Origin of the sequence: Myceligenerans salitolerans (assembly GCF_017349295.1) — a bacterium.
In the GTDB taxonomy this organism is placed as follows: domain Bacteria; phylum Actinomycetota; class Actinomycetes; order Actinomycetales; family Cellulomonadaceae; genus Myceligenerans; species Myceligenerans salitolerans.
The window spans coordinates 1-42,056 of the sequence record NZ_JAFMPK010000022.1 but is presented as its reverse complement, the minus strand read 5'-3'; the positions used below and the strand labels follow the sequence as shown (position 1 = coordinate 42,056).

34 protein-coding genes and 2 rRNA genes are annotated in these 42,056 nt (G+C 70.4%); 11 read left to right on the top strand and 25 right to left on the bottom strand.

Translation table 11 applies throughout. The annotated features are described in order from the left end of the window. Positions 1-78: 78 nt before the first annotated feature. The 5 genes from J0911_RS03845 to J0911_RS03825 all read right to left on the bottom strand — a co-directional run bounded on the left by J0911_RS03845 (position 79) and on the right by J0911_RS03825 (position 9,035). A 23S ribosomal RNA gene (locus J0911_RS03845) occupies positions 79-3,206 on the bottom strand. Positions 3,207-3,691: 485 nt separating this feature from the next. Further along, positions 3,692-5,217 (bottom strand): 16S ribosomal RNA (locus J0911_RS03840). Together the 16S and 23S rRNA genes form the textbook arrangement of a ribosomal RNA operon. 671 nt (positions 5,218-5,888) lie before the next feature. Next, positions 5,889-7,712, bottom strand: coding sequence for a glutamine--fructose-6-phosphate transaminase (isomerizing) (gene glmS / locus J0911_RS03835; RefSeq protein WP_207274145.1), 1,824 nt, complete (start codon positions 7,710-7,712; stop codon positions 5,889-5,891). A 76-nt stretch (positions 7,713-7,788) separates the two neighbouring features. Next, positions 7,789-8,052, bottom strand: a complete 264-nt coding sequence (locus tag J0911_RS03830) for a hypothetical protein (protein ID WP_207274144.1) — start codon at positions 8,050-8,052, stop codon at positions 7,789-7,791. Between the two features lie 86 nt (positions 8,053-8,138). Then, positions 8,139-9,035: an SDR family oxidoreductase gene (locus tag J0911_RS03825; RefSeq protein ID WP_207274143.1), complete on the bottom strand. Its 897-nt coding sequence runs from the start codon at positions 9,033-9,035 to the stop codon at positions 8,139-8,141. A gap of 115 nt (positions 9,036-9,150) precedes the next feature. Between J0911_RS03825 and J0911_RS03820 the strand changes: the two genes are divergently transcribed. Beyond that, entirely contained in the window at positions 9,151-9,732 is a 582-nt protein-coding gene (locus tag J0911_RS03820) for a TetR/AcrR family transcriptional regulator (RefSeq protein ID WP_242636255.1), read from the top strand. Between the two features lie 102 nt (positions 9,733-9,834). Here the strand turns inward: J0911_RS03820 and tyrS are convergent, their stop codons facing one another. Beyond that, the gene (gene tyrS, locus J0911_RS03815; RefSeq protein WP_207274141.1) at positions 9,835-11,097 is read right to left on the bottom strand and encodes a tyrosine--tRNA ligase; all 1,263 of its coding nucleotides are present in this window, start codon (positions 11,095-11,097) and stop codon (positions 9,835-9,837) included. Positions 11,098-11,343: 246 nt separating this feature from the next. Between tyrS and J0911_RS03810 the strand changes: the two genes are divergently transcribed. Continuing rightward, positions 11,344-12,720, top strand: a complete 1,377-nt coding sequence (locus J0911_RS03810; protein ID WP_307864897.1) for an MFS transporter — start codon at positions 11,344-11,346, stop codon at positions 12,718-12,720. An 8-nt stretch (positions 12,721-12,728) separates the two neighbouring features. Here J0911_RS03810 and J0911_RS03805 read toward each other — a convergent pair whose 3' ends face one another. Continuing rightward, the gene (locus J0911_RS03805) at positions 12,729-13,409 is read right to left on the bottom strand and encodes a LysE/ArgO family amino acid transporter (protein ID WP_207274140.1); all 681 of its coding nucleotides are present in this window, start codon (positions 13,407-13,409) and stop codon (positions 12,729-12,731) included. Positions 13,410-13,499: 90 nt separating this feature from the next. On the opposite strand from J0911_RS03805, the gene J0911_RS03800 reads away from it, so the two are divergent. After that, complete coding sequence (locus J0911_RS03800) at positions 13,500-14,441, top strand: LysR family transcriptional regulator ArgP (RefSeq protein ID WP_207274139.1); 942 nt, start codon at positions 13,500-13,502, stop codon at positions 14,439-14,441. A gap of 70 nt (positions 14,442-14,511) precedes the next feature. Here J0911_RS03800 and J0911_RS03795 read toward each other — a convergent pair whose 3' ends face one another. From J0911_RS03795 to argC, 13 genes are all read right to left on the bottom strand, one after another. Then, positions 14,512-16,761 carry an esterase-like activity of phytase family protein gene (locus J0911_RS03795; RefSeq protein WP_207274138.1) on the bottom strand — a complete coding sequence of 750 codons (2,250 nt, stop codon included), beginning with the start codon at positions 16,759-16,761 and terminating at the stop codon, positions 14,512-14,514. A 202-nt stretch (positions 16,762-16,963) separates the two neighbouring features. After that, positions 16,964-17,656: a DNA-3-methyladenine glycosylase gene (locus tag J0911_RS03790; protein WP_307864896.1), complete on the bottom strand. Its 693-nt coding sequence runs from the start codon at positions 17,654-17,656 to the stop codon at positions 16,964-16,966. Between the two features lie 97 nt (positions 17,657-17,753). Then, the gene (locus J0911_RS03785; protein WP_207274137.1) at positions 17,754-19,175 is read right to left on the bottom strand and encodes a permease prefix domain 1-containing protein; all 1,422 of its coding nucleotides are present in this window, start codon (positions 19,173-19,175) and stop codon (positions 17,754-17,756) included. Then, positions 19,175-19,555, bottom strand: coding sequence for a PadR family transcriptional regulator (locus tag J0911_RS03780; protein WP_207274136.1), 381 nt, complete (start codon positions 19,553-19,555; stop codon positions 19,175-19,177). The genes J0911_RS03785 and J0911_RS03780 overlap by 1 nt, the downstream gene beginning before the upstream one ends. Before the next feature lie 160 nt (positions 19,556-19,715). Next, positions 19,716-20,279 (bottom strand): AAA family ATPase, encoded by a 564-nt coding sequence (locus J0911_RS03775; RefSeq protein ID WP_207274135.1) that lies wholly within the window; start codon positions 20,277-20,279, stop codon positions 19,716-19,718. Then, a complete protein-coding gene (gene argH / locus J0911_RS03770) occupies positions 20,276-21,898 on the bottom strand; it encodes an argininosuccinate lyase (protein WP_242636254.1) in 1,623 nt (540 codons plus the stop codon). The genes J0911_RS03775 and argH overlap by 4 nt, the downstream gene beginning before the upstream one ends. Then, entirely contained in the window at positions 21,895-23,112 is a 1,218-nt protein-coding gene (locus tag J0911_RS03765) for an argininosuccinate synthase (RefSeq protein ID WP_207274134.1), read from the bottom strand. The genes argH and J0911_RS03765 overlap by 4 nt, the downstream gene beginning before the upstream one ends. 61 nt (positions 23,113-23,173) lie before the next feature. Further along, complete coding sequence (locus J0911_RS03760) at positions 23,174-23,743, bottom strand: arginine repressor (protein ID WP_207274133.1); 570 nt, start codon at positions 23,741-23,743, stop codon at positions 23,174-23,176. Continuing rightward, positions 23,740-24,690: an ornithine carbamoyltransferase gene (gene argF / locus J0911_RS03755; RefSeq protein ID WP_207274132.1), complete on the bottom strand. Its 951-nt coding sequence runs from the start codon at positions 24,688-24,690 to the stop codon at positions 23,740-23,742. Before argF ends, J0911_RS03760 begins: the two co-directional genes overlap by 4 nt. Continuing rightward, a complete protein-coding gene (locus tag J0911_RS03750) occupies positions 24,687-26,102 on the bottom strand; it encodes an acetylornithine transaminase (protein ID WP_207274131.1) in 1,416 nt (471 codons plus the stop codon). The genes argF and J0911_RS03750 overlap by 4 nt, the downstream gene beginning before the upstream one ends. Continuing rightward, positions 26,099-27,064, bottom strand: a complete 966-nt coding sequence (argB, locus tag J0911_RS03745) for an acetylglutamate kinase (protein WP_207274130.1) — start codon at positions 27,062-27,064, stop codon at positions 26,099-26,101. The genes J0911_RS03750 and argB overlap by 4 nt, the downstream gene beginning before the upstream one ends. Beyond that, positions 27,061-28,242 carry a bifunctional glutamate N-acetyltransferase/amino-acid acetyltransferase ArgJ gene (argJ, locus tag J0911_RS03740; RefSeq protein WP_207274129.1) on the bottom strand — a complete coding sequence of 394 codons (1,182 nt, stop codon included), beginning with the start codon at positions 28,240-28,242 and terminating at the stop codon, positions 27,061-27,063. Before argJ ends, argB begins: the two co-directional genes overlap by 4 nt. A 64-nt stretch (positions 28,243-28,306) precedes the next feature. Next, positions 28,307-29,389, bottom strand: coding sequence for an N-acetyl-gamma-glutamyl-phosphate reductase (gene argC, locus J0911_RS03735; RefSeq protein WP_207274128.1), 1,083 nt, complete (start codon positions 29,387-29,389; stop codon positions 28,307-28,309). 99 nt (positions 29,390-29,488) lie between these two features. On the opposite strand from argC, the gene J0911_RS03730 reads away from it, so the two are divergent. Then, complete coding sequence (locus J0911_RS03730) at positions 29,489-30,421, top strand: cation diffusion facilitator family transporter (RefSeq protein ID WP_207274127.1); 933 nt, start codon at positions 29,489-29,491, stop codon at positions 30,419-30,421. Positions 30,422-30,442: 21 nt separating this feature from the next. On the opposite strand, the gene J0911_RS03725 is transcribed toward J0911_RS03730, so the two are convergent. After that, entirely contained in the window at positions 30,443-30,937 is a 495-nt protein-coding gene (locus J0911_RS03725; RefSeq protein ID WP_307864895.1) for a GNAT family N-acetyltransferase, read from the bottom strand. 88 nt (positions 30,938-31,025) lie between these two features. Here J0911_RS03725 and J0911_RS03720 point away from each other — a divergent pair, with 88 nt between their 5' ends. The 7 genes from J0911_RS03720 to J0911_RS03690 all read left to right on the top strand — a co-directional run bounded on the left by J0911_RS03720 (position 31,026) and on the right by J0911_RS03690 (position 36,907). Beyond that, a complete protein-coding gene (locus J0911_RS03720; protein WP_207274125.1) occupies positions 31,026-32,009 on the top strand; it encodes a quinone oxidoreductase family protein in 984 nt (327 codons plus the stop codon). Between the two features lie 163 nt (positions 32,010-32,172). Continuing rightward, a complete protein-coding gene (locus J0911_RS03715; protein WP_207274124.1) occupies positions 32,173-32,862 on the top strand; it encodes a DUF2306 domain-containing protein in 690 nt (229 codons plus the stop codon). After that, positions 32,859-34,091, top strand: coding sequence for a sensor histidine kinase (locus J0911_RS03710; protein WP_207274123.1), 1,233 nt, complete (start codon positions 32,859-32,861; stop codon positions 34,089-34,091). Before J0911_RS03715 ends, J0911_RS03710 begins: the two co-directional genes overlap by 4 nt. Further along, complete coding sequence (locus tag J0911_RS03705) at positions 34,088-34,738, top strand: response regulator (protein WP_207274122.1); 651 nt, start codon at positions 34,088-34,090, stop codon at positions 34,736-34,738. The genes J0911_RS03710 and J0911_RS03705 overlap by 4 nt, the downstream gene beginning before the upstream one ends. A gap of 35 nt (positions 34,739-34,773) precedes the next feature. Then, positions 34,774-35,655 carry a methyltransferase domain-containing protein gene (locus tag J0911_RS03700; RefSeq protein ID WP_207274121.1) on the top strand — a complete coding sequence of 294 codons (882 nt, stop codon included), beginning with the start codon at positions 34,774-34,776 and terminating at the stop codon, positions 35,653-35,655. Between the two features lie 32 nt (positions 35,656-35,687). Then, positions 35,688-36,473 (top strand): LLM class F420-dependent oxidoreductase, encoded by a 786-nt coding sequence (locus J0911_RS03695; RefSeq protein WP_207274120.1) that lies wholly within the window; start codon positions 35,688-35,690, stop codon positions 36,471-36,473. Next, positions 36,473-36,907, top strand: a complete 435-nt coding sequence (locus tag J0911_RS03690; protein WP_207274119.1) for an SRPBCC family protein — start codon at positions 36,473-36,475, stop codon at positions 36,905-36,907. The genes J0911_RS03695 and J0911_RS03690 overlap by 1 nt, the downstream gene beginning before the upstream one ends. 70 nt (positions 36,908-36,977) lie before the next feature. Here J0911_RS03690 and J0911_RS03685 read toward each other — a convergent pair whose 3' ends face one another. From J0911_RS03685 to J0911_RS03670, 4 genes are all read right to left on the bottom strand, one after another. After that, positions 36,978-37,838: an SDR family NAD(P)-dependent oxidoreductase gene (locus tag J0911_RS03685; RefSeq protein ID WP_307864894.1), complete on the bottom strand. Its 861-nt coding sequence runs from the start codon at positions 37,836-37,838 to the stop codon at positions 36,978-36,980. After that, positions 37,831-40,455: a phenylalanine--tRNA ligase subunit beta gene (gene pheT / locus J0911_RS03680; RefSeq protein WP_207274117.1), complete on the bottom strand. Its 2,625-nt coding sequence runs from the start codon at positions 40,453-40,455 to the stop codon at positions 37,831-37,833. Before pheT ends, J0911_RS03685 begins: the two co-directional genes overlap by 8 nt. A gap of 1 nt (position 40,456) precedes the next feature. Beyond that, positions 40,457-41,557 (bottom strand): phenylalanine--tRNA ligase subunit alpha, encoded by a 1,101-nt coding sequence (gene pheS, locus J0911_RS03675; protein ID WP_207274116.1) that lies wholly within the window; start codon positions 41,555-41,557, stop codon positions 40,457-40,459. 298 nt (positions 41,558-41,855) lie between these two features. Further along, on the bottom strand, positions 41,856-42,056 hold a 201-nt coding region (locus J0911_RS03670), incomplete at its 5' end, for a 2'-5' RNA ligase family protein (protein WP_372434810.1).

Below are 42,056 nucleotides of genomic sequence, written 5' to 3'. Positions count from 1 at the left end.
TGGGGTGGGGGTTGGTCGTTTCTCGGGAACCGTATAGTGGACGCGGGCACGCACACCCCTCCAGGAGAGGGGGGTTGGTTGTTGAGGTTGTTGGCGGATTAGTACCGGTCAGCTGCAACCCTTACGGGTCTTCCACCTCCGGCCTATCAACCCGGTAGTCTTCCGGGCGCCTTCCCACCCCGCAGGGTGGTGGAGTCTTCATCTTGAAGCAGGCTTCCCGCTTAGATGCTTTCAGCGGTTATCCCTTCCGAACGTAGCCAACCAGCCGTGCTCCTGGCGGAACAACTGGCACACCAGAGGTTCGTCCGTCCCGGTCCTCTCGTACTAGGGACAGCCCTTCTCAAGACTCCTGCGCGCGCAGCGGATAGGGACCGAACTGTCTCACGACGTTCTAAACCCAGCTCGCGTACCGCTTTAATGGGCGAACAGCCCAACCCTTGGGACCAACTCCAGCCCCAGGATGCGACGAGCCGACATCGAGGTGCCAAACCATGCCGTCGATATGGACTCTTGGGCAAGATCAGCCTGTTATCCCCGGGGTACCTTTTATCCGTTGAGCGACCACGCTTCCACAAGCCATGGCCGGATCACTAGTTCCGACTTTCGTCCCTGCTCGACCTGTCAGTCTCACAGTCAAGCTCCCTTGTGCACTTGCACTCGACACCTGATTGCCAACCAGGCTGAGGGAACCTTTGAGCGCCTCCGTTACATTTTAGGAGGCAACCGCCCCAGTTAAACTACCCACCAGGCACTGTCCCTGATCCGGATCACGGACCGAGGTTAGATGCCCGAAGCGATCAGAGTGGTATTTCAACGATGACTCCACCCGACCTGGCGGCCGAGTTTCACAGTCTCCCACCTATCCTACACAAACCGCACCGAACACCAATACCAAGCTGTAGTAAAGGTCCCGGGGTCTTTCCGTCCTGCTGCGCGTAACGAGCATCTTTACTCGTAGTGCAATTTCGCCGAGTTCGCGGTCGAGACAGCGGAGAAGTCGTTACGCCATTCGTGCAGGTCGGAACTTACCCGACAAGGAATTTCGCTACCTTAGGATGGTTATAGTTACCACCGCCGTTTACTGGGGCTTAAATTCTGAGCTTCAACCCGCAAGGGGCCTGACTCGTCCTCTTAACCTTCCAGCACCGGGCAGGCGTCAGTCCGTATACATCGTCTTGCGACTTCGCACGGACCTGTGTTTTTAGTAAACAGTCGCTTCTCCCTGGTCTCTGCGGCCGTCCCCGCTGACCCCAGCATGTGGGGATCACGGGTCGGGCCCCCCTTCTCCCGAAGTTACGGGGGCATTTTGCCGAGTTCCTTGACCACGATTCGCTCGATCACCTTGGTATTCTCTACCTGACCACCTGAGTCGGTTTCGGGTACGGGCGGCTAGAACCTCGCGTCGAGGCTTTTCTTGGCAGCAGAGGATCACCGCGTTCCCACTTGCGTGGTCACCATCAGTTCTCACCCACACGCCCCGCGGATTTACCTACGAGGCAGGCTACGACCTTGGACGTGGACAACCATCGCCACGTGCGGCTACCTTCCTGCGTCACCCCTGTTAACACGCTTACCTACTACCGGATCAGGTCCCACGCCGCCCCATCAATGTCACCCGAAGGCAACGGCGATGGTTTGGGATGGTTAGTATCACCGGACTCGGTATGGGCGGTTCTTCGCCGGTAGGAGAATATCAACTCCTTGTCCATCGACTACGCCTGTCGGCCTCGCCTTAGGTCCCGACTTACCCAGGGCGGATAAACCTGGCCCTGGAACCCTTGGTCATTCGGTGGACGGGATTCACACCCGTCATTCGCTACTCATGCCTGCATTCTCACTCGCGTGGCCTCCACCCCTGGATCACTCCGGGACTTCAACGGCCACACGACGCTCCCCTACCCAACCACACCACTGACAGACCCGAAGGACTGTAATGTCTACGTGTGGTTGCCACGGCTTCGGCGGTGTGCTTGAGCCCCGCTACATTGTCGGCGCGGAATCACTTGACCAGTGAGCTATTACGCACTCTTTCAAGGGTGGCTGCTTCTAAGCCAACCTCCTGGTTGTCTGAGCAACTCCACATCCTTTCCCACTGAGCACACGCTTAGGGGCCTTAGCCGGCGATCTGGGCTGTTTCCCTCTCGACCCACGGAGCTTATCCCCCGCAGTCTCACTGCCACGCTCAACTTACCGGCATTCGGAGTTTGGCTGACGTCAGTAACCTTGTCGGGCCCATCGGCCATCCAGTAGCTCTACCTCCAGCAAGCAACACGTGACGCTGCACCTAAATGCATTTCGGGGAGAACCAGCTATCACGGAGTTTGATTGGCCTTTCACCCCTAACCACAGGTCATCCCCCAGGTTTTCAACCCTGGTGGGTTCGGGCCTCCACACCGTCTTACCGGCGCTTCACCCTGCCCATGGCTAGATCACCCCGCTTCGGGTCTAGACCCGGCGACTGGACCGCCCTATTCGGACTCGCTTTCGCTACGGCTACCCCACACGGGTTAACCTCGCCACCGAGCACTAACTCGCAGGCTCATTCTTCAAAAGGCACGCCATCACCCCTGCACAACCCCACAAGGAGGCGGGAGGCTCTGACGGATTGTAGGCACACGGTTTCAGGTACTATTTCACTCCCCTCCCGGGGTACTTTTCACCTTTCCCTCACGGTACTGGTCCGCTATCGGTCATCAGGGAGTATTTAGGCTTACCAAGTGGTCTTGGCAGATTCACACGAGATTTCACGGGCCCCGTGCTACTCGGGACAACCCCCACCAGGCCACACCATTTCACCTACGGGACTACCACCCTCTACGGTCCGGTATTCAACCCGGTTCGGCTATAGCGCAGCTTTCTCACTGATCGAGAGACTGTCAGATCCCTCCAGGGGCTCCCACTACCCCGCACACGCAACGTCTGACAACTTGACACGCGCACGGTTTAACCTCATCCGCTTTCGCTCACCACTACTCACAGAATATCTCTTCCTGCCGGTACTGAGATGTTTCACTTCCCGGCGTTCCCCCCTACACCCTATGAATTCAAGTGCAGGTACCCGAACATGACTTCGGGTAGGTTCCCCCATTCGGAAACCCTCGGATCACAGCTCGTCTGCCAGCTCCCCGAGGCTTATCGCAGGCTACAACGTCCTTCGTCGGCTCCTGATGCCAAGGCATCCACCCTGTGCCCTAAAAAACTTCAACAACACTACGCAGAACACACCAGCAGGCTCCTCACAACAAGAAACCCCTGGCATGTCCAGAGATGCTCGCGTCCACTATACAGTTCTCAAGCAACGAACGAACCCACCACACACCAGCGACCAACCCCAGCCAGCCCCTCGACCGACCACAGCGGTATCGCCGTCATGATGACCCGATCCTCGAAACCCCCGACCCACGGCCGGTTGCCTCAGGACCCAACAGTGTGCTTGGCAAACCCCTCACCCACCGAACCCGCGGATTCCAGCCCACCCACCCACCCTCACAAGAAGGCACGGCACGCAGACGTACTACCACAAGACCCGGAACAGGCCGAAGCTCTTCGTCAATGTTCCACCCATGAGCAACCACCCACGACACACTCGGCCGCGGCATGGCCCGAACCCCGAATCCAGGGTCCTGGACCCCACCCAGCCCGCACACGACAACCGTGCACGACAACCAGGCGAAGCCACAACGCTCCTTAGAAAGGAGGTGATCCAGCCGCACCTTCCGGTACGGCTACCTTGTTACGACTTAGTCCCAATCGCCAGTCCCACCTTCGACCACTCCCCCCCTTACGGGTTGGGCCGTGAGCTTCGGGTGTTACCAACTTTCGTGACTTGACGGGCGGTGTGTACAAGGCCCGGGAACGTATTCACCGCAGCGTTGCTGATCTGCGATTACTAGCGACTCCGACTTCACGGGGTCGAGTTGCAGACCCCGATCCGAACTGAGACCGGCTTTTAGGGATTCGCTCCACCTCACGATATCGCAACCCTCTGTACCGGCCATTGTAGCATGCGTGAAGCCCAAGACATAAGGGGCATGATGATTTGACGTCATCCCCACCTTCCTCCGAGTTGACCCCGGCAGTCTCCCATGAGTCCCCGGCATAACCCGCTGGCAACATGAGACAAGGGTTGCGCTCGTTGCGGGACTTAACCCAACATCTCACGACACGAGCTGACGACAACCATGCACCACCTGTACACCGACCTTACGGAAACCACATCTCTGCAGCTGTCCGGTGCATGTCAAGCCTTGGTAAGGTTCTTCGCGTTGCATCGAATTAATCCGCATGCTCCGCCGCTTGTGCGGGCCCCCGTCAATTCCTTTGAGTTTTAGCCTTGCGGCCGTACTCCCCAGGCGGGGCACTTAATGCGTTAGCTACGGCACAGAACAGGTGGAACCTGCCCCACACCTAGTGCCCAACGTTTACGGCATGGACTACCAGGGTATCTAATCCTGTTCGCTCCCCATGCTTTCGCTCCTCAGCGTCAGTAACGGCCCAGAGACCTGCCTTCGCCATCGGTGTTCCTCCTGATATCTGCGCATTCCACCGCTACACCAGGAATTCCAGTCTCCCCTACCGCACTCCAGCCTGCCCGTACCCGATGCCAGCCCGAGGTTGAGCCTCGGGTTTTCACACCAGACGCGACAGACCGCCTACGAGCTCTTTACGCCCAATAATTCCGGACAACGCTTGCGCCCTACGTATTACCGCGGCTGCTGGCACGTAGTTAGCCGGCGCTTCTTCTACAAGTACCGTCACCCGAAGGCTTCTTCCTTGTCGAAAGAGGTTTACAACCCGAAGGCCGTCATCCCTCACGCGGCGTCGCTGCATCAGGCTTTCGCCCATTGTGCAATATTCCCCACTGCTGCCTCCCGTAGGAGTCTGGGCCGTGTCTCAGTCCCAGTGTGGCCGGTCGCCCTCTCAGGCCGGCTACCCGTCGACGCCTTGGTAGGCCATCACCCCACCAACAAGCTGATAGGCCGCGAGCCCATCCCCCACCAAAAAATCTTTCCAACACCCGCCATGCGGCAGACACTGAATATCCGGTATTAGACCCCGTTTCCAAGGCTTATCCCGAAGAGGGGGGCAGGTTACTCACGTGTTACTCACCCGTTCGCCACTAATCCACCCCAGCAAGCTGGAGCTTCATCGTTCGACTTGCATGTGTTAAGCACGCCGCCAGCGTTCGTCCTGAGCCAGGATCAAACTCTCCGTAAAAGAAAACACTCTTCACAGAGCAATACTGATACTGGCCAGACCAAGCAAAACCGCTCGATCCGATCCAAAAACAATCCCCCCAAACGAGAGGACCATCAAACTGGCATTAACTATCAAGCACACTGTTGAGTTCTCAAACAACCGACGCACACATCCGGACCAAACCCACCGGCCTGACCCGCTCAGGGCGACTCGAAAAACTTACCAGGTTCCCGGCGACCTTTCCAAATCACCCTGGTCAATACGACTCAGGCGAATTCGTACAAGGCCCCGTACATTTCTGGTGTCCCGCTTCGCGCAGCACAGAGAACAGTGCTCTGTGACTTCGAAGTGGGAGTGTGTCGACTCTCCGAACCGGCCGGCTCTGCGCTTTCACGCTGCCGTCCGTGGCTTCAGGAGACAACTTCGCTACCCTACCAGAGCCAACCGGCCTTGCGCAACCACCTAGCGAAGGCGTTGCTCAGACTGACGACTTGGTGAGCCCCATCCGTCATCGAGGTGCACGAGGCACCTACGGAATCTTGAGTGAGTTCCCGCCCCGGGACCGGCCAGCCCGCGTGATCCGCGGTTCCTGTCCGTGCCTCCCTGCCGGGCGAACGACCTGTACATTACACACCCTGCGCCGCGGGCACAACCCGAGCTGTCATGTCCTGGATCACCTCGCCCTGCCGTCACTCCACCGTCACGGACTTGGCCAGGTTCCGTGGCCGGTCGACGTCGTGTCCGAGCGTCACCGCCGCGTGATACGCGAGCAGCTGGAGCGGGATGGTGAGGAGCAGGGGGTCCAGTTCCTTCTCGTTGCGCGGTACGTCGATCCGCTCGGCGGCGAGCTCTCCCAGGTCCACTCCCTCGTGGGTCACCACCACGAGCGGGCCGCCCCGGGCGGCGATCTCGTGGAGCGCGGCGAGGTTGCGGTCGGCCAGCTCGTCGTCGGGCAGGAGGGCGACCGTGGGCACCGCGGGAGAGATCAGTGCGAGCGGACCGTGCTTCAGCTCCGACATCTGATACGCCTCCGCGTGGCGGTAGCTGATCTCCTTGAGCTTCTGCGCGCCCTCCCGCGCCACCGGGTACCCGCGTACCCGGCCCACGAAGAACATGCTCTCCGCCGCTGCCAGGGTCTTCGCGACTCCCGTCAGACGGTCCCCACCGGCCAGCACCTGCTCGATCTGTCCCGGCAACCGCAGCAGCCCCGCGACCAGCCGCTTGCCGTCCGCCACGGACAGGTCGCGCACGCGTCCGAGCTGAAGGGCGAGCAGCGCGAAGCCGACGAACATCGTCGTCACGGCCTTCGTGGACGCCACCGCCGTCTCGGGCCCGGCATGCAGGTAGATCCCGCCGTCGCAGGCCCGTGCGATCGCGGAGCCGACCACGTTCACGAGGCCTACCACCCGCCCGCCCTTGCGGCGGATCTCCTCCACGGCGAGCAGCGTGTCGACCGTCTCCCCGGACTGGCTCACCGCCACGTACAACGTGTCGGGGTCGATGACGGCGTCGCGGTACCGGAACTCGCTGGCCGCCTCGGCGTCGGCGGGCACACGCGCCAGTTCCTCGATGAGCTGCGCGCCCATCTGGCCGGCGTAGTACGCGGAGCCGCAACCCAGGATCTTGACCCGCTGCACCGCGCGCAGTTCCCGGGGATCCATCCCGAGCCCGCCGAGGTGCGCCGTGCCGAACCGCTCGTCCAGTCGTCCGCGCAGTGTGCGCTCCACGCTCGCCGGCTGCTCGAGCATCTCCGTGTACATCCGAGGGTGCGCACCGGTGGCTCCGTGCTCGTACGCGCTGGGATCGACGTCGACCTGATGCGCGGCCGTGTCCGTACGGCTCAGGTCCGCCCGGAACGTCGTGAAGCCCGAACTGGTGACCGTCGCCAGCTCGCCGTCGTCCAGATGCGCGACCGTGGTGGTGTGCCGCACCAGCGCGGCCAGGTCCGAGGCGACGAACATCTCCTTCTCACCCACGCCGACCAGCAGCGGGCTGCCGTGACGTGCCACCACGACACGGTCCGGGAAGTCCGCGTGGACGACGGCGAGCCCGTACGTGCCCTCGACGACCGCCAGCGCCTCGACCACCTTGCCCTCGAGCGTCTCCGCCGTGGACCGCCCCACCAGGTGCGCGATCACCTCCGTGTCGGTGTCGCTGGCCAGTTCCACCCCGTCCGCCTCGAGGCGCCGCCGCAGGGCGGCGGCGTTGTCGAGGATGCCGTTGTGCACCACCGCGACGGTGCCGGCCGCGTCGGTGTGCGGATGGGCGTTCCGGTCCGACGCCGGCCCGTGGGTGGCCCAGCGCGTGTGCCCGATCCCGGTACGGCCGGCCAGCCGCTTCGGCAACGCGTCGGCCAACTGGCCGACGCGCCCGGCCCGCTTGACGACGCGCATCCTGGAGCCGACGACGGCCACCCCCGCCGAGTCGTAGCCGCGATGCTCGAGCCGCGCGAGCCCTTCGACCAGCAGCGGCGCGGCCTGCTGCCCGCCCACGTATCCCACGATCCCACACATGATCTCGCTCCTCGTTCTCTCCGGGTGCCCACCGGTCGGTTCAGGTCTCGCACGCGGGCCGGCGGCCCGCCCCGGCTCAGCCGTAGATCATCCGGCGCAGCTGGCGTTCGCTCAGCTCCGGCGCCGCCACGGGACGTCGCGACAGTTCCGCGGCCAGCCGCGCGAAGATCTCCGGGTTCTTCGCGCCGTAGGTCTTCAGCTCGGCATGCCGCCGTCGTACGACGTCCTCGACCGGTTCCGCGTAGTAGGCGACCACGTCCCCGATCACGCGCCGTGCCTCGGCCGGGGTCAGCCCGGTGGTGGCCACCAGGTGGCGGACGAGGTCGGATGACGGCTCCATGCCGGAGACCCTGCCACCTCGGAGGCGCTGAACGCCAGTTCCTGCCCGGATTCGGGCAAGAACTGGCGACTTCGAGGCTTCCGGGCTCAGGTCTGGTCGTAGTGCCCCGCGGCGATGTCCTCCAGGAGCGTCGGCCCCTCGGGCTTCCAGCCGAGCAGGTCGCGAGTGAGCTCGCTCGAAGTCGGGGCGTCGACACCGAGGAAGCCGCCCACGAACGGGATCGTCTCGGCCAGTTCCTCCGGCGGCACGGACCGCGTGGGCAGGCCCAGCCGCTCCGCGAGCGCCTCGATGATGTCCCGCACGGGCACGCCCTCCTCCGCGACGGCGTGGAGCCGGGCCCCGGCCGGAGCCTCCTCCAGGCCGAGGCGGACGAGCCGCGCGGCATCGGACCGGTGCACCGCGGGCCAGCGGTTGGCGCCGTCGGCGGGGTACGCGGCTTCGCCGCGGCGCCGGAAGGCCCCGGCCGTGACGGCAACGAAGCCGTGGTCGCCCTGGCCGTGCACGGTGGGTGCGAACCGCGCGCTGCTGACACGGACGCCGCGGCCGGCGTACTCGAGGGCGAGGTTCTCCGCCCCGCCACGGGGTGAGTCGGGGCCGACGGCGGGGTTGGGGTCGCGCTCGGTGGCGAGCCGGCCCGTCGCGAGGCCCGCGACGCCGGATGCCAGTACGAAGGGCCGGCCGGAGCCGGCGAGTGCCTCGCTGATGGTGTGGACGGCGGCCCGTTCGGCGCGGTTGGAGGCCGCGACGTCGGTCCAGTCGTGCTTGTTCGCGAGGTGGATCACGCCGTCGGCCGCGGCAGCGCCGGCGCGAAGGCCGTCCAGATCGTCGAGGTCGCCGCGAAGGGCACGGGCGCCGAGTTCCCGGACGACGGCGGCCGAGGCGTCGGAGCGGGCGAGCCCGTCGACGTCGTGCCCGGCGCCGACGAGTTCGGCGACGACGGCGCGGCCGATGAATCCGGATGCTCCGGTGACGAAAACGCGCACGGTGGCGCTCCCTTCCTGGGGATCTGGTGCTACGAAGTCAGTTTCTGACATCAATCAGCCTAGCACTGATGTCAGAACCTGACATCACGGGCGGGGTGCCACTACGATGCGAGGCATGGCGCGTTGGAGACCGGGATCGACCGGGCGGCTGCAGCAGGCGGCGATCGAGCTGTTCACCGAGAACGGGTACGACGCCACCACGGTGGCCGACATCGCCGAGCGCGCCGGCGTGACCGAGCGCACCTTCTTCCGGCACTACGGCGACAAGCGCGAGGTGCTGTTCGCCGGACAGCAGGAGTTCCAGGCGAGCTTCGTCGGCGCGATCGCGGACGCCCCACCCGGCACGACCGCGATGGACCTCGCCGCGCGGGCGCTCGACGCCGCGTGCCACGCGCTGCAGGAGGCACGCGGGCGGGATCGCGCCCGCGCCCGGTACGCGGTCATCACCGCGCACGCCGCGCTCCAGGAACGCGAGCAACTCAAGCTGGCCGTGCTCGCACGGGCCGTCACCGGGGCCCTTTCCGCGCACGGAATTCCTGACCTCCGCGCCCGCCTCGCGGGCGATCTCGTCGTCTCCGTCTTCTCCACGGCGTTCGAACGGTGGATCGCTCCCGGGACGACGCGCGACCTGGTGGACCTGCAGCACGAGGCGCTCGCCGAGCTCGCGGATCTTGCCGGCACCGTCACCGCGGCCTGAGAGGGTCCCGGCCCTGCGCTGCCCGCCGGGCAGCGCGGCCGTGGAGGACGTGATGCCGCCGCCCAGGCTCCGGCGGACGGCGGCACCACCTGTCGCTCCGGGTCACTCCGCGGCGGCGACCGCCAGGGTCTTCTTGCCCCGACGCAGCACCGCGAACCGCCCGTGCAGGAGGTCCTCGGTCGTGAGCGCCTGATCCTCGGCGGTCACCTTGACGTTGTTCACGTAGGCGCCGCCCTCCTTCACCGCTCGCCGCGCCTCGCCCTTGGAGGCGACGATCCCCGACCCGGCGAGCAGATCGACGACGAGATCCCCGGCCTTCGCCGTCACCCGCGGCAGCTCACCCACGGCGCCGGCGAGCGTACGCTCGTCCAGCCCGGTCAGTTCGCCACGCCCGAACAGTGCCTGGCTGGCCGCGATGACGGCCTCGGTCGCGGCCGCGCCGTGCACCAGGGTGGTGACGTCGCCCGCCAGCGCCCGCTGCGCCTCGCGGGCGAACGGCCGTTCCTCCACCGCTCGCTCCAGGGCGGCGATCTCCTCCTGGTCGCGGAACGTGAACACCTTGAGGTAGTTCACGACGTCGGCGTCCGCCTGGTTGAGCCAGAACTGGTAGAAGGCGTAGGGACTCGTCATGTCGGGGTCGAGCCAGACCGACCCGCCCTCGGACTTGCCGAACTTGGTGCCGTCGGCCTTGGTGATGAGCGGCGTCGTGAGGGCGTGCGCGGAGACGCCCTCGGACTTGCGGAGAAGCTCCACGCCGGCCAGCAGGTTGCCCCACTGGTCGTTCCCGCCGAGCTGGAGCGTGATCCCGTGCCGGCCGTGCAGTTCCCGGTAGTCCATGCCCTGAAGCACCTGGTAGCTGAACTCGGTGTAGCTGATGCCCTCCTCCGAGTTGAGGCGGCGAGCCACGATCTCCTTGGACAGCATGGTGCCCATCCGGAAGTACTTGCCGATGTCCCGCAGGAACTCGATCGCGCTCATGGGTGCGGTCCAGTCCAGGTTGTTCACCATGGTGGCGCCGTTCTCACCGCCGAAGTCGAGGAACGGCTCGATCTGCGAGCGGATCTTGTCGACCCAGCCGGCGACGACGTCGGGCGAGTTGAGGACGCGCTCACCGGAGTCGCGGGGGTCGCCGATGAGGCCGGTCGCACCGCCGACGAGCAGGTAGGGCTTGTGCCCGGCGTCCTGCAGGCGCCTCGCGGTGAGGATCTGCACGAGATTGCCGATGTGCAGGCTCGGCGCCGTCGGGTCGAAACCCACGTAATACGAGACCGTGCCCTCGGACAGCGCAGTTCGCAGCGCGGCCTCGTCGGTGGTCTGCGCCACCAGGCCTCGCCAGTGCAGCTCGTCGAGCACGTCGGTCGTCACTTCTACTCCTCGGATTCGGTTCGCCGCGATCCGTGCGGATGGCGGGATGGTTTCACAGGGCTTCCGTCCCGGGGGCGGTCCCTGCCGGCCACAGCCCCTAGTCTGCCCGACGCCGCGCGGCGGCCTGCCCCGATCTCGTGCGGTGGCCGGCCGTACCGGTGAGCCATGATGATCTCCGGCAACGGGTTCGCCATGGGCCGATGAGTTCCGGTGGGAGTCGTCGTCGAACAGGACATGAGCGTGAACGTGAGTGAGACCACCGGGCCGGCGCCCGAGCCGGCCACCGGGCCGCGGACCGGGCCGCCGATGCCCGGCTGGAAGAGGAACGTCGCTCTGTTCCTGGTCGGGCAGACCATCTCCCTGCTCGGCTCCATGATCGTGATGTTCGCGGTCATGTGGCACCTGACGATCGAGACCCGGTCGGGCTCGGTGCTGATGCTGAGCATCGTGTTCGGCATGCTGCCGCAGGCATTCGTGTCGGTCTTCGGCGGCGTGTGGGCCGACCGGCACCATCGCAAGCTCCTCATCATGGGGTCGGACACGGTGATCGCGCTCGCGACGCTGGGTCTGGCCCTGCTGATGTTGTCGGGCGTCGACTCGCTCTGGGTGATCTACGCGGCGCTGGCCGTGCGGTCGGTCTTCGCGGGTATCCAGACACCGGCGGTCAGCGCGATGATCCCGCAGATCACACCGCCTGATCAGCTGATGCGGGTGAACGGTATGTTCCAGTCGGTCCAGTCCGGGATGATGCTCGTCGCCCCGGCCGCGGCGGCCGCCGTCTACGCCAACTTCGACATCGTGACGGTGTTCTTCCTGGACGTCGCCACGGCCCTGGTGGGTGTCGGCATGCTCGCGCTGGTCGCGGTGCCGCAGCTGGTGCGGTCCGACGACGGGCCGGTCTCCTACTTCGGGGATCTGGCCGCCGGGGTCCGGTACATCCGGGCGCACTCGCCCATCCGCTGGCTCATGATCCTGTTCGCGCTCACGATGTTCCTCGTCGGGGCGCCGAGCTACCTCACGCCGCTCATGGTGACCCGCACGTTCGGCGACGAGGTGTGGAAGCTGACCGCCAACGAACTGTTCTGGGGCTGCGGCATGCTCCTGGGCGGCCTGGTGATGGCCGCGGTCGGCCCACGCATCAAGCGCCGGGTGAGGCTCCTGGTCGGTTCGGTGCTCGCCACGGGTGCGCTCGTCTTCGGCCTGGGCATCTCGACCAACATGTGGGTGTTCTTCGTGATCGGCCTGCTGATCGGTGTCATGTTCGCCGCCCAGAGCACGCCGTCGATGACCATCATCCAGGAGCGCGTGGAGCCCGAGATGCAGGGTCGCGTGTTCGGGTTCGTGGGGATCGTCATGACGGTCGCGATGCCCCTGTCGATGGTGGTGTTCGGCCCGCTGGCCGACCGGTTCTCCGTGGAGTCGCTGCTCGTCGTGGCCGGGCTGCTGCTGTTCGTCGTGGTCGGGGCGATCCTCGCCGTGCCCGCCGCGCGCCGGTCGCTGGCACGGATCGACGTGGCGCCCGACGACGCGCAGGACGCCGGCGACACCGACGGGCACTCGCCGACCGGCCCGGGGCAGGCGCGGGAAGACGCTTCCGAAGCGGTGCACCCTGCCGTGGGCTGACCCGCCCCTCATCCGCCCAGGATCAGGCCCACCGCGACCGTCACCATGATCACGGCGATCACCCCGTCCAGCACCCGCCAGGCGATCGGCCGCGCGAGCACGGCGGACAGACGTGCCGCACCGAAGCCGATCGCCGCGAACCAGGCCCAGCTCGCGCACACCGCGCCCACGGCGAACCACCACCGCTGGTCACCGTACGTGGAACCGATGCCGCCCATCAGCACCAGCGTGTCGAGGTAGACGTGCGGGTTCAGCCAGGTCAGGGCGAGCGCCGTACCGGCCACCGCGATCCGGCGAGCCGCCGGCGCCCGGACGGCGAGGCGGGTCGCACCGCCTGCCACGGCTCCCGCCGCCGGCGCCGGGGCAGACGCCGCGGAGCCGCCGTCCCGCATCGGCAGTGCCGCGGAACCCCGGACCGCACGGACGGCCGCCAGCACGCCGTAGCCGAGCACGACCGCGGCGCCCGACCAGCGCATGAGCTCCACCAGCCACGGGACCGTCTGGATCGCGCCGCCCATACCGCCCACCCCGGCCGTGATCAGCACCGTGTCCGACGCCGCGCACAGCACCACGACCAGTCCGACGTGATCACGCAGTGCGCCCTGACGCAGGACGTACGCGTTCTGCGGACCGATGGCGACGATGAGCGAGAGACCGAACCCGAGGCCGGCGAGAAGTGCTGCGGTCATGTCGTCCAGCCAACCCTCGCAGCACGATGAAGTCCAGCGAACGTTCCTGACGTCGGTGAAGCAGCTCTTCATCTGGCCTAGACTCCCGGCATGCGCTGGGATTCCGCACAGCTCGAGGCCCTGGCCGCCGTCGTCGGCGAGGGGTCGTTCGAGGGCGCCGCCCGGGTGCTGCACGTGACACCGTCGGCGGTGAGCCAGCGCATCCGCGCGCTGGAGAACGCCGCAGGCGGGGTCCTCGTACGACGCACGAGGCCCGTGACGCCGACCGTGCCGGGCCGGACGTTGCTGCGCCTGGCCCGACAGTCGGACCTGCTCGCCGCGGAGGCGGCGGCCGAACTGCACGCCGCCGGCCTCGGGCCGGACCTCGACGGGGCCGACGGCGGGCGCCGGGCGCCACGGCCCGTCAGCGTCCCCATCGCCATCAACGCCGACTCGCTCGCCACCTGGGTACTGCCCGCGCTGGCCCGCGTGCCCGGTGTCGTGCTCGACATCTACCGAGAGGACCAGGAGCGCACGGTCGACCTGCTGCCCCAGGGCATCGTCATGGCGGCGATCACGGCGCAGGCGGAGCCCGTCCAGGGATGTACGTCGCGGCCGCTCGGCGTGATGCCGTACCGGGCGATGGCCACACCGGCCGTTCTCGAGCGCTGGTTCCCGGCGGGCGTCACCGCCGATGCCTTGTCGCGCGCCCCGATGCTCGTGTTCGACCGGCACGACGACCTGCAGGACCAGTGGCTGCGGGAGTACTCGGCGCGGACCGGCTCCGCTCTGCCGGCTCCCCCGCGCACGTATGTGCCCAGCACCCCCGAGTACCTGGAGGCCCTCCGGCTCGGACTGGGCTGGGGCATGGTGCAGGACCTGCGCACCGGTCCGGTGCTGTCCGGGGGCGACGTCGTCCCCCTGGACCCCGCCGCACCGTCCGTCGACGTGCGGCTGTACCTGCAGCAGTGGCGGCTGCGCTCGACGACGCTCGACGCCGTCTCGGACGCGCTGCTGACCGAGGCACGGCGACAGCTCGTGCAGGAGCACTGAGAGTCCGGGCGGCGCCGGGGTGGCCGGTCCTGCAGCAGACCTGCCACCCCGGCGGCGACCTCGGGCGTGGTCACTCCACCGCGGCGGCGCCCAGGTCCGGATGGTCGGTGAAGAAGCCGTCCATCCCCGCGTCGAGGAACGCGTCGATCTCGGCGTCCAGGTCACCCGGCTCCGTGGGGTCGTCGGAGGAGCGCAGGTCCGTGGGCAGGAACTGGTTCTCGGCCCGGAACGTCCAGCCGTGGACGTCGAGGCCCGCGGCGTGGGCGTCGCCGATGACCGGCGTGGGGCCCGCGAGGCGGCCGTCGTCGTCCCGCGGGATCAGGACGCCCTTCGACGCGCCGATGCCGTCGGCGTACCGGGCGATGTCGGCCAGGCCCTCCGGCGTCACGAGGTCCGCGTAGGTGCGCTCGTCGCCGGCGGCGACGAGATCGTACGGGGCGCCCGACCCGGCGATGAGCTGCGCGAGCCGCACGTCGGTCGTGCGGGAGAGCTCGATCAGGTTCCCCACCTCGAACGACTGGATGACGACCGGAGCACGGGAGCCGGCGAAGCCGTTCCGGCGCAGCTCGGCCACGAGCGGTTCTTCGAGGGACAGGCCCACGGAGTCGAAGTACGTGGGGTGCTTCGTCTCCGGGTAGACGCCCACCGGCGCGCCGTCGCAGGTGCGGCTGTTGCGGGCGAGGTCGAGCACCTCGTCCAGGGTCGGGACCTGGTACAGGCCGTCGAAGGCCGTGTTGCCCGGACGGTCCTGCGGCAGGCGCTCGGTGGCGCGAAGCGTGCGCAGCTCGGCGAGCGTGAAGTCCTCCGTGAACCAGCCGGTGATCTCACTCCCGTCGATCGTCTTGGTGGTGCGCCGGTCGGCGAACTCGGGACGGTCGGCGACGTCCGTCGTACCGCTGATCTCGTTCTCGTGCCGGGCCACCAGCACGCCGTCGGACGTCGGGACCAGATCCGGCTCGATGTAGTCCGCGCACTGCAGGATCGCCTGCTCGTAGGCGGCGAGAGTGTGCTCCGGGCGATAGCCCGAGGCGCCACGGTGACCGACGACGGTGACGCCGTCGTCCGTCACGCGCTCACGCCTCAGGTCGACCAGCGCCATCTCGGTGTCGTCCGGCACGCCCGGTACACGCGCGTCGTTGGACGGATAGTTGTTGTCGTTGCCGATGAGCAAGGTGTCGCGGTCGACGAACAGGACCGTCTCGAACGACTGCACCGGCAGGCCGAACGTCTCCCCCAGGCCGTAGCCCTCACCGGCGTCGATGCCGCGCGGATTGGCGATACCCAGCGCGTCGAGCACGAGCTCCTTGCGCACGAACCCGTCACGGCCCCGTGTGCGCAGGTCGACCTCGTAGACGCGTTTGACCACGGACGCCGCGCCCTGGAAGTCGTCGCGCTCGAGCAGGAGCATCGTGTGCCGCCCGGTCATGAACGCGTCACCGATGACGTCGGCCTCCCGGTCGGTCTCGTACGCCCAGCGCCGATCGGTGTACTCGCCGGTGCGGGTGTCGAACTGGTGGATCCAGCGGCGGCGCCGCTCGTCGTCGCCGGCCAGCGCCCCCTCGACCACCGGGTACAGGTAGCGGCCACCGCGGCTCGACGCCATGGCCTCGAAACCACGCGACGCGGCGACGTCCGGCGTCTCGCCCTCGGCCAGGTACGGGTTCTGCGGCGAGCGCCCGCCCGGGAACTCGACCGGCGGCTCCAGCAGCGTGCCGTCGGCGGCGAAGTGCAGGAGGAACGGGCCGAACTCGTCACCCACCCAGAGTGTGCCGTCGGCGGCTCGGACCACGGACTCGATGTCGAAGTCGGCACCCGTGAGCAGGCGCTCCCGCGTGTCCCCGCGGACGATCTCGAAGTCCAGGACGTGGTTCGCGTCGTTGTACGTGATGTGGTCGAGGATCTCGATCTCTCCGGAACCGGAGCGTCCGGTGTCCCAGTCCGGCCGCACCAGGTAGTTGCGCAGCAGGAAGTCGGAGGAGTTGCCCTTCGCCCCGAACCCGTTGTCCGGCTGGGCCCAGAACGTCCCGTCGCCGTTGTCGATCATCGCGGAGAACCCCGGGATGACCTGCCCCGGCCACGGTCCCTGACGGCCGTTGGCGGCGGCCGCCTCGGCACCCGACGGCGGACCCTCGGCCAGATGGTCCGCCGAGAGGGTCGCCCGGCCGGCCAGCGTCGCCGTCAGATGGGTGCCCTTGCGCGGCCCGTCGTGGCCGGGCCGGCCCCCGGCCGCGTGCGCGGCGGTGGCGAGCGGCAGCGTGACCGCCACGGCGCACGCGGCCGCGCCGGCACGCAGGAGTACGGATCGTCGTGTCGTCCTCATGTCCACGAGCCAAGGACACCCGGACGACATCGGCGTGTACCGGACGCGACCGTGTCATGAACTCTGGTCGAGCCCGGCAGGACCACGGGCGGACGTGCCGGCCGGCACCATCGCGCCACGTCGGTCCGTGGGCCGGGCTCACCCGGACAGTGCACGGGACAGCGCGTGAGCACGCGGCCCTGCCACGGCGGCCGGCGCCACGTCATGTGGTCCGCTTCCGGCCTGGAGCCGGCGTCGCGGCCGTACGACTGCGTCTCGGGGCCGCCGGCCGGTAGTCACTGACCGTGGGCTCACCGGCGAGCCAGAAGCGCCAGGGGAACAGGTCCGCGCGCCCTCCTTCCCCCGACACGCCGACGCGGGGACCGGTCCGGACACCGACGGGCCCGTGGCCCTGCGTCGTCTCCTCGGGCGACGGCCATCCGGGCCGCGGCTCCAACGTCATCCGGCCCTCCGGTTCCATGACGTCGGCGCCGTCGTCGGACCTGTCGATCCCCAGCGCCACGGTCAGCCGGGCCGGGCCGCGCGCCAGGTCCCGGTCGGTCCGCACCACGCCCGACGCGGCCCGGCGCTCGCGGGCGAGCTCCACGCCGCCGGTCACCTCGGCAGCACGCAGCAGCACACCGGACGGCCTGCCCTCGGGCCCGCACACGATGTTGGCGCAGTGGTGCAGGCCCAGGTGCCGGTAGACGTACAGGTGGCCGCCCGGGCCGAACATCGTCGCGTTGCGCGCGGTACGGCCGCGGTAGGCGTGCGAGCCGGGGTCGAACTCGCCGTCGTACGCCTCGACCTCGGTGAGTCGCACGGTGACGGCGCCCCCCGGCCCGCGGACGGTCAGCTGGGCCCCGAGAAGATCACGGGCGACGGCAAGGACGGACCGGTCGAAGAACTCACGCACGGAAGTGATTCTCTCGTGCGGCGGACAGGACCGCGCAGACGGGCTCGTCGAGTGGCTGGTCCGTCGCCGGGTGGTCGGGCCGGGAGCCTGCGGTCTCTCAGGCGAACCCGAACACCGGCGGGAAGACCACCGTCACGACCAGTGCCCACACCCCGTAGACCGGCAGGTACCTGGTCTGCCAGCGTTCCGTCGCCACGAAGGTTCTGCTGCCGCGCACGAACCCGAGGGTGAGCCGGCCCGCCCAGGCGAGATGGACGAGCAGGATCAGGTTGAGGCCCAGGGCCGCCACCTTGTTCGCGGTGAAGCCGAACTCCGCGATGCGGACCAGCATCGCGGTCAGGGCGACCGCGTCGACCGCGAGCGCCGCGCCGACGAGCACGAGCTGGAGCCAGTCGAAGATCCCGGGCGGCGCGAGGGGGTCGCGGGCGGAGATCGAGTACAGCAACAGGAAGAGCACGAGCAGCAGCACGGCGTCCATGAGGATGAGGAGTTCGCGGTCGACGGCGTCGAACGGTCCGCCGGCCAGCAGCGCCACGAACATCGCGAGGAGCATGAGGGCCGCGAGCGGTGTGAACACGCGGGCGAGGACGGGAGCGATGTTCTCGACGACGCTCTTCTTCGCCTCGACGAGCCAGGCGGCGACCATGAGGGCACCGGGGAGGGCGAACGGCAGGAGCCAGTCCTCGATGAAGGGTTCGAAGTCGACGCCGACCAGGCTGAGCACGCCGGCGGTCAGGCCGACGAGCAGCATGCCGCCGAGCTGGATGAGTGCGAGGTAGACGAGGAGCTCGCCGGTGAAGCGGACGTAGTCCATGCGGCGCGCGTCCGACCTCCACGAGCCGGCCGCGTAGACGACGCCGACGAGGAGCCACAGGACGATGGGCGCGTGCAGGCCCGCGAGGACGACGGTCATGCCGGGTTCCGGATAGGGGTCGGCCGGGTTCCCGAGGTCGAACGGGTACAGGTTGACGATCAGGGCCAGTGCGGCGGTCGCGGCCAGGAGGACGGATGCCGTACGGAGCGGGAGGGCGCGCTTCCAGGCGAGGTATCCGGCGAGGAAGGGCAGAACGAGGAAGGGGCCGTTGAGCAGGAGGGTCGTCTCCTCCGTGACGTTCGCCAGGAGGATCTTCAGGGCGATGCCGGCGGCGATCGCCAGTGAGAGGAGGACGGCGAGGTCGCGGAATCTGCCGAGCCCGCGCCCAGGGGCCTGGCCGGCCGGCGCGTCGGGGAAGAGCACGAGCTGCTTCCAGAGTCTGTCCGAGTGCTCCCGGGCGAACTCGCGGGAGACGTCGTCCAGGTTGCCCATGCGTTTGACCGCGACGAGGAACGCCTCGTCGTCGTCCAGGCCGCCCGCATTCAGGTCCGCGACCTGTTCGCGCAGGTGGTCCTCCATCTCCTCGATGTCGGGCGCGGCGATGGCGCGCCGGCGCCGCACGAAGCCGCGCCACTGGTCGATCTGGGCCTCGAGGCCCGTGTGATCCGGGGTGCTCTGTGTGGTGTTCCGCGGGGTCTCGCTCATCAGGCCCACCCCTCCGCGGTCCGGGGGCCGGCGAGTCCGGTGGCGCCGTCGGCCAGGTCCCGCCACACCTTCTCGAGGGCTTCGGCGACGACGCTCCACTGCTCCTGACGTTCGGCGAGGGCGGCTCGTCCGGCCGGGGTGATGGCGTAGTGCTTGCGTCGGCGGCCGTTGTCGGCCGTGCCCCAGGTCGCCTCGATGAGTTCCTGCCTCTCCAGGCGGTGGAGCAGGGGGTAGAGCATGCCGTCGGTCCACTGCATGCGGCCTCCGGAGAGTTCGGTGACGCGTTTGAGGATCGCGTATCCGTACGACTCGCCGTCGGCGAGGATGCCGAGGACGAGCGGGGTCGCCGACGCCGCGACCAGGTCCTTGTCGATGTGCACTCAGGATCTCCAATGCCTAGGACTGCTAGGGCTTCGAACCCTAGCAGAGCAAGGCATTGTTGATCTAGGTGTTGGGTCGGCGTGGCCGGCGTGACGGGACGACGACGAGGGTGGGCGGCCGCCCGGACGCAGACGGCACGGAGGCGGACGGCACGGCAGGTCAGTCGGTGCACACGGCCCCGAAGCCGTCCAGGCGGACGTCCGCGCGCTCCCGGGTGCGCTCGCGGGCGAAGTGGTCGCCCTCGTCCCTCATCCAGCGGATCCAGTGGTCACGAGCCTCCTCGCCGTCGCGGGCGAGACCGCGGCGGAGGCGTTCGTCGTCGTCGGCCTCCACCCAGATGCGCAGGACGCCACCGGGAAAGCCGTCGACCTGACGGGCCGCGGAACCACAGCCCTCGACGACGAGGTGGACCGACGGCGGGACGTCGTGCCACTCGGCCCAGCATGCGCCCTCCCAGTCGTAGCGGCGGTACCGGGCGTGTCGTCCGGCGGCCAACGGCTCCAGCACCCACCGGCGAAGGTTCGCCGCGCCGCCGGTGGGCCCCGCCTCCCAGCCCTCGTAGAGGTCGTCCATGTGCACGACGGGCACCTCGAGCGCGTCCGCGAGCTGGGCGGCAAGTGTCGTCTTCCCCGAACCGGCCGGCCCGTCGACGCAGACGAGGCGTGCGTCGACGGACCGGACGCGGTCCAGGAGGCCGCCCAGGACCTCGGGCGTGACGGTCATACGTCGTCCGGCAGCTGCTCCGGCGTGGGGAAGTCGTCCAGGGGCTGGGCCCAGAGACGGTATTCCGTGGAGCGCTCCTTGGCCTGCTCGATCTGTTCCGTGACGCGGGCCGGTGCGGTACCGCCGACGGCGTCACGCGAGGCGAGAGATCCCTCGACCGTGAGCACGGTCCGCACCTGCGGGGTGAGGTGCTCCGAGATGCCGGCCAGCTCGGCGTCGGTCAGGTCCCACAGCTCGATGCCGCGACGCTCGCACTCGCGCACGCACGCACCGGCGACCTCGTGCGCGACACGGAACGGCACGCCCTGCCGCACGAGCCATTCGGCGACGTCCGTGGCCAGGGCGAACCCCTGCGGCGCGAGCTCGGCCATCCGGCCGGTGTCGAAGGTGAGAGTGGAGACCATTCCGGTGAACGCCGGCAGCAGCACGGTGAGCGTCTCCACCTGGTCGAAGACCGGCTCCTTGTCCTCCTGCAGGTCGCGGTTGTACGCGAGCGGGAGGCCCTTCAGGGTGGCCAGCAGCCCGGTGAGGTCGCCCAGCACGCGGCCGGCCTTGCCCCGGGCGAGCTCGGCGATGTCCGGGTTCTTCTTCTGCGGCATGATGCTCGACCCGGTGGACCAGGCGTCGTCCAGCGTGACGAACCCGAACTCCTTCGTGTTCCAGAGGATGATCTCCTCCGCCAGCCGGGACAGGTCGATGGCGGTCATCGCCGCCACGAACGCGAACTCGGCGACGACGTCCCGTGCCGCCGTCCCGTCGATCGAGTTCTCCACCGGGCCGTCGAAGCCCAGGTCCCTCGCGACGGCGGCCGGGTCGAGCCCGAGCGACGAGCCCGCCAGCGCCCCGGATCCGTACGGGGAGCGGGCGGCCCGCACGTCCCAGTCGATGAGCCGGTCGACGTCCCGCAGCAGCGGCCAGGCGTGCGCGAGCAGGTGGTGGGCGAGCAGCACCGGCTGCGCGTGCTGCAGATGCGTGCGGCCGGGCAGGGGTACGGAGCCCGCCGCCACGGACTGCTCGATGAGCGCGTCGACGAGGTCGAGCACCTGGGCGGCGATGACGCGTGCGTGGTCACGCAGGTACATGCGCACCTGGGTGGCGATCTGGTCGTTCCGGGACCGGCCGGCGCGCAGCTTGCCGCCGAGATCGTCCCCGGCGCGCTCGATGAGGCCTCGTTCGAGCGCGGTGTGCACGTCCTCGTCTGCGAGGACCGGCAGGAAGGCCCCGGACTCGACGTCCGCGAGCAGGACGTCGAGCGCGTCGTCCATGCCGGCGAGCTCGTCGTCGGTCAGCAGACCGGCCGCGTGCAGGACGCGCGCGTGTGCCCGGGAACCGGCGATGTCGTAACCGGCGAGCTTCCAGTCGAAGTGGGTCGACTGCGACAGGGCCGCGAGCTCCGGGGCGGGGCCACCGGAGAACCGGCCGCCCCACAGGGCGACCGGCTTGCCGGACGTGACCTGCGTGCCGTGGGCCGTGTCGCCCGGCGCGGCGCCCCGCACCACGTCGCCCGCGGGCCCGGGGCGACCGGGCGGGGTGGCACCGCCGGGCGGGGTGGCACCGCCGGGCGGGGTGGCACCGCCGGGCGGGGTGGCGCCGCCGGGCGGCGGGACGGAGCCGCTCATCCGAGGTCCTCCGCGTTGCCGAACTTCGCGTCGCGAGCGGCGGCCTGCTTGGCGGCGAGGCCGTAGATCTCGATGAAGCCCTTCGCGTGCGACTGGTCGAACGTGTCGCCCTCGTCGTAGGTGGCGAGGCCGAAGTCGTACAGCGACGAGTCGGAGCGGCGGCCGGTCACGGTGGCGCGGCCGCCGTGCAGGACCATGCGGATGTCGCCGGAGACGTACTTCTGCGTGTCCAGGACGAAGGCGTCGAGAGACTTCTTCAGGGGGCTGAACCACATGCCGTCGTACACGAGCTCGGTCCAGCGCTGCTCGACCTGCCTCTTGAAGCGCATCTGCTCGCGCTCGACGGTGACGTTCTCCAGCTCCTGGTGGGCGGCGATGAGCGCCATGGCGCCGGGCGCCTCGTAGATCTCACGGGACTTGATGCCCACGAGCCGGTCCTCGACGATGTCGATCCGGCCGACGCCGTGCGCGCCGGCGCGGCGGTTCATCTCCTGGATCGCCTGGAGCGGGGTGACGGCGACGCCGTCGATCGCGACGGGGACGCCCTGCTCGAAGGTGATGGTGACCTCGTCGGCGACGGGCGGGAAGGTCGGGTCGTCCGTGTAGGAGTACACGTCCTTGGTGGGCTCGTTCCAGATGTCTTCGAGGAAGCCGGTCTCCACGGCGCGACCCCAGACGTTCTGGTCGATGGAGAACGGGTTGCTCTTGGTGGTGGCGATCGGCAGGTCGTGCTTCTCGGCGTACTCGATGGCCTTCTCGCGGGTGAGCGCAAGGTCGCGCACGGGGGCGATCGTCTTCAGGTCCGGGGCGAGCGAGGTGGTGGCGACCTCGAAACGCACCTGGTCGTTGCCCTTGCCCGTGCAGCCGTGCGCCACGGTGGTGGCGCCGAACTTGCGGGCGGCACGGGCGAGATGCTTGACGATCAGGGGGCGGGAGATCGCGGACACGAGGGGGTACTTGTCCAGGTACAAGCCGTTGGCCTGCAGGGCCGGCATGCAGTACTCGTCGGCGAACTCCTCGCGGGCGTCGGCGACGTACGCCTCGACCGCGCCGCAGTCCAGCGCGCGCTTGCGGATGACGTTGAGGTCCTCGCCACCCTGGCCGACATCGACGGCCATGGCGACGACCTCGGCACCGGTGGCCTCACCGATCCAGCCGATGGCGACGGAGGTGTCCAGGCCACCCGAGTAGGCGAGCACGACGCGTTCGGTCATTGGTTCTTCTCTTCCGTGGTTCGTTGGTTTCGGTTCGAGCAGGCGGGTCCGGGAGACACCGTCAGGCGGACAGGGCGAGCAGGCGCTGGGCGAGCTCCGTGCCGCCGTCGGCGTCCCGGGCGATCACGAGGATGGTGTCGTCCCCGGCGATGGTGCCGAGCACGCCGGGGAACAGGGAGTGGTCGATCGCGGAGGCCAGGTACTGCGCGGCACCCGGCGGGGTGCGCAGCACCACCTGGTTGCCGGACGCCTCCGCCGAGACGAGGAGCTCGGTGGCCAGCCGTGCGAGCCGGGCGGCCAGGTATTCGGCATCCTGGTCGGCCTGCACGCTGCGGTCCCCGCCCTCGCCGGGCACGGCGTAGACCAGCGAACCATCGGCGCCGCGCACCTTCTCGGCACGCAGCTCGATGAGGTCACGGGACAAGGTGCCCTGGGTGACCTTCACGCCATGACCCGCGAGCGCCCTGGCCAGGTCGGCCTGGGACCGGATCGCGGTGTGGGCGATGATGTCCAGGATGCGCGCGTGCCGTGCGGCCTTCGTGGCCGGGACCGTGGCGGTCGCGGTGGGGGTGCCGCCGCCCCACGCCTGGTCGGCGACCGGCCGGCCGGACGGCGGTGGGTTACCCGTCATTCGCGCCTCCCTTCCGCCAGGAGCCAGGCGAGCAGAGCCTTCTGGGCGTGCAGGCGGTTCTCGGCCTCGTCCCAGACGACACTGCGAGGCCCCTCGAGGACCTCCTCGGTGATCTCCTTGCCCCGGTAGGCCGGCAGGCAGTGGAGCACGATCGCGTCCGGAGCCGCACCGGCGAGCAGCCGGGAGTTCACCTGGTACGGCTCGAACACCGTCTCGCGCCCGGCAGCGTCGTCCCCCATGGACACCCACGTGTCCGTGGCGACGACGTCCGCCGCGGCCACCGCCTCGGCCGGATCGGTGACCGAGGTGACCGACCCGCCGGTGGACCCGGCGATCCGTGCGGCGCGGGCGAGCACCTCGGCGTCCGGCTGGAAGCCGGCGGGGCCGGCGATCCGCACGTGGAGGCCTGCGGTGGCGCCGCCGAGCAGGTAGGAGGCCGCCATGTTGTTTCCCGCGTCGCCCACGTACGCCAGGGTCGTGCCCGGCAGCGCTGCCACTCCCCCGCGGTGCTGCGCGACCGTGACCAGGTCCGCCAGGATCTGGCAGGGGTGGTAGGCATCGGTCAGGGCATTGACCACGGGAACCCCGGCGTGCGCCGCCATGGTCTCGAGCCGGTCCTGTCCGTAGGTGCGCCACACGATCGCGGCGACCTGCCGGCCCAGCACCCGCGCGGTGTCCTCGACCGACTCCCGCTTGCCGATCTGCGCCAGGTTGCCGTCCACGACGATCGGATGCCCGCCCAGATCCGCGATCGCGCCCGCGAACGAGAGCTGGGTACGCAGCGTGGGCTTGTCCGTGATGAACGCGACGGCACCCGGTGTGTCGCGCCGCCCCTCCAACGGCCGGCGAGCGAGCCGGTCGGCGCGCAGCGTCATGGCGAGATCGAGGACCGTGCGCTGCTCCGTGGGCGTGAGGTCGTCGTCGGCCAGGAAGTGGCGGACGGTCATGAGGCCTCCTCGATGTCCTCTGCCGGCGAGGACGGCAGCGCCGCGAAGAACGCGGCGGCCTCGCGGGCCTGGTCGGCTGTCAGGGTCAGTGGCGGAGCGAGACGGACGGCGTCGGGTGCGACGGCGTTCACGATGAACCCCGCCTCCAGCGCACGGGCCACGACCGTCTGGGCCACGGGCCGGGAGAGCTGGACCGCGAGCAGGAGGCCACGCCCCCGCACCCCCGAGATCAGCGGGTTTCCGCTGCCCTCGATCTCACGACGCAGCAGTTCACCCGTCTCGCGCACCTGAGCGAGCAGGCCGTCCCGTTCGATCACCCCGAGGGTCGCCAGTCCGGCGGCGGACGCGACCGGATTGCCGCCGAACGTCGAACCGTGCTGCCCCCGCCCCAGCAGTCGTGCGGGCTCGTCGCCGAAGGCGATGACCGCGCCGACGGGGAAGCCCCCGCCCAGCCCCTTCGCGAGCGTCACCACGTCGGGCAGGACGTCCGCGCCGGCCGGACCGGCATCGGCGGGCCCCAGGATGTCCGGGTGCTGGAAGGCGAACCACTCCCCGGTCCGGCCGACCCCTGTCTGCACCTCGTCCAGGACGAGCAACGCTCCGTGCTCCCGCGTAAGCCGGCGCGCGAGCGCCAGATATCCGGGCGGCAGCGGGCGCACACCGGCCTCACCCTGCAGCGGCTCCGCGACGAACGCCGCCACCTCACCGCGTTCCGCGACCGCGTCCGGGGCGAACGCCGCCTCCAGCGCCGCCGCGTCGCCGAACGGCAGATGCTCCACACCAGCCGGGAGCGGCTCGAACGGCTCGCGGTACGCGGCCTTGTGCGTCAGCGCGAGAGCACCCATCGACCGTCCGTGGAACCCGCCCTCCAGCGCGAGGACGCGGGTACGGCAGCCGCCGGACCGGCCTCTGCCCGGGACCGGCCCCGAGCCGTCCGGCACACCGGACACGACCGTGCCCGCGGACGACGAGACGGGCACCCGCCGCGTCATCTTGAACGCCGCCTCCAGGGCCTCCGTGCCCGAGTTCGTGAAGAACACCCGCGACCCCGCGGGCGCACCGGCCAGCGCGAGGAGACGCTCGGCCAGCGAGATCTGCGCCGGCGTCCCGAAGAAGTTGGACGTGTGCCCCAACGTGCCCAGCTGCGCGCTGATCGCCGCCGTCAACGTCGGATGGGCGTGCCCGAGCGAGTTCACGGCGATCCCGGCCAGCAGGTCCAGGTACCGCTTCCCGTCCGCGTCCCACACGTACGCGCCGTCGCCCCGCACGAGCACACGCTGCGGCGGTCCGAACGTGTCCATCACCGCACCGGTGTAACGCTCCGTCCACGCCGCGCCCGTCAAGCCGCCGGACTCCACCGCGCCCCGCGTCACAGGCGGCGACCCGGCGCCCGCCGTCGTCAGATCGCTCATTCCGACACCACCCTCGACATCTCCTCGTGTTCCGTCCCCGGCAGGTCGCCCGACGGCACCGGCACCACCATCGTCCCGTTCCCGCGCGCCGTGAAGACCTCGAGCAGCACGCTGTGCGGCTGCCTGCCGTCGATCACCGTCGCGCGTGGCACGCCACCGTCCACCGCCCGCAGGCAGGCCTCCATCTTCGGGATCATCCCCGAGGCCAGGTGCGGCAGCAGCGCGCGCAGCTGCGGCGCGGTGATCTGCTCGACCAGCGAGTCCTTGTCCGGCCACGCCGTGTACAGACCCTCCACGTCGGTGAGCACGATCAGCTTCTTCGCGCCCAGCGCCACCGCCAGGGCGCTCGCCGCGGTGTCGGCGTTGACGTTGAGGACCTGCGTCGGGTCGGTCACGTCAGGTGCGATGGTGGACACCACGGGGATACGGCCGGCGTCCAGCAGATCCTGGACCGCGCGCGGGTCGACCTGCACCACGTCACCCACCAGGCCGACGTCGACCGGCTCGCCGTCGACCGTCGCGTGCCGCCGGGCGGCGCCGAGCAGGCCGCCGTCCTCGCCGCTCAGTCCCACGGCGTTCGGCCCGTGGGCGTTGATGAGCCCGACGAGTTCGCGCGAGACCTGGCCGGTGAGCACCATGCGCACCACCTCCATGGTCTCGGGCGTCGTGACGCGCAGGCCGCCCTGGAACTCGGACTCGATGCCGAGCCGCTCGAGCATCGCGTTGATCTGCGGGCCGCCGCCGTGCACGACGACCGGCTTCAGGCCCACCTGCCGCAGGAACACCATGTCCTGGGCGAACGCCGCCTTGAGGTCGTCGCGGACCATGGCGTTGCCGCCGTACTTGATCACGACGAGGGCGCCCGCGAACTCCTGGAGCCAGGGCAGCGCCTCGACGAGGACCTCCGCCTTCTGGTCCGCGGTCAGGGAGGCGAGGACCGCGCTGTTCGAGATGCCCGTCATGAGGTGTACGCGCTGTTCTCTTCGACGTACGCGTGCGTGAGGTCGTTGGTCCAGAGGGTGACCTCTGCCGCGCCGGCGTGCAGGTCGATCTCGATCGCCGTTTCGCGGGACGAGGCGAGGTCGACCTTGTCCGGCGGCTCGTGCGCGCCGCCCGCTTGGCACACTTTTACGGAGTTGACGTAGATGTCGAGCGCCTCGGGATCGAAGGGCGCGACCTCCTCCGGAACCGTCCCGACCTGGGCGAGGATGCGCCCCCAGTTCGGGTCGTTGCCGTAGATCGCGGTCTTGACCAGGTTGGAGCGTGACACCGCTCGGGCGACGGCGAGCGCCGCGTCCTCGGTGGTCGCGTTCCGCACGGTGATGGCGATGTCGTGGGCGGCACCCTCGGCGTCGGCGAGCAGCTGCCGGGCGAGGTCGGCGCAGACGTCCTGGACGGCGGCCGCGAGCGCCTTCGGGTCCGGGGCCACCCCCGAGGCGCCGGAGGCCATCAGGACCACCGTGTCCGACGTGGACTGGCAGCCGTCGGAGTCGACGCGGTCGAAGGTGGTGCGGGTGGCGTGCCGGAGCGCGGCATCGGCCCGCTCGTGCGGGACGACGGCGTCCGTGGTGATCACGCACAGCATCGTGGCCAGTGCCGGGGCGAGCATCCCGGCCCCCTTGGCCATGCCCCCCACCGTGACCACACCGTCCGGCGTCTCGACGGTCCGCGTCGCGGTCTTCGACACCGTGTCGGTGGTCATGATCGCGGCCGCGGCGGCCGCACCGGCCGCGGAGTCGTCCGTGAGGGCGTCCGTCACGACGGGGATACCCGCGAGGAGTTTCTCTCGTGCCAGGCGCACGCCGATCACGCCGGTCGAGGCGACGAGGACGTCGATCGCGCCGATGCCGAGACCGCCGGCGACCGCCTCGGCGGTCGCGTGCGCGTCCTGGAACCCGCCAGGCCCGGTGCAGACGTTGGCCGAGCCGGAGTTGAGCACCACGGCACGCGCCGTACCGTCCTTGACGGCCTGGCGCGACCACAGGACCGGGGCACCCACGACCCGGTTGGACGTGAAGACGGCGGCGGCGTCGAACCGCGGCCCGTCGTTGACGACGAGCGCGAGATCCGGCTTGCCCGATGCCTTGAGCCCGGCGGTGATGCCGGCGGCCCGGAACCCCCGGGCGGCGGTGACGCTCACTGTGCTCCTCCGGTCGTGACTGTGCTGGGACCGGCATGCCCGGCGACGCGCCGGAGCCGGGTGTTCACGGGGCGACCCCCTCGGTCCCGAGGCCGCTGGTCTCCGGCAGTCCGAGCGCGATGTTGAGGGCCTGGACGGCCTGGCCGGCGGTGCCCTTGACGAGGTTGTCGACCGCGGTGACGGTGACCACACGGCCCGCGGCCTCGTCCACCACGACCTGGACCAGCGCCGTGTTGGCCCCCGCGGTCATCGCGGTGCTCGGCCACTGCCCCTCGGGCAGGAGGTGGACGAAGGGCTCGTCCTCGTACGCCTCGGACCATGCCTCACGGACCGAGCGCGCGGCCGTGCCCGGCGCCACGCCATCGGCCAGCGGAGCGGTGACCGTGGCCAGGATGCCCCGGGCCATGGGTACGAGGGTGGGCGTGAAGCTGAGGCGCACCGTCGAAGCGCCCGCGGCGCGCAGGTTCTGGGCGATCTCAGGGACGTGCCGGTGCGTACCACCGACCGCGTACGGCCGGGCCGAGCCGAGGCCTTCGCTCGCGAGCAGGTGCGGCTTGAGACTCCGACCGGCTCCGGAGTAGCCGTTGGCCAGGACCGCGACGATGTCGGACGGATCGACCAGGCCGGCGGCGACACCGGGCTGCAGGCCGAGTGTGACGGCCGTGACGTTGCACCCCGGGACGGCGACACGCTTCACTCCCGTGAGGTGGTCCCGCTGCCGGGCCACCGCACCGGCACCCGCCTTCTCCGTGAGGAGGAGTTCCGGCATCCCGTACGGCCAGGAGCCGGCGTGCTCGCTCCCGTAGAACGCCCGCCACGCGTCGGCGTCGGTGAGGCGGTGGTCGGCGCCGAGGTCGAGGACGAGCGCATCATCGGGGAGCTGGGCGGCGATCTCACCGGACGCGCCGTGCGGGAGAGCGAGCACCACGACGTCGTGCCCCGCGAGCGCCTCCGGCGTCGTGGGCTGGATCACGCGGTGCGCGAGCGAGCGCAGATGCGGCTGGTGCTCACCGAGAGCCGAACCGGCCGACACATGTGCGGTCACCGCGCCCACCTCGACGAGGGGGTGAGCGGCGAGAAGCCGCAGCGTCTCACCGCCCGCGTACCCGGAGGCGCCCGCGACGGCGACACGGATCGTGGAAGACATATTCGGGAGTCTACATAGTTATTCCACCATCCTCAACCGCCCTGTGGACAACCGGCGCCCGGTAGCCAGGAACGGGTGCGGTGCCGGAGGATGCTCACGATGACCGAGCACTCCCACGACCACGCGCACGCCGGCGATCCCGCCACGCCGGGGCACCGGCGCCGGCTCGCGATCGCCTTCGGCGTCGGGGCGGCGGTGCTCGTCGCCCAGGCCGTCGGCGCCTGGCTCACCGGCAGCCTCGCGCTCCTTGTCGACACGGCCCACGTCCTCACCGACGTCGCGGGCCTCGGCATCGCCCTCGGCGCCGCCACGCTCGCGCTGCGTCCGCCCACGGCGCAGCGCACGTGGGGATTCCGTCGCGCCGAGGTGCTCGCCGCGCTCGCCCAGGCCGCGGTGCTGCTCGCCGTGGGCGTCTACGCGCTGGTGGAAGGGGTGCTCCGGCTCGTGGAGCCCGCCGAGGTGCCCGGCGTCGAACTGCTGTTCTTCGGCGCCGTGGGACTCGCCGGGAACCTCGTCGGCCTGGCGGTGCTCGCCCGGGCGCGCACGGCGTCGTTCAATCTGCGCGCCGCGTTCCTGGAGGTGCTGAACGACGCGCTGGGATCCGTCGGTGTCATCGTCGCGGCCCTGGTGATCACGACCACGGGATGGCAGCGCGCCGATGCCGTGGCAGGCCTCACGATCGCCGCTCTCATCGTGCCGCGCGCCGTACGGCTTCTCCTCGAGACCGCCTCCGTGCTCCTGGAGTCCGCCCCGCCAGGACTCGACCTGGACGCGGTACGGGCACGCCTGCTCGCGGTGGACCACGTGGCGGAGGTGCACGACCTGCACGCCTCGCTCGTCGCCACGGGTCTGCCGACACTGTCGGCCCACGTCGTCGTGCACGACGCCTGTTTCCGGGACGGGTGCGCACCGCAGGTGCTCGACGCACTCCAGCAGTGCGTCGCGACCGAGTTCGCCGTGAGCGTCGAGCACTCGACGTTCCAGCTCGAGCCCGCCGGGCACATCGGCCACGAGACGTCGCGGCACGCGTAGCCCGGGGCGCAACGCCGCCGATCAGCCGAGCGGCAGGAACATCACGTGCAGGCCGACCTCACCGTGCGCGGGCGAGCGGAACGCGCCCGGCACCGTCCCGACGATCTCGAACCCGAGCTTCCGCCACAGGTGCACCGCCGGCGCGTTCGACTCGACCACCGCGTTGAACTGGATACCACGGAACCCGTGTTCCCGGTGCCAGGCGATGACGTGCTCGCCCAGCGCCCGCGCCACGCCGCGGCCCCGTGCCGCCTCGGCGACCATGAACGATGCCGTACCGATGTGGTCACCATGGCCCGGCCGGTTCGGTCCCATCTTGGCGGTGCCGAGGATCTCGCCGTCCTCCTCGAGCACGACGACCGCTCCGGGTGGCGGCTCGAGCCAGTAGCCGCGCGCCTGCTCCTCGGACAGGCCGAGAGGGTAGGCGTAGGTCTCACCCTCCCGGCACACGGCCTCGATGATGGGCCACACCGCGGGCCAGTCGCTCTCGGTCAGCGATCGGATGGTACGGGTCACGAGCCGCACAGTACCCGTCGCGACGACCGGGCGAACAGCTCGGACCCGGAGGTCGTGGGCAAGACCGCCGTCGTCGTAGGGTCGCAGCATGCGTGCAGTCGTGGCCCGCGCAGCGGGCGAGCCAGAGGTCCTGTCCTACGACGAGGTCGCCGATCCCACGCCCGGGCCGGGCCGGCTCCTGGTCCGCGTCGCGGCGGCCGGCGTGAACTTCATCGACACCTACCGCAGGTCCGGCGTGTATCCCATGCAGTTCCCGCACGTCGTCGGGTCGGAGGGTGCGGGCACGGTCGAGGCGGTCGGGGAAGGTGTCGACGACTTCGCCGCGGGCGACCGGGTCGCCTGGGCGGAGGCCCCCGGGTCCTGCGCGGAGCTCGCCGTCGTCGAGGCCGCCCAGGCGATCACCGTGCCGGCCGGTCTCGACCTGGAGACCGCGGCGGCGCTCCCCCTGCAGGGCATGACCGCCCACTACCTCGTGACCTCGACGTTCGAGGTCTCCCCGGGCCACGACGTGCTGCTCCACGCCGGCGCGGGGGGTGTCGGGCTGCTGGCCACGCAGCTCGCCGCCGCTCGCGGCGGGCGTGTCATCACCACGGTCTCCACGCCGGAGAAAGCAGCGCTGTCCGCCGCGGCGGGCGCGGCGCACACGATCGACTACGCCGCGATGTCCGACCTCACCACCGAGTTGCCGGCCGTCGTCCGGGACCTGACGGACGGCGCGGGCGTGCACGTCGTGTACGACGGCGTGGGCCGGACCACGTTCGAGGCCTCGCTGGACGCGCTGCGTCAGCGGGGCATGCTCGTCCTGTTCGGCGGAGCCTCGGGACCGGTGCCCGCCTTCGATCCGCAGCTCCTGAACCGCAAGGGGTCCCTGTACCTGACCCGTCCGACGCTCCGCCACTATCTCGCGACCCGCGGCGAACTCGAGTGGCGGGCCGCGGAGGTGCTGGGAGCGGCCTCCTCCGGCCGGCTCGACGTACGGATCGGGGCACGGTACCCCCTCTCGGACGCCGCGGAGGCGCACCGGGCGCTCGAGGGCCGCGCGACGACGGGCAAGGTCCTGCTGCTGCCGTGACGTGACGAGCCGCGGGGACGAGGGCCGCGTGGCACCTGTGCCACCACGCGGCCCTCGTCGATCCCGGGCGCTCCCGTCGCCGGACGGGTATCGGCCATCCGGTCGGCCAGGTCCGACCGGATGGCCGATACCGGCCCGGACCCCGGCGACCAAGACTCAGGGCATGTCCCCCACGATCACCCGTCCGGCCGTGCGTCGCCGGTCCCGTCCCGCCGACTGGCTCATCCCGAGCGGCCTGGTGCTGCTGTCCCTCGTCCCCGCCCTGGGCGGCGCCTCGCGCCTGGCCGAACTGGCGGGGGGCCCGGCCGTCACGGAGGAGAACGCCCGGTTCGTCGAGGCCCCGGTGCCCGTCCTCGTCCACATCGTCTCGGTCACGATCTACTCCCTGCTGGGAGCACTGCAGTTCTCACCCGGTTTCCGGAGCCGGCGCAACGGCTGGCACCGCGCCGCCGGTACCGTCCTGATCCCGGCGGGCCTGGCGACGGCCTTGTCCGGCCTGTGGATGACGGCGTTCTACGACCTGCGCGCCAAGGACACCGCGGTGGTCAACGGCGTCCGCTACGTGGTCGGCACCGTCATGGTGGCCGGGCTGATCCTGGCAGTCCGCGCGCTGCTGCGACACGACTACGTCGCACACGGCGCCTGGATGACCCGGGCCTACGCCGTGGCGATGGGCGCCGGGACGCAGGCGCTGCTGCTCGGCCCCTGGCTCGCCGTCGCACGCCCTCGCCCCGACGACCCCACGACCATCGTGGTCAACACGGCCGGGATGACGCTCGCCTGGGTGATCAACGCCCTGGTCGCCGAATGGCTCGTGCACCGCCGCCGTCGCCGCGGACGGATCGCGCGATGACTACCATCAGCCGTGTGCGGACCGCGGACGGACAGGCGCTCCGGCGTCCGTTCGGCGCCGCGCTCCGGCGACCCGCGGCACCGGGAGCCACGCCGCCCACGCGACGCGACTGGATCGTCGTCGGTGTCGCCGCAGCCGTCGCCGTCGTGGAGGCCACGGTGCGGCAGGACCTCGCGTGGCCGGTGCCTTCGGCGCTGGCGGCTCTGGTCGCGATCGCCGCGCTGCCCTGGCGGCGCGTGCATCCCCTCGCCGTCGTCGCGTGGACGTCCGGCATCGGCGCGGCGCACGACCTCGCCGACATCGTGGCGGGTCACGGCTCCACCGCGATGTACGCCGCGGTGGTCGGGGTCCTCGCGCCGTACGCGCTCTTCCGCTGGGGCTCGGGCGGCGCGATCCTCGCGGGCTCTCCCCTGATCGCCGCCGGCGTCGCGCTCTCCGTCGTCGCCGGCGTCGGAGGCCTCGACGACGCGATCGGAGGCGCCACCGTGGTGGTTCTCGTCGCGCTCGTCGGTGAGGTGGTGCGCCAGCGATCGCTGGCCCGCTCGCGTAAGCTCGACCGTGTCCGGGCGCGCGAACGTGAGGCGGTGGCGCGCGACCTGCACGACACCGTCGCCCACCACCTGTCCGCGGTGGCCGTGCGTGCGCAGGCCGGGCAGGTCAGCGCGACCGCGGACCCCGATGGGCCGGCGGCCGCGGTCGAGGCGCTCCGGCTCGTCGAGGCCGAGGCACGCCGGGCCCTCGTCGAGATGCGGGCCCTGGTCGGTGTCCTCCGCAGCGAGACCCCCCGGGAACTGACACGCGGCCTGGACCTGCTCCAGGACCTGACGGATCCAGGTCCGCCGCCGGTGACCCTGGCCGTGGCCGACGACGTCGAACCGCTTCCCGCGGCCACCAGCACGGCCGTGGTGCGCATCGCCCAGGAAGCCGTCGCGAACGCCCGCCGGCACGCACGCGGAGCCAGCGGCATCACCGTCTCCCTGGACCGCCGCGACGGTGCCCTGCACCTGCTCGTCCGCGACGACGGTGCTCTCGCACCGCACCTCCGGCCCGGTCCGGGCCACGAGCGCTCGCCGGAGACCGGATTCGGCCTGACCGGGATGAACGAACGGGCTCGCGCCCTCAGTGGGACGTTCGAGGCCGGCCCCGACGACGGCGGCGGCTGGACCGTGCACGTGGTGCTGCCTCTCCCGACGACCCGCCACGAGCGCCGCGGCCAGGAGGTCCGGTGACGATCGGCGTGCTGGTGGCCGACGATCAGGAGATCGTCCGTACCGGCCTCTGCACGATCCTCGACGCACAGCCGGGCATCGAGGTCGTCGCGGACGTGGCGGACGGCGCGCGGGCGGTGAGCGAGGCTCGCCGCCTGGCCCCGGACGTCTGCCTGCTCGACATCCGCATGCCCGTGCTCGACGGCGTCGCGGCCACCAGGCAGCTCGCCGGGCCCGACGTGCCCGACCCCATGGCGGTCGTGGTGATCACGACCTTCGACCTGGACGAGAACGTCCATGCCGCCCTGCGCGCCGGCGCGCGCGGATTCCTGCTCAAGGACAGCGGCCCCGCCCTGCTCTCGCAGGCGGTGCACGCCGCGGCGGAAGGCGACGCGCTGATCGACCCGGCGGTCACCGTGCGGCTGCTCGCGCACTTCGCCCGGGCCGCGCCCGACCGGTCGCCGCACCGGCCCGCGGTGCGCCTCACGAGCCGGGAACTGTCGGTGCTGCACCTCGTCGCCGAAGGCAGGACCAACAACGAGATCTGCGACGACCTGCACCTCGGGCTCAGCACCGTCAAGACGCACCTGGCGGCGATCATGACGAAGACGGGCACGCGCAATCGCGTCGAGGTGGCGCGGTGGGCCTACGAGCACGGTATATCTTGATGTCAAGATAGTCGATATCAAGCGAAAGGTGTGTCATGGCCGACTGGTCCCCCACCCGGTATCTGCAGTTCACCGACGAGCGGTCGCGCTCCTTCCGGGAGCTGACCGCCCGCGTCGCAGAACGGCTGGTGGCTCTCGACGCGGTGCCCGACGACATCGTCGACCTGGGGTGCGGGCCGGGGCACCTGACCGGTGTGCTGCGGTCCCTCTGGCCCGAGGCCACCGTGACCGGCATCGACTCCTCGCCCGCGATGATCGGCAAGGCACGGGACCACGACCCCGGCACCACCTACCTCGAGGGTGACATCGGCGACTACGCGGCCGGGCACCTGGAGGTGACGGAGGCCGACGTCGTGGTGAGCAACGCGGCACTGCAGTGGGTACCACGGCACCGGACTCTTCTGACCGCGCTGCGCGACACCGCGCGCCAGGTCTTCGCGTTCCAGGTGCCGGGAAACCACGACGCGCCGTCGCACCTGCTGCTGCGCGAGGTCGCAGCGCGAGAGCCGTACGCCTCCGCGCTCGGCGGGCCGGTAGCCCGGCGCGCGACCGACGACCCCGCCGGCTACCTCGACCTGCTCGCGCATCCGGACTGGACGCTCGACGCCTGGGAGACGACCTACACCCACGTCCTCCACGGGCCCGATCCGGTGCTGCGCTGGATCAGCGCCACGGGCGCCCAGCCGACGCTCCACGCGCTGCAGGACGTGGACCCCGCGCTACGGGAACGCTTCGAGGAGGACTACGGTGCGGCGCTGCGTGCGGCCTATCCCGCTCGTCCGTACGGGACACCGCTGCTGTTCCGGCGCGTGTTCGTCGTCGCCGCCCGAAACGGTGCGACAGCAACGGGGACAGCCGGCGCCGCCGGGACGTCCGCCGCACCCGGCAGCACGACCACTCGCGACGATTGCACCTGACAGCGCGTCCGCCGCTGCCTAGGCTGACGGACATGACTGAGCGACCCGTCCGTATCGGAGTCCAGATCCAGCCGCAGCACGCCGAGTACCGACAGATCCGCGACGCCGTCCTGCGCGCCGAGGACATGGGTGTCGACGTCGTCTTCAACTGGGACCACTTCTACCCGCTCTACGGCGATCCCGACGGCAAGCACTTCGAGTGCTGGACCATGCTCGGCGCCTGGGCGGAACAGACGGAACGCGTCGAGCTCGGCGCTCTCGTCACGTGCAACTCCTACCGCAACCCCGACCTGCTGGCGGACATGGCGCGCACCGTCGACCACATCTCGGGCGGCCGCCTGGTCCTGGGTATCGGCGCCGGCTGGTTCGAGCGCGACTACGACCGGTTCGGCTACGAGTTCGGCACCGCGGGATCCCGCATCGCCGACCTCGCCGCGGCGATGCCACGCATCACCCGCCGGCTCGCGGCGGGGAACCCCGCGCCCACGCGCGACATCCCGATCATGATCGGCGGCGGCGGCGAGCGGAAGACGCTGCGTGTCGTCGCCGAGTACGCCGACATCTGGCACAGCTTCGGGAACGTCGATGTCCTGACCCGCAAGTCGGCGATCTTGGACGAGCACGGGACGGCCGTCGGGCGTGACACGTCGAAGCTCGTCGAACGATCCGTCGCGGTCGACGGCGACCCCGCCGAGACGGGCGACGCCCTCATCGCGGCGGGCGCCACACTGCTCACCATCGGCACGAGCGGCCCCGACTACGACCTTTCCACGGTCAAGCGGTGGATCGACTGGCGCGACGCCCGGGCCGCCGTCTGATGCCCCGCTATTCGGCCTCCACGGAGGTCGCCGCCACGCCGGACACCGTCTGGCGGGTGCTGTCCGACGTCGAGGGCATGCCCCGCTGGACGGGATCCATGACCTCGGTCCGGATCGTCGACGGCCCGAACCCTCCGGACGTCGGCACCGCCGTGCGCATCGAGCAGCCGGGTCTGCCGCTCGCCGTCTGGACGATCGACGACTGGGATCCGCCGCGGATGTTCGCCTGGACCAGCGCGGTGCCCGGCGTGCGCACCCAGGCGGAGCACGTCGTCGAGGGCGCCGACGGTGGTCGGAGCCAGGTCATCCTGACGATCACCCAGGTCGGTCCGCTGGCCGGCCTGCTCGGCGCCCTCACCAGGAAGCGCACGCGGGTGCTGGTCGACACGGAGCTCGCCGGCCTCAGGGTCCGCGCCGAGTCCGGCACGCCCTGAGCCCGGCGGTGCTCGCAGCCCATGCGGGCGCGAGCACCGCTTCGTGTGTCGGCGGTGAACGCCTCTGCGGTCACCGGCCCGTGAGGAGCTCGCCGAGCGGGTCCTCCGGTCCCGCGGGCAGGACGCGTAGCCGGCGGCGTGCGGTGGCCGGTGCGGGCCCGTCCTCCGCCGCGGCGGCGAGCGCCCGGAGCGACTCGGGCGTGTCGTGGGTGGCGCGGAGGAGCCAGCCCGAGCAGGGATCCAGCTCCCCGGCCGCGATCGCGTTCACCAGTGCGGTGACGCGCTCGGGCGGGGTCCAGTCGGTGCGGTCCGCGTGGATGGTCATGGCCGTCGACATGGCGGTCTTGACGACGCCGGGAGCGAGTTCGAAGACCCGCAACCCGCGGTCGTGACCCTCGGCGTGCAGCGCCGCGCCCATCCGGACCAGCGCGGTCTTGCTGACGTTGTACGCCGAGTGGCCGAACGGCCCTTCGTGCGTGCTGGCCCCGGATGCGAGGTCGACGACCCGTCCGCCGCCCCGTGCCAGCATGCCGGGCACGACGTAGCGGTTGAGCAGGAAGACGCCGCGTACGTTGGCCTCGACGGTGGCCCACCAGTCGCCGGGGTCCGCCTCCCAGAGGGGCGCCTCGGGTTCGAGCCTGCCGGCGTTGTTCACGAGCAGGTCGACGGAGCCGAGCCCGGTGTCCGGTCGCTCGGCTCGTTCGACGGCGTCGCGGACCTCGGCCTCCGCCGTGACGTCGGCGGGAAGCACCACCGCGGTTCGGCCGAGGGCACGGACCCGGTCCGCTACCTCGGCCAGGCGCCCCTCGTCACGCGCGAGCAGGGCGACGTCGATCCCGGCGCGCGCCAGGCCGAGGGCGATCTCACGACCGATGCCTCGTGACGCGCCGGTGACGAGTGCGGTCCGGGCGGGTGGGACGACGTCAGGCACGGAGCACCGCCCCGATCCGCTCCGCCGCCGCGACGATCGCCTCGCGCGCCGCCCGGACCTCGTCGGCCGAGAGGGTGCGGTCGGCCGCACGCAGCCGTACCGCATAGGCAAGGGACTTACGGCCCTCACCGATCTGCTCGCCGGTGAAGATGTCGAAGAGGCTCACGTCCTCCAGCAGGTCGCCACCGCCGGAGACGATCGCCTCGCGGAGCGTGGCGGCCGGCAGTGCGGCGTCGACCACGAACGCGAGATCCTCCTTCGCCGCCGGGAACGCGGAGACCGGCGAGGCGGCCACCGGCTCGCCCGAGGCCACGGTGACGAGATCCGTGAGGCTGACCTCGAAGGCGCAGGCCCGGGCCGGCAGGCCGAGCGCATCGACCACCTTGGGGTGCAGCTCACCGGCGTGCCCGATGAGGCGGGTTCGGCCCGCGGCGTCGGTGGCCTCGAGCTTCGCGCAGCGCCCCGGGTGCCACGGCAGGTGCGTGGGATCCGCCGCGACGGTCACCTCGACACCCGCGCGGCGGGCCACCAGGCGTGCCGCGTCGACCGCGTCGGCCCAGTCGGCGGCGCGACCCTTGCCCCACCAGCCCGCGGTGACCCGCCGACCCGTCAGGACGCCCGCGATCCGGCGTGGCTGGTCGGGCGTCGCGGCGGCGAGCGCCTCCAGCTCGGCGTCGGACGGGCGCGTGCCGCCCGGCAGCGCGGGGGCGGTGGGCGCGTCCGGCGCCGGACGCGTCACGAGGCCGGTCTCGAACACCGCGAGGTCCGACAGGCCCCGGGAGACGTTGCGCCGCACCGTCTCCAGAAGCGTGACCAGAAGGTTGGTCCGCATGTAGGGACGATCCTCGGCGAGCGGGTTGGCGAGGCGCACCGAGCGACGACGGGCGTCGTCGGCGGGCAGGCCGAGCGCGTCGTAGTCGCTCGCACCGACGAACGGATAGCTGAGCACCTCCACGAAGCCGGCCTCGGCCAGGGCACGCGCAACGGAGCGGCGGGTGCGCTGCTCCTCGGTCAGGCCACGGCCGCCCGGTGCCTTCGGCAGCACGGACGGGATCTGGTCGTACCCCTGGATGCGCACGACCTCCTCGACCAGGTCCGCCGGTTCGCTGAGGTCGGGACGCCACGACGGCGGCGTGACGGCGAAGGTCTCGACCGGCCCGGACTCGGGTCGCGAGGCATCCGACCGGGCCTCGGTCACGACGCATCCGACGTCCTCGAGGGTCGAGCGCACCTGCTCGGGTGTGTACTCCACGCCCGACAGCCGTGTCGGCTCGGTGGCCTTGAGCATGATCGGGCCCCGAGTGGCCGTCGCGACGGGTTCACCGACGTCACCCACCGCCGGGTCCGCGGTACCTCCGCCGTGCTCGACCAGCAGCTCGACGACGCGCTGGGCGGCGACGGCGGGGAGCAGCGGGTCGACACCCCGCTCGAACCTCTTGGCGGCCTCGCTCGGGATCTTGTGGCGCCGCGCGGTGCGGGCCACCGTGGTCGGGTCGAAGTGCGCCGCCTCGACGAGCACGTCGGTGGTCACGCTGCTGACCTCCGTGGACTCGCCGCCCATGACGCCGGCCAGGCCCAGCACGCGCGAGCCGGCCGACCCGTCCGGTGAGTCGGTGATGAGCAGGTCCTCGGCATGCAGGGTGCGCTCGACGTCGTCGAGGGTGGTGAGCGTCTCCCCGGGGGCCGACCGGCGTACCACGAGCGGTGCGGCGACACGGGCGAGGTCGTAGGCGTGCAGCGGTTGCCCGAGGTCGAGCATCACGTAGTTCGTGACGTCGACGGCGAGCGAGATGGACCGCATCCCGGAGTTCTCCAGGCGGCTGCGCATCCACTCGGGCGACGGAGCCGCCGGATCGATCCCGCGCACGATCCGTGTCACGAAGCGGTCGCAGCCGACCCTTCCGTCGATCGGCTTCCCGTCCTCGAGACGCACGTCGAAACCGTCCGGGGTCGCGGCCGGCTCCGCTCCCGTCAGGGCGCCGCGGTCGGTGAACTTCGCGCCGGTGGAGTGCGCGTACTCGCGGGCGACCCCGCGGTAGCTGAACGCGTACCCGCGGTCGGGCGTCACGTTGATCTCCAGGACCTCCTCGCCGAGGCCGAGCAGCGCGATGGCGTCCTGGCCCGGGGTCAGGTCCTCCTCGGCGAAGCCCATGTCGCGAGGCAGCACGATGATGCCGCCGGCGTCCCCGCCCAGGCCGAGCTCGGCCGGGGAGCAGATCATCCCGTCGGACACGTGGCCGTACGTCCTGCGCGCGGCGATCTCGAAGCCGCCCGGCAGCGTGGTGCCGGGCAGCGAGACGACGACCAGGTCGCCCACGCCGAAGTTGTGCGCGCCGCAGACGATGCCGCGTGGCGTACCGCCGTCGGCGGCAGGCTTGCCGTCCTCGTTGTGCGGGCCGACGTCGACCTGGCACCAGTTGATCGTCTTGCCGTTCTTCTGCGGCTCGGGAACCTGCTCCAGCACCCTGCCGACGACCAGGGGCCCGGTCACGGCCGCGGGGTGGATCTCCTCTTCCTCCAGGCCCACCTTCACCAGGGCTTCGGCGAGTCGCTCGGCCGTCAGGTCGGCGGGCAGCTCGACGTGGTCGGCGAGCCAGTCCTTCACGATGCGGGGCACGTCAGATCTCCGTCCCGAACTGGGTGGAGAAGCGGACGTCGCCCTCCACGATGTCGTGCATGTCAGCGATGCCGTGACGCAGCATGAGCGTGCGTTCGATGCCCATGCCGAAGGCGAACCCGGAGTACTCCTCGGGGTCGACGCCCGCCGAGCGGAGCACGTTGGGGTTGACCATGCCGCAGCCGCCCCACTCGATCCAGCCCGCGCCGCCCTTCTTCTGCGGGAACCAGAGGTCCATCTCGGCACTCGGCTCCGTGAAGGGGAAGAAGCTCGGGCGCAGACGCGTCCTGGCCTCGGGGCCGAACATCGCCCGCGCGAAGGCGTCGAGCGTGCCGACCAGGTTCGCCATCGTCAGCCCTCTGTCCACCGCGAGGCCCTCGACCTGATGGAACACGGGCGTGTGCGTCTGGTCGAGCGCGTCGGTGCGGAACACCTTGCCGGGGCACGCGACGTACAGGGGAACACCGCGCTCGAGCAGACTGTGCGCCTGCACGGGCGACGTGTGCGTGCGCAGCACGAGGTTGGACGACGTGCCGGGCGCTGCCGCGGTGGACGCGTCACCGGCCGTCTCGGTGCCGCCGACGTAGAACGTGTCCTGCATCTGGCGCGCCGGATGGTCTGGGCCGAAGTTCAGCGCGTCGAAGTTGAACCACTCGGACTCGAGCTCGGGACCGTCGGCGATCTCCCATCCGAGGCCGGTGAAGAAGTCGGCGACGCGCTCCTGGATCAACTCGATGGGGTGGCGGGCACCGGACGCCGTGCGCGCGGTCGGAAGGGTCACGTCGACGGACTCCTCCACGAGGACGCGCTCGTCCCGCTCGGCTTCCAGTTCGGCCTGGCGTGCGGCGACGGCCTTGTTGACGCGGCCGCGCCGGGGGCCGATCAGCTTGCCGGCACGAGCCTTGTCAGGTCCCGGCAGTGCGCCGATGGCACGATTCGCGAGCGCGAGCGTACTGCGGTCTCCGGTGTGGGTGGTACGGACGGCCTTGAGCTCGTCGAGATCGGCGGCCTTCGAGATCGCGGCGAGGGCCTGCTCGACGGCGGCGTCGAGCGCCGCCTCGTCGAGCGGATCGACGGCGGCCTGAACGTCGGGCGTGGACATGCTTGCCTTCCTGGCGGGGTCGGGAGCCGGGGGCACCGACCCGGATCAGGCGGCGCCGCACGCGGCATGTGCAGTCTAGATGCCCGCCAGGGCTCCGGTCGCTCCATCCACAGGGAGAATCACGCGACGATCGGTACGCGCGGGGCGCACACCACCGGGCCCATGACGGGCCTGGTAAATCGGTGATCACGCGTCAGCACGTCAGCCATCCTGGCACACGGGGGCCTGCCTCGTCACGGTGGTTCCGAGGCGCTGGGCGCTTGGCACACTATTACCGCGCCCGAGCGACGTCGGCGCTTCAGCCTCGCAGGTCGAACGTCTCCATGACCGTGTACCGGGGCCCGCCCTGCGCGCCCTCGCCGGGCAGCGACTCGACCAGCGCGAACGACTCGACCGGCCACGGCGGACCGGCGTACACCGACAACGCGTGCGCTGCGGGCTCCAGGACCGAGCGCGCGTCGGCGAACGGGTCCCGGGCGCCGTCACGCGACGCGCCCGC

Bases quoted from the DNA above. Each gene is read 5' to 3' on its own strand.
- J0911_RS03730 (WP_207274127.1), top strand. From the start codon at position 29,489: ATGACCGAGCACTCCCACGACCACGCGCACGCCGGCGATCCCGCCACG.
- J0911_RS03830 (WP_207274144.1), bottom strand. From the start codon at position 8,052: ATGGAGCCGTCATCCGACCTCGTCCGCCACCTGGTGGCCACCACCGGG.
- argH (WP_242636254.1), bottom strand. From the start codon at position 21,898: ATGAGCGGCTCCGTCCCGCCGCCCGGCGGCGCCACCCCGCCCGGCGGT.
- J0911_RS03760 (WP_207274133.1), bottom strand. From the start codon at position 23,743: ATGACGGGTAACCCACCGCCGTCCGGCCGGCCGGTCGCCGACCAGGCG.
- J0911_RS03720 (WP_207274125.1), top strand. From the start codon at position 31,026: ATGCGTGCAGTCGTGGCCCGCGCAGCGGGCGAGCCAGAGGTCCTGTCC.
- argB (WP_207274130.1), bottom strand. From the start codon at position 27,064: ATGACGGGCATCTCGAACAGCGCGGTCCTCGCCTCCCTGACCGCGGAC.
- pheS (WP_207274116.1), bottom strand. From the start codon at position 41,557: ATGTCCACGCCCGACGTTCAGGCCGCCGTCGATCCGCTCGACGAGGCG.
- J0911_RS03715 (WP_207274124.1), top strand. From the start codon at position 32,173: ATGTCCCCCACGATCACCCGTCCGGCCGTGCGTCGCCGGTCCCGTCCC.
- J0911_RS03765 (WP_207274134.1), bottom strand. From the start codon at position 23,112: ATGACCGAACGCGTCGTGCTCGCCTACTCGGGTGGCCTGGACACCTCC.
- J0911_RS03775 (WP_207274135.1), bottom strand. From the start codon at position 20,279: ATGACCGTCACGCCCGAGGTCCTGGGCGGCCTCCTGGACCGCGTCCGG.
- J0911_RS03750 (WP_207274131.1), bottom strand. From the start codon at position 26,102: ATGAGCGATCTGACGACGGCGGGCGCCGGGTCGCCGCCTGTGACGCGG.
- J0911_RS03700 (WP_207274121.1), top strand. From the start codon at position 34,774: ATGGCCGACTGGTCCCCCACCCGGTATCTGCAGTTCACCGACGAGCGG.
- J0911_RS03695 (WP_207274120.1), top strand. From the start codon at position 35,688: ATGACTGAGCGACCCGTCCGTATCGGAGTCCAGATCCAGCCGCAGCAC.
- glmS (WP_207274145.1), bottom strand. From the start codon at position 7,712: ATGTGTGGGATCGTGGGATACGTGGGCGGGCAGCAGGCCGCGCCGCTG.
- J0911_RS03710 (WP_207274123.1), top strand. From the start codon at position 32,859: ATGACTACCATCAGCCGTGTGCGGACCGCGGACGGACAGGCGCTCCGG.
- J0911_RS03820 (WP_242636255.1), top strand. From the start codon at position 9,151: ATGGCGCGTTGGAGACCGGGATCGACCGGGCGGCTGCAGCAGGCGGCG.
- J0911_RS03795 (WP_207274138.1), bottom strand. From the start codon at position 16,761: ATGAGGACGACACGACGATCCGTACTCCTGCGTGCCGGCGCGGCCGCG.
- argC (WP_207274128.1), bottom strand. From the start codon at position 29,389: ATGTCTTCCACGATCCGTGTCGCCGTCGCGGGCGCCTCCGGGTACGCG.
- argF (WP_207274132.1), bottom strand. From the start codon at position 24,690: ATGACCGTCCGCCACTTCCTGGCCGACGACGACCTCACGCCCACGGAG.
- J0911_RS03805 (WP_207274140.1), bottom strand. From the start codon at position 13,409: ATGACCGCAGCACTTCTCGCCGGCCTCGGGTTCGGTCTCTCGCTCATC.
- J0911_RS03785 (WP_207274137.1), bottom strand. From the start codon at position 19,175: ATGAGCGAGACCCCGCGGAACACCACACAGAGCACCCCGGATCACACG.
- J0911_RS03690 (WP_207274119.1), top strand. From the start codon at position 36,473: ATGCCCCGCTATTCGGCCTCCACGGAGGTCGCCGCCACGCCGGACACC.
- J0911_RS03800 (WP_207274139.1), top strand. From the start codon at position 13,500: ATGCGCTGGGATTCCGCACAGCTCGAGGCCCTGGCCGCCGTCGTCGGC.